General features: G+C 63.9%; 57 protein-coding genes. 33 read left to right on the top strand and 24 right to left on the bottom strand.

All coding sequences use genetic code 11. The features are described 5' to 3' along the window. Positions 1-74 precede the first annotated feature (74 nt). Complete coding sequence (locus V6M89_RS00005) at positions 75-2378, top strand: UvrD-helicase domain-containing protein (protein ID WP_332851223.1); 2304 nt, start codon at positions 75-77, stop codon at positions 2376-2378. A gap of 9 nt (positions 2379-2387) precedes the next feature. Here V6M89_RS00005 and V6M89_RS00010 read toward each other — a convergent pair whose 3' ends face one another. The 4 genes from V6M89_RS00010 to V6M89_RS00025 all read right to left on the bottom strand — a co-directional run bounded on the left by V6M89_RS00010 (position 2388) and on the right by V6M89_RS00025 (position 5717). Further along, positions 2388-3485, bottom strand: coding sequence for an acyltransferase family protein (locus V6M89_RS00010; RefSeq protein ID WP_332851224.1), 1098 nt, complete (start codon positions 3483-3485; stop codon positions 2388-2390). A gap of 15 nt (positions 3486-3500) precedes the next feature. Then, positions 3501-4274 (bottom strand): BPSS1780 family membrane protein, encoded by a 774-nt coding sequence (locus tag V6M89_RS00015; protein WP_332851225.1) that lies wholly within the window; start codon positions 4272-4274, stop codon positions 3501-3503. Next, a complete protein-coding gene (locus V6M89_RS00020) occupies positions 4271-5230 on the bottom strand; it encodes a homoserine kinase (protein ID WP_332851226.1) in 960 nt (319 codons plus the stop codon). The genes V6M89_RS00015 and V6M89_RS00020 overlap by 4 nt, the downstream gene beginning before the upstream one ends. Before the next feature lie 82 nt (positions 5231-5312). After that, a complete protein-coding gene (locus tag V6M89_RS00025; protein ID WP_332851227.1) occupies positions 5313-5717 on the bottom strand; it encodes a hypothetical protein in 405 nt (134 codons plus the stop codon). Positions 5718-5961: 244 nt separating this feature from the next. On the opposite strand from V6M89_RS00025, the gene polA reads away from it, so the two are divergent. The 5 genes from polA (at position 5962) to V6M89_RS30390 (ending at position 11194) form a co-directional block, all read left to right on the top strand. Continuing rightward, entirely contained in the window at positions 5962-8754 is a 2793-nt protein-coding gene (gene polA, locus V6M89_RS00030) for a DNA polymerase I (RefSeq protein ID WP_332851228.1), read from the top strand. Between the two features lie 45 nt (positions 8755-8799). Beyond that, on the top strand, positions 8800-9684 hold the full coding sequence (locus V6M89_RS00035; protein WP_332851229.1) for a dienelactone hydrolase family protein: 885 nt from the start codon (positions 8800-8802) through the stop codon (positions 9682-9684). Positions 9685-9869: 185 nt separating this feature from the next. Beyond that, entirely contained in the window at positions 9870-10571 is a 702-nt protein-coding gene (locus V6M89_RS00040; protein WP_332851230.1) for a ZIP family metal transporter, read from the top strand. A gap of 61 nt (positions 10572-10632) precedes the next feature. Next, positions 10633-10914: a hypothetical protein gene (locus V6M89_RS00045; protein WP_332851231.1), complete on the top strand. Its 282-nt coding sequence runs from the start codon at positions 10633-10635 to the stop codon at positions 10912-10914. Continuing rightward, positions 10886-11194 (top strand): type II toxin-antitoxin system RelE/ParE family toxin, encoded by a 309-nt coding sequence (locus tag V6M89_RS30390; RefSeq protein WP_442881938.1) that lies wholly within the window; start codon positions 10886-10888, stop codon positions 11192-11194. Before V6M89_RS00045 ends, V6M89_RS30390 begins: the two co-directional genes overlap by 29 nt. Here the strand turns inward: V6M89_RS30390 and V6M89_RS00050 are convergent. The 3 genes from V6M89_RS00050 to V6M89_RS00060 all read right to left on the bottom strand — a co-directional run bounded on the left by V6M89_RS00050 (position 11191) and on the right by V6M89_RS00060 (position 14156). Then, a complete protein-coding gene (locus V6M89_RS00050) occupies positions 11191-12042 on the bottom strand; it encodes a sulfurtransferase (RefSeq protein WP_332851232.1) in 852 nt (283 codons plus the stop codon). The genes V6M89_RS30390 and V6M89_RS00050 overlap by 4 nt on opposite strands. 82 nt (positions 12043-12124) lie before the next feature. Continuing rightward, entirely contained in the window at positions 12125-13048 is a 924-nt protein-coding gene (locus V6M89_RS00055; RefSeq protein WP_332851233.1) for a DMT family transporter, read from the bottom strand. 7 nt (positions 13049-13055) lie between these two features. Further along, complete coding sequence (locus tag V6M89_RS00060; protein ID WP_332851234.1) at positions 13056-14156, bottom strand: aromatic ring-hydroxylating oxygenase subunit alpha; 1101 nt, start codon at positions 14154-14156, stop codon at positions 13056-13058. A 320-nt stretch (positions 14157-14476) separates the two neighbouring features. Between V6M89_RS00060 and V6M89_RS00065 the strand changes: the two genes are divergently transcribed. From V6M89_RS00065 to V6M89_RS00080, 4 genes are all read left to right on the top strand, one after another. Further along, a complete protein-coding gene (locus V6M89_RS00065) occupies positions 14477-14734 on the top strand; it encodes an exodeoxyribonuclease VII small subunit (protein WP_332851235.1) in 258 nt (85 codons plus the stop codon). Next, positions 14731-15621, top strand: coding sequence for a polyprenyl synthetase family protein (locus V6M89_RS00070; RefSeq protein WP_332851236.1), 891 nt, complete (start codon positions 14731-14733; stop codon positions 15619-15621). Before V6M89_RS00065 ends, V6M89_RS00070 begins: the two co-directional genes overlap by 4 nt. Then, positions 15622-17493 (top strand): 1-deoxy-D-xylulose-5-phosphate synthase, encoded by a 1872-nt coding sequence (dxs, locus tag V6M89_RS00075; protein ID WP_332851237.1) that lies wholly within the window; start codon positions 15622-15624, stop codon positions 17491-17493. Between the two features lie 152 nt (positions 17494-17645). Then, a complete protein-coding gene (locus V6M89_RS00080; RefSeq protein WP_332851238.1) occupies positions 17646-18398 on the top strand; it encodes a M48 family metalloprotease in 753 nt (250 codons plus the stop codon). A gap of 5 nt (positions 18399-18403) precedes the next feature. Here V6M89_RS00080 and V6M89_RS00085 read toward each other — a convergent pair whose 3' ends face one another. Both V6M89_RS00085 and V6M89_RS00090 read right to left on the bottom strand, forming a co-directional pair. Further along, complete coding sequence (locus V6M89_RS00085) at positions 18404-18958, bottom strand: cob(I)yrinic acid a,c-diamide adenosyltransferase (RefSeq protein WP_020704961.1); 555 nt, start codon at positions 18956-18958, stop codon at positions 18404-18406. Between the two features lie 42 nt (positions 18959-19000). After that, positions 19001-19345, bottom strand: coding sequence for a winged helix-turn-helix transcriptional regulator (locus V6M89_RS00090; protein WP_332851239.1), 345 nt, complete (start codon positions 19343-19345; stop codon positions 19001-19003). 117 nt (positions 19346-19462) lie between these two features. On the opposite strand from V6M89_RS00090, the gene V6M89_RS00095 reads away from it, so the two are divergent. The 4 genes from V6M89_RS00095 to glcF all read left to right on the top strand — a co-directional run bounded on the left by V6M89_RS00095 (position 19463) and on the right by glcF (position 24102). Beyond that, positions 19463-20212, top strand: a complete 750-nt coding sequence (locus tag V6M89_RS00095; RefSeq protein ID WP_332851240.1) for an MBL fold metallo-hydrolase — start codon at positions 19463-19465, stop codon at positions 20210-20212. Positions 20213-20284: 72 nt separating this feature from the next. After that, the gene (locus V6M89_RS00100; RefSeq protein WP_332851241.1) at positions 20285-21784 is read left to right on the top strand and encodes an FAD-linked oxidase C-terminal domain-containing protein; all 1500 of its coding nucleotides are present in this window, start codon (positions 20285-20287) and stop codon (positions 21782-21784) included. A gap of 10 nt (positions 21785-21794) precedes the next feature. Further along, entirely contained in the window at positions 21795-22868 is a 1074-nt protein-coding gene (gene glcE / locus V6M89_RS00105) for a glycolate oxidase subunit GlcE (protein ID WP_332851242.1), read from the top strand. A gap of 16 nt (positions 22869-22884) precedes the next feature. Beyond that, positions 22885-24102, top strand: a complete 1218-nt coding sequence (gene glcF / locus V6M89_RS00110; protein ID WP_332851243.1) for a glycolate oxidase subunit GlcF — start codon at positions 22885-22887, stop codon at positions 24100-24102. 92 nt (positions 24103-24194) lie between these two features. Here glcF and V6M89_RS00115 read toward each other — a convergent pair whose 3' ends face one another. From V6M89_RS00115 to V6M89_RS00130, 4 genes are all read right to left on the bottom strand, one after another. Next, on the bottom strand, positions 24195-26699 hold the full coding sequence (locus V6M89_RS00115; RefSeq protein ID WP_332851244.1) for an EAL domain-containing protein: 2505 nt from the start codon (positions 26697-26699) through the stop codon (positions 24195-24197). Between the two features lie 172 nt (positions 26700-26871). Continuing rightward, positions 26872-27357: a glutathione peroxidase gene (locus tag V6M89_RS00120; RefSeq protein ID WP_332851245.1), complete on the bottom strand. Its 486-nt coding sequence runs from the start codon at positions 27355-27357 to the stop codon at positions 26872-26874. A 4-nt stretch (positions 27358-27361) separates the two neighbouring features. Continuing rightward, on the bottom strand, positions 27362-28498 hold the full coding sequence (locus V6M89_RS00125; protein ID WP_332851246.1) for a PilT/PilU family type 4a pilus ATPase: 1137 nt from the start codon (positions 28496-28498) through the stop codon (positions 27362-27364). Positions 28499-28595: 97 nt separating this feature from the next. Beyond that, complete coding sequence (locus V6M89_RS00130) at positions 28596-29639, bottom strand: type IV pilus twitching motility protein PilT (protein ID WP_332851247.1); 1044 nt, start codon at positions 29637-29639, stop codon at positions 28596-28598. Positions 29640-29731: 92 nt separating this feature from the next. On the opposite strand from V6M89_RS00130, the gene V6M89_RS00135 reads away from it, so the two are divergent. The 3 genes from V6M89_RS00135 to V6M89_RS00145 are packed head-to-tail and all read left to right on the top strand — an operon-like array spanning position 29732 to position 32250. After that, entirely contained in the window at positions 29732-30436 is a 705-nt protein-coding gene (locus V6M89_RS00135; protein ID WP_332851248.1) for a YggS family pyridoxal phosphate-dependent enzyme, read from the top strand. A gap of 1 nt (position 30437) precedes the next feature. Further along, on the top strand, positions 30438-31262 hold the full coding sequence (gene proC / locus V6M89_RS00140; protein WP_332851249.1) for a pyrroline-5-carboxylate reductase: 825 nt from the start codon (positions 30438-30440) through the stop codon (positions 31260-31262). A 40-nt stretch (positions 31263-31302) separates the two neighbouring features. Then, a complete protein-coding gene (locus V6M89_RS00145) occupies positions 31303-32250 on the top strand; it encodes an alpha/beta hydrolase family esterase (RefSeq protein ID WP_332851250.1) in 948 nt (315 codons plus the stop codon). 1 nt (position 32251) lies between these two features. On the opposite strand, the gene V6M89_RS00150 is transcribed toward V6M89_RS00145, so the two are convergent. Next, positions 32252-33385, bottom strand: coding sequence for an SO2930 family diheme c-type cytochrome (locus tag V6M89_RS00150; RefSeq protein ID WP_332851251.1), 1134 nt, complete (start codon positions 33383-33385; stop codon positions 32252-32254). Next, positions 33382-34641 (bottom strand): parallel beta-helix domain-containing protein, encoded by a 1260-nt coding sequence (locus V6M89_RS00155; RefSeq protein ID WP_332851252.1) that lies wholly within the window; start codon positions 34639-34641, stop codon positions 33382-33384. Before V6M89_RS00155 ends, V6M89_RS00150 begins: the two co-directional genes overlap by 4 nt. A gap of 143 nt (positions 34642-34784) precedes the next feature. Here V6M89_RS00155 and V6M89_RS00160 point away from each other — a divergent pair, with 143 nt between their 5' ends. Together V6M89_RS00160 and V6M89_RS00165 are read left to right on the top strand one after the other, a co-directional pair. After that, positions 34785-35084: a high-potential iron-sulfur protein gene (locus tag V6M89_RS00160; RefSeq protein WP_332851253.1), complete on the top strand. Its 300-nt coding sequence runs from the start codon at positions 34785-34787 to the stop codon at positions 35082-35084. 1 nt (position 35085) lies between these two features. Continuing rightward, positions 35086-35592 carry an MmcQ/YjbR family DNA-binding protein gene (locus V6M89_RS00165; protein WP_332851254.1) on the top strand — a complete coding sequence of 169 codons (507 nt, stop codon included), beginning with the start codon at positions 35086-35088 and terminating at the stop codon, positions 35590-35592. Between the two features lie 35 nt (positions 35593-35627). Here V6M89_RS00165 and vapC read toward each other — a convergent pair whose 3' ends face one another. The 5 genes from vapC to V6M89_RS00190 form a co-directional block, all read right to left on the bottom strand. Further along, positions 35628-36026 carry a type II toxin-antitoxin system VapC family toxin gene (vapC, locus tag V6M89_RS00170; protein ID WP_332851255.1) on the bottom strand — a complete coding sequence of 133 codons (399 nt, stop codon included), beginning with the start codon at positions 36024-36026 and terminating at the stop codon, positions 35628-35630. Beyond that, positions 36013-36216 (bottom strand): type II toxin-antitoxin system VapB family antitoxin, encoded by a 204-nt coding sequence (locus V6M89_RS00175; RefSeq protein WP_332851256.1) that lies wholly within the window; start codon positions 36214-36216, stop codon positions 36013-36015. Before V6M89_RS00175 ends, vapC begins: the two co-directional genes overlap by 14 nt. A gap of 36 nt (positions 36217-36252) precedes the next feature. Then, complete coding sequence (locus V6M89_RS00180) at positions 36253-36600, bottom strand: DUF883 family protein (protein WP_332851257.1); 348 nt, start codon at positions 36598-36600, stop codon at positions 36253-36255. Positions 36601-36684: 84 nt separating this feature from the next. Further along, positions 36685-37539, bottom strand: coding sequence for a 4-hydroxybenzoate octaprenyltransferase (gene ubiA, locus V6M89_RS00185; RefSeq protein WP_332851258.1), 855 nt, complete (start codon positions 37537-37539; stop codon positions 36685-36687). 57 nt (positions 37540-37596) lie between these two features. Further along, complete coding sequence (locus tag V6M89_RS00190; RefSeq protein WP_332851259.1) at positions 37597-38532, bottom strand: hydrogen peroxide-inducible genes activator; 936 nt, start codon at positions 38530-38532, stop codon at positions 37597-37599. A gap of 111 nt (positions 38533-38643) precedes the next feature. On the opposite strand from V6M89_RS00190, the gene V6M89_RS00195 reads away from it, so the two are divergent. The 11 genes from V6M89_RS00195 to V6M89_RS00245 all read left to right on the top strand — a co-directional run bounded on the left by V6M89_RS00195 (position 38644) and on the right by V6M89_RS00245 (position 47397). Beyond that, the gene (locus tag V6M89_RS00195) at positions 38644-39828 is read left to right on the top strand and encodes a PilT/PilU family type 4a pilus ATPase (protein WP_332851260.1); all 1185 of its coding nucleotides are present in this window, start codon (positions 38644-38646) and stop codon (positions 39826-39828) included. A gap of 21 nt (positions 39829-39849) precedes the next feature. Then, positions 39850-40332, top strand: a complete 483-nt coding sequence (rfaE2, locus tag V6M89_RS00200) for a D-glycero-beta-D-manno-heptose 1-phosphate adenylyltransferase (protein ID WP_332851261.1) — start codon at positions 39850-39852, stop codon at positions 40330-40332. A 1-nt stretch (position 40333) separates the two neighbouring features. Continuing rightward, positions 40334-40645: a hypothetical protein gene (locus V6M89_RS00205; RefSeq protein WP_332851262.1), complete on the top strand. Its 312-nt coding sequence runs from the start codon at positions 40334-40336 to the stop codon at positions 40643-40645. A 47-nt stretch (positions 40646-40692) separates the two neighbouring features. Beyond that, positions 40693-41196 carry a hypothetical protein gene (locus tag V6M89_RS00210; RefSeq protein ID WP_332851263.1) on the top strand — a complete coding sequence of 168 codons (504 nt, stop codon included), beginning with the start codon at positions 40693-40695 and terminating at the stop codon, positions 41194-41196. Between the two features lie 15 nt (positions 41197-41211). Then, the gene (locus tag V6M89_RS00215; protein WP_332851264.1) at positions 41212-42303 is read left to right on the top strand and encodes a cytochrome c oxidase subunit II; all 1092 of its coding nucleotides are present in this window, start codon (positions 41212-41214) and stop codon (positions 42301-42303) included. 10 nt (positions 42304-42313) lie between these two features. Further along, on the top strand, positions 42314-44053 hold the full coding sequence (gene ctaD / locus V6M89_RS00220) for a cytochrome c oxidase subunit I (protein ID WP_332851265.1): 1740 nt from the start codon (positions 42314-42316) through the stop codon (positions 44051-44053). Beyond that, complete coding sequence (locus tag V6M89_RS00225) at positions 44050-44643, top strand: cytochrome c oxidase subunit 3 (protein ID WP_332851266.1); 594 nt, start codon at positions 44050-44052, stop codon at positions 44641-44643. Before ctaD ends, V6M89_RS00225 begins: the two co-directional genes overlap by 4 nt. Continuing rightward, positions 44640-45305 carry a heme-copper oxidase subunit III family protein gene (locus V6M89_RS00230; RefSeq protein WP_332851267.1) on the top strand — a complete coding sequence of 222 codons (666 nt, stop codon included), beginning with the start codon at positions 44640-44642 and terminating at the stop codon, positions 45303-45305. Before V6M89_RS00225 ends, V6M89_RS00230 begins: the two co-directional genes overlap by 4 nt. An 8-nt stretch (positions 45306-45313) precedes the next feature. Continuing rightward, positions 45314-45619 carry a cytochrome C oxidase subunit IV family protein gene (locus V6M89_RS00235; RefSeq protein ID WP_332851268.1) on the top strand — a complete coding sequence of 102 codons (306 nt, stop codon included), beginning with the start codon at positions 45314-45316 and terminating at the stop codon, positions 45617-45619. 28 nt (positions 45620-45647) lie between these two features. Further along, positions 45648-46391 carry an AraC family transcriptional regulator gene (locus tag V6M89_RS00240; protein ID WP_332851269.1) on the top strand — a complete coding sequence of 248 codons (744 nt, stop codon included), beginning with the start codon at positions 45648-45650 and terminating at the stop codon, positions 46389-46391. Between the two features lie 64 nt (positions 46392-46455). After that, entirely contained in the window at positions 46456-47397 is a 942-nt protein-coding gene (locus V6M89_RS00245) for a DMT family transporter (RefSeq protein ID WP_332851270.1), read from the top strand. Here the strand turns inward: V6M89_RS00245 and V6M89_RS00250 are convergent. Continuing rightward, positions 47394-48320, bottom strand: a complete 927-nt coding sequence (locus V6M89_RS00250; protein WP_332851271.1) for a LysR family transcriptional regulator — start codon at positions 48318-48320, stop codon at positions 47394-47396. The genes V6M89_RS00245 and V6M89_RS00250 overlap by 4 nt on opposite strands. A 101-nt stretch (positions 48321-48421) precedes the next feature. Here V6M89_RS00250 and V6M89_RS00255 point away from each other — a divergent pair, with 101 nt between their 5' ends. Together V6M89_RS00255 and V6M89_RS00260 are read left to right on the top strand one after the other, a co-directional pair. After that, positions 48422-49441 (top strand): aldo/keto reductase, encoded by a 1020-nt coding sequence (locus tag V6M89_RS00255; protein ID WP_332851272.1) that lies wholly within the window; start codon positions 48422-48424, stop codon positions 49439-49441. Positions 49442-49599: 158 nt separating this feature from the next. Beyond that, the gene (locus V6M89_RS00260) at positions 49600-51903 is read left to right on the top strand and encodes a nitric-oxide reductase large subunit (RefSeq protein ID WP_332851273.1); all 2304 of its coding nucleotides are present in this window, start codon (positions 49600-49602) and stop codon (positions 51901-51903) included. Between the two features lie 35 nt (positions 51904-51938). Here V6M89_RS00260 and V6M89_RS00265 read toward each other — a convergent pair whose 3' ends face one another. Genes V6M89_RS00265 through V6M89_RS00275 form a run of 3 tightly spaced genes read right to left on the bottom strand, consistent with a single transcriptional unit; the run spans position 51939 to position 53940 of the window. After that, entirely contained in the window at positions 51939-52676 is a 738-nt protein-coding gene (locus V6M89_RS00265; protein WP_332851274.1) for a substrate-binding periplasmic protein, read from the bottom strand. 4 nt (positions 52677-52680) lie between these two features. Then, positions 52681-53151, bottom strand: a complete 471-nt coding sequence (gene trmL / locus V6M89_RS00270; RefSeq protein ID WP_332851275.1) for a tRNA (uridine(34)/cytosine(34)/5-carboxymethylaminomethyluridine(34)-2'-O)-methyltransferase TrmL — start codon at positions 53149-53151, stop codon at positions 52681-52683. Between the two features lie 21 nt (positions 53152-53172). Beyond that, positions 53173-53940, bottom strand: coding sequence for a ComF family protein (locus tag V6M89_RS00275; RefSeq protein WP_332851276.1), 768 nt, complete (start codon positions 53938-53940; stop codon positions 53173-53175). A gap of 71 nt (positions 53941-54011) precedes the next feature. On the opposite strand from V6M89_RS00275, the gene V6M89_RS00280 reads away from it, so the two are divergent. Next, positions 54012-54938 carry a methyltransferase domain-containing protein gene (locus tag V6M89_RS00280; protein ID WP_332851277.1) on the top strand — a complete coding sequence of 309 codons (927 nt, stop codon included), beginning with the start codon at positions 54012-54014 and terminating at the stop codon, positions 54936-54938. The last annotated feature ends 229 nt before the right edge of the window (positions 54939-55167 follow it).

Consider the following 55167-nt stretch of genomic DNA (forward strand, 5'->3'; position numbering starts at 1 on the left):
GTCCGGCTGCGGCAGCCGGACTCATGAATAAATGGGGGACCTGACCCCGGAGGGAGTGCCGGTATAATCACGGGATGCACAATCTTCTTCATAATCTCAACGACGAACAACTCGCCGCCGTGACCCTGCCGGCACAAAGCGCCCTGATCCTGGCGGGCGCCGGCTCCGGCAAAACCCGCGTACTGACGACCCGCATCGCCTGGCTGATTCAAACCGGCCAGGTGTCGCCGTCCGGCCTGCTGGCGGTGACCTTCACCAACAAGGCCGCCAAGGAAATGATGACGCGTTTGTCGGCGATGTTGCCGATCAATACGCGCGGCATGTGGATCGGCACTTTCCACGGCCTGTGCAACCGCCTGCTGCGCACCCATCACCGCGACGCCGCGCTGCCGCAGACCTTCCAGATCCTCGATAGCCAGGATCAGCTGTCGGCCATCAAGCGCCTGATCAAGGCCAACAACGTCGACGATGAGAAGTTCCCGCCGAAAGAGGTGATGTACTTCATCAACGGCGCCAAGGACCAGGGCCTGCGCGCCAACAAGATCGAACCCTACAACGCCGACGAGCGCAAGAAGTGCGAGCTTTACCAACTCTACGACGACCAGTGCCAGCGCGAAGGCGTGGTCGATTTCGCCGAGCTGCTGCTGCGCACCTACGAGCTGCTCAGCCGCAACCAGCCGCTGCGCGAGCATTACCAGCAGCGCTTCAAGCACATCCTGGTCGACGAGTTCCAGGATACCAATGACTTGCAATACAAGTGGCTCAAGCTGCTGGCCGGCCACGGCGAGCGCGACGGCGGCAGCGCCTTGTTCGCGGTCGGCGACGACGACCAGAGCATCTACGCCTTCCGCGGCGCCAACGTCGGCAATATGAGCGCCTTCGAGCGCGAGTTCAAGGTGCAGAACCTGATCAAGCTGGAGCAGAACTACCGCTCGCACGGCCACATCCTGGACGCCGCCAACGTGCTGATCGCCAACAACAGCAAGCGCCTGGGCAAGAACCTGCGCACCGACGCCGGCCACGGCGAACCGGTGCGCGTGTACGAGGCCAGCTCCGACCTGGCCGAGGCGCAGTGGATCATCGAGGAAACCAAGAACCTGATCGCCGACGGCGCCGCCCGCAGCGAGATCGCGGTGCTGTACCGCTCCAACGCGCAGTCGCGCGTGATCGAGCATGCGCTGTTCTCGGCCGGCATTCCCTACCACGTGTACGGCGGCCTGCGCTACTTCCAGCGCGCCGAGGTCAAGCACGCGATCGCCTACCTGCAGCTGATGGACAATCCGCACAACGATTCGGCCTTCCTGCGGGTGGTCAACTTCCCGACCCGCGGCATCGGCCTGCGCTCGATCGAAGCCTTGCAGGCGGCCGCCGACCAGCACCGCATTTCGCTGTACGCGGCGGTGCCGTACGTGGCCGGCAAGGCCGGCTCGTCGCTGGGTGGCTTCGTCAAGCTGGTCGAGGGCGCGCGCTTTGAAACGCAGCAGATGGCCTTGCCGGAACTGGTGCGCGTGGTGCTGGAGGCGTCCGGCCTGCTGGCCCACTACCAGACCGAAAAAGAAGGCGCCGACCGCATCGAGAACCTGGAGCAGATGGTCAGCGCGGCCACCCAGTTCGTGTCCGAAGAAGGTTTCGGCCAGGGCGCGCCGGCGCATCTGGGCCCGCAGGCGCAAGCCCAGGCGGGCGTGCCCATCGTCAACGAAGACGGCTTCGAGATCCTCGACGCCGACGCCGCGCTGCCGACCGTGATGTCGCCGCTGTCGGCCTTCCTGTCGCACGCGTCGCTGGAGGCGGGCGACAACCAGGCCACCGCCGGCCAGCAAGCGGTGCAGATGATGACGGTGCACTCGGCCAAGGGGCTGGAGTTCAACAACGTCTTCATCACCGGATTGGAAGAGGGCTTGTTCCCGCACGAGAGCAGTTCGCGCGAGCACGACGGCGTGGAAGAGGAGCGCCGCCTGATGTACGTGGCGATCACGCGCGCGCGCCAGCGCCTGTACATGTGCTTTGCGCAGACCCGCATGCTGCACGGCCAGACCCGCTACAACATGAAGTCGCGCTTCTTCGACGAGCTGCCGGAGGAATCATTGAAGTGGCTGTCGCCCAAGGTGCAGTCCCACTGGTCCGGCAACAAGAAATCGGCCTGGGACCAGGCGCCGCTGGTCGGTTCGGACAACGCCATCGCGCAGAAGATCGCGCAGAAAGCGCCGGGCTCCGGCTGGCGCATCGGCGAGTCTGTCGCGCACGGCAAGTTCGGCGAAGGGGTGATCGTCAACATCGAGGGCAGCGGCAACAACGCCCGCGCGCAGATCAACTTCGGCAGCCACGGCATGAAGGTGCTCGACCTGAGCATCGCCAAGCTGGACCGCCTGGGCCGCTAGTTTGTCGTCTTACGCTGTGGCGCCGGCGATCGCTCGCCGCCGCTTCAGCGCGGCGCGCACATAGGCCAGCGCCGGCGCTTCCACGCAATGCCAGCTGAACACCGACAAGGGCAGCACGATCGCCAAGGTGGCCGCCAGCATGGTCCAGATGCCTGACGGCGGCAGCACGTTTTTCAGCATGATCATCACCGGCCAGTGATAGATGTAGATGGCGTAGGAGTAATCGTGGCGCTGCAAATGGCGCCAGCGCAGCACCTGCGAACTGCCCACCCACAGCGCCAGCGTGATGCAGACCAGGTTGACGCCGAACACGGTCAAGGCCTGGTGTTCCAGGTCCAGCCAGCGGGTCGAATTCAAGGCCAGCAGCACGCAGGCGACGATGAAGGGGCGCGGGCCGAAGCGCACGTCGGCGGCCAGCGTTTGCAGCAGCATGCCGCTCAGGAACAGCGTCCACAGCCGTGCTTCCCACACATAGCCGGCCAGCACGGTCGGGAACTGGAACGCCGCCACCGCCAGGATCAGCGACATCGCCATCATCCAGCGCCGCATCGGCAGGATCGCCGCGCAGCCGATCAGCGCCACCATCACATACATGCGGCCTTCCCAGTACACCGTCCACAGCGAGCCGTTCAGCGGCGCGCCGCCCAGCACCTTGGGCAGCGCCAGTTCGGCCGGCGGGATGATGTAGACCAGCCAGTGCAGCATGGCGCCGTTGAAGATGTAGCGCCACGGCGCCGGGTCGGCCAGGCCGGCGATGCCTTCGGCCGAGAAGAAGATCACGGCGACGATGGTGGTCAGCGCCAGGCAGACGAACAGGCCCGGCACCAGGCGGGTGACGCGGCGCGCGATGAAGCGCGGCAGGTCGGGGTCGCGCATCCAGCTTTGCGTGATGAACAGGCCGCTCAGCACGAAGAACACGTCGACCGCCAGCGCGCCGATGTCGGCGGTCGGCGGCAGCAGCGCGCTGAACAGGTCCGGTCCCGGCGCCACGGTGCGGTGCACGCCGGCGTGGTACAGCACCACCAGCAAGGCCGCCACGAGTCGCACCAGGTTGAAACTATTGTCGTTCGATTCAATGGCGGCGGCCAGCGTGCGGGGTGAGGTCATAAGAAAGTGGCAGCGTTATGGAGCGGGCGGCGCGACCGGCGGCGCGCTGGCCTCCGGCGTGCCGAAGATCTGGCGGTAGCAGGCGTACAGCGTGCAGTGCATCAGCACGACCATGATCAGGAACAGGGTGAAGATGGCCGTCACCTTCAGCTGTGCCGAGTCGAACAGCAGCATCGGGATCATGCTGCCGACCTGGAACATCAGGAACAGCACCACGGCCGCCGTCAGGAAGGCCTTGAGCTCGCGGCACACCGCCACCACGCTGAAGAACAGCGCCTTGGCCAGGGGCATGTTCTGCCAGTAGATCAGCGGCGCGGCCAGGCAGGTCAGCATCCAGCCCAGCATGTAGATGCCGGACGAAACGAACAGGGCGCTGCGCGAATTTTCCAGCAAGTCCTGGTCCATCGGGATCTGGCGCGCGGCCATTTTGATCAGCACGCCGTCGTCCATCCAGCTCAGCACCGCCAGCGCGAGCAGCATCACCAGCAGGTGCAGCAGGCCCAGGCCCAGCAAGGGTTTGCGCACCGGCTTGCGGAAGCCGCTGAACACCAGGTTCGGCAGGGCGCGCTTGTCGTGGTCGACGTCGGCGCAGGCTTGCAGCATGGCGATGCTGAACATCGGCGCCAGCAAGGTCGGCGCCACCGAGCCGAGGAAGGGCACCACCAGCGAGAGCAGCGACATGAACATGCAGCAGAAGAACAGCGCCATCAGCGCGCCAGGCTGCTTGCGGAACAGCTGCATGGCCTGTTTGACCCAGTGCCAACCGGCCTTGGCGGGGAGCTTGTTCATCCGCGCAATCCCGGCGCCGGCGTGGCGATGCGCTCGCGCAGGATGCGTTCGAAGTGGGTCGGGTCGTGCGGCGTCAGCATCTCCGCTTCGCGCGGCAGGTGGAAGTCGTACAGGCGCGACAGCCAGAAACGCAGCGCCGCCGCGCGCAGCATCGGCTGCCAGGCGGTCTGCTCGGCGTCGGTGAACGGCCGCACCGCGTGGTAGGCGTCCAGCATGGCGCGCACGCGGGCGGTGTCGAGCACGCCGGTGTCGAGATCGATGCACCAGTCGTTGACGGTGACGGCGACGTCGAACAGCCAGGTGTCGCAGCCGGCGAAGTAAAAGTCGAAGAAGCCGGTCAGGCGCTCGCCGTCAAACATGACGTTGTTGCGGAACAGGTCGGCGTGCACCGGGCCGCGTTGCAGCTGGCGGTAGGTGTCGCAGCCGGCAAACGCGTCCTGGAAATGCATCTCGGCGCGCAGCAGGTGGGCGCAGCTGTCGTCGAGGAAGGGCAGCACCTGCGGCGTGGTCTCGTTCCACCAGTCCAGGCCGCGCAGATTGGGCTGTTCGAGCGGATAGTCGACGGCGGCCAGGTGCATGCGCGCCAGCATGGCGCCGACGGCGGCGCAATGCACCGGCTGCGGGTCCATCTGCGACTTGCCTTCCAGCTTGGTGACGATGGACGCCGGCTTGCCGTGCAGGGCGACGATCAGCTCGCCCTGGTCGTTGGCGACCGGCGCCGGCACCAGCACGCCGCGATCGGCCAGGTGGTGCATCAGCTTGAGATAAAACGGCAACTGCTCGAAGGACAGGTTCTCGAAGATGGTCAGGACGTATTCGCCCGCTTCCGTCGTCAGGAAAAAGTTGCTGTTCTCGATGCCGCTGGCGATGCCTTTGAGCGCCAAGGGCTGGCCAAGGGGAAATTGCTTGATCCACTGGGTAAGGTCGTCCAGGCTGACCGGGGTAAACACTGCCATGAGAAAACTTGATGAGGTTCGGTGAGCGGCGCAGCCGTCGGGACGGGCGCCGGGGGACGCCCGCGCAGGGCGGGCGCGCGCGTTATTTCACGGCAGGTGGCGCGGCGGTGTCCGTCGAGCCGTCTTCTTCCGTGGTTTTCTTCTTTTTCTTGCCGATGTCGAATTCCATCACCGTCCATTGCGGGCCGCGGTTGGCGCCCCCCATGGCATCGCCGGGTAAGGCGGTGCCGGCCGGGCGGTTCGGCTTCAGCGTGTAGGTGCTGGGGCCGCTTTTGACGGTCGCTTCCACCACTTGACCGCTGTTGTCGCGTTTTTCGGTGATCTTGCGTTCCGGCGCAGGCTTGGCGGTCACGGTGATCGGATCTTCGGCCACTTCCTCTATCTTTTCCAATTTTGGCGGCGCCTGGCTCGGAGTCGACTGGGCAAACGCCGTGTGGGCGACTAGCGTCAGGAGGAGGGCAGGCACAAGAATAGAGGTGCGCGTCATGATGGATCGCCTTAGGGTGAAAAAACGGGTGTGAAAAACCGTCAAATTTTTATGTATGATCCATTGTAACAAACAGACACGCTTCGCTGTTTTTAAAAGCCGATTTCCCCACGGCGTAGCTGGGGTATTGTTATTTTGAAAAGACTGTGGCGGGTGGCGGAAGCGCCGCCAAAACCTGCGATAATGCGCCATTCGTGGCCTTGCCGCCATTGTTGCGCGGCCCCCTCACCCATATCTAGTTTCTATGCAAAATACCCTGCTGTTAGTTGACGGTTCCAGTTACCTCTATCGCGCCTTCCACGCGCTGCCCGACCTGCGCAGCCCGGACGGCCATCCGACCGGCGCCATGCACGGCATGGTCAATATGTTGCGCCGCCTGCGCGCCGACTACCCGGCCGCCTACATCGCCTGCGTGTTCGATGCCAAGGGCAAGACTTTCCGCGACGACATGTATCCCGAGTACAAGGCCACGCGCGCCTCGATGCCGGACGACCTGCGCCTGCAGATCGAGCCCATCCACGAGGCGGTCAAGGCCATGGGCTGGCCCATCCTGATGGTCGAGGGCGTGGAGGCGGACGACGTGATCGGCACGCTGTCGCTGCAGGCGGCGCAGGCCGGCATGAACGTGGTGGTGTCCACCGGCGACAAGGACCTGGCGCAGCTGGTCAATCCGCAGGTCATGCTGATCAACACCATGACCAACGAGAAAATGGACGAAGCCGGCGTGCTGGCCAAGTTCGGCGTGCCGCCGAACCGCATCATCGACTACCTGACCCTGATCGGCGATACCGTCGACAACGTGCCGGGCGTGTCCAAGTGCGGCCCGAAGACCGCGCTCAAGTGGCTGACCGCCTACGACTCGCTGGACGGCGTGATGGCCAACGCCGCCCAGATCGGCGGCGCGGTGGGCGAGAACCTGCGCAGCGCGCTGGAATGGCTGCCCAAGGGCCGCGAACTGATCACCGTCAAGCTGGACTGCGACCTGTCGGCCCACATGGCGACGATCGCCGAATCGCTGGTGGCGCGCGGCGAAGACCAGGAAACGCTGCTGGCCTTCTTCAGCAAATATGGCTTCAAGACGCTGCTGCGCGAGCTGGGCGGGAGCACGCCGTCGGCGCCGGTCGGCGCGGCCGGCAAGGCCGCCGCCGCCGCTGCCACTGCCGCCGCCGCACCGGCGGCCGGCGGCGCCGTGTCCGTCAACATGGACATGTTCGGCGAAGCGCCCAAGCTCAACACCAACTACGAAACCGTGCTGACCGATGAACAGCTGGACAAGTGGATCGCGCTGATCGACGCCGCCAAGCTGACCGCGGTCGATACCGAAACCACGTCGCTGGAGCCGATGACGGCGCAGATGGTCGGCATTTCGCTGTCGGTGGAGCCGGGCGTGGCCTGCTACATCCCGGTCGCGCACGCATATCCCGGCGTGCCGCAGCAGCTGTCGCGCGAGCACGTGCTGGCCAGGCTGAAGCCGTGGCTGGAAGACGCCGGCAAGCTCAAGGTCGGCCAGAACCTGAAGTACGACAGCCACATCTTCGCCAACCACGGCGTCAAGTTGCAAGGCATCCAGCACGACACGCTGCTGGAATCGTATGTGTTCGAATCGCACCGCACGCACGACATGGACAGCCTGGCGCTGCGTCACCTGAACCACACCACCATCCCGTTCGTGGACGTGTGCGGCAAGGGCGCCAGCATGATCACCTTCGACAAGGTGGAGATCGCCCGCGCCACCGAATACGCGGCGGAAGACGCCGACATCACGCTGCGCCTGCACCTGGCCATGATCGGCGAGGTGGAAAACGACGCCAAGCTGAACTTCATCTACCGCAACATCGAACTGCCGACCGCCGTGGTGTTGCAGAAGATCGAACGCAACGGCGTGCACATCGACGCCGAGCTGCTCAACATCCAGTCGGCCGAGCTGGGCGCGCGCATCGTCGAGCTGGAAGCGAAGGCGCATGAGCTGGCCGAGCAGCCGTTCAACCTCGGCTCGCCGAAGCAGATCGGCGAGATCTTCTTCGAGAAGCTGAAGCTGCCGGTGGTGAAGAAGACCCCGAGCGGCGCGCCGTCGACCGACGAGGAAGTGCTGCAAAAGCTGGCCGAGGACTATCCGCTGCCGAAAGTGCTGCTGGAATACCGCAGCCTGTCGAAGCTGAAGTCGACCTACACCGACAAGCTGCCGAAGGGGATCAACCAGGACACCGGCCGCGTGCACACCAACTACGCGCAGGCGGTGGCGGTGACGGGCCGGCTCGCCTCCAACGATCCCAACCTGCAGAACATCCCGATCCGCACCAAGGAAGGCCGCCGCATCCGCGAAGCCTTCATCGCACCGCCGGGCAGCCATATCGTCTCGGCCGACTATTCGCAGATCGAGTTGCGCATCATGGCCCACATCTCGGAAGACGAGAACATGCTGCGCGCGTTTGCCGAGGGCGTGGACATTCACCGCGCCACCGCCGCCGAGATCTTCGGCGTGGCGCCGGAAGAGGTCAGCAGCGAGCAGCGCCGCTACGCCAAGGTCATCAACTTCGGCCTGATCTACGGCATGAGCGCGTTCGGCCTGGCCGGCAACCTGGGCATCGAGCGTGGCGCGGCGCAAAGCTATATCGACCGCTACTTCGCGCGCTTCTCGGGTGTCAAGCAGTACATGGACGACACCCGCTTGCAGGCCAAGGCGCGCGGCTACGTCGAGACCGTGTTCGGCCGCCGCCTGTGGCTGCCGGAGATCAATTCGCCGAACGGCCCGCGCCGCCAGGGCGCCGAACGCGCGGCGATCAACGCGCCGATGCAGGGCACGGCGGCCGACCTGATCAAGCTGGCCATGGTGGCGGTGCAGGACTGGCTGGAAAAGGATAAGCTGCAGACCAAGATGATCATGCAGGTGCATGATGAACTGGTGCTGGAAGTGCCGGACGCCGAACTGGCGCTGGTCAAGGAAATGCTGCCGAAGCTGATGGCCGGCGTGGCGGAGCTGAAGGTTCCGCTGACCGCCGAAGTCGGTGTCGGTAAGAATTGGGAGGAAGCTCACTGAGCTTCCGCTCATTGAGCCTCGGCACGTTAATCATGGAGGAATCGCATGGATGATTTGAGGCAGGATGCAGAGAGTTTGTTGACCAAAACCAGTCTGTCGGACGGCGTCGACCGCCGCGACTTCCTGAAAGTGGCGCTGGGCACCGGCTTCGCCGCCGCAGCTATGCCTGTGGTGGCGCAGAACGTCATCACGACCGACACCGCCGGCCTGACCGCCGGCACCATCACCCTGACGGTGGCCGGCGTGCAGGTGCCGGTCTACCGCGCCCAGCCGGAAGGCAAGACCAACCTGCCGGTGATACTGGTGGTGTCGGAAATCTTCGGCGTGCACGAGCACATCGCCGACGTCGCCCGCCGTTTCGCCAAGCTGGGCTACCTGGCGCTGGCGCCGGACCTGTTCGTGCGCCAGGGCGATCCGCAAAAAGCCGCCTCGATCGCCGAGCTGCAGCGCGACATCATCGCCAAGACGCCGGACGCGCAAGTGATGGCCGACCTCGACGCCACCGTCGCCTGGGCCAAGGCCAACGGCGGCAACGGCGACAAGATCGGCATCACCGGCTTCTGCTGGGGCGGCCGCATCACATGGATGTACGCCGCGCACAATCCGAGCATCAAGGCCGGCGTGGCCTGGTACGGCCGCCTGATGGGTGACAGCACTCCGGTGACTCCCAGGCACCCAGTTGATATCGCTGGATCTCTGACGGTGCCGGTGCTGGGCCTGTACGGCCTGAAGGACACCGGCATCACCCAGGAAGCGATCGCGGCGATGAAGGCGGCGCTGGCCAAGGGGCCGAACAAGGCGACCTTCGTCGTCTATCCGAACTCCGGCCACGCCTTCCATGCCGACTACCGCGCCAGCTACGTCGAGGCCGACGCCAAGGACGGTTGGGCCCGTTTACAGGCATGGTTCAAGCAAAACGGCGTGATTTAAGCCCTGTTTTGCCGGGTTTTTAGCCAAAGATGAGCATAAAACCGGGCCGGGCGGTAAAATGACGCCCCCGGCCTGCGCGCAGCGGCGCGGTCCCTGCTACAAGAGGCTATAACATCGATCCCGTACTCATCTCCATCCTACTGGCCACCACGGTTGCCGGCGTCGTCAGCATCTCGGCTGCCGCGGTGTTCTCGTTTACGCTGCTGTCGAAGGTGGTGGAGCGCATGGTCAGCCTGTCGGTGGGCATCATGCTGTCGACCTCCCTGCTGCACGCCTTGCCGGAAGCATTTGAATCGGGCGCCAGCGCGCGCAGCCTGTTCGCGACCCTGCTGGGCGGGCTGCTGGCCTTCTTCCTGCTGGAGAAGACGGCCATCCTGCGCCATTCGCACCACCACGAGGGCGACGGCCACCACCACCATCACGGCCACGACAAGCGCGAGGCGGGCAAGGCCGGCTGGATGATCCTGGTAGGCGACGGCATGCACAACTTCACCGACGGCATCCTGATCGCGGCGGCCTTCCTGGCCAATCCCGAGCTGGGCCTGGTGACCGGGCTGGCCATCATCGCGCACGAGATTCCGCAGGAGATCGGCGACTTCATCGTACTGCTCAACGCCGGCTTCTCGCGCACGCGGGCCTACGTCTACAATTTGCTGTGCAGCCTGCTGGCGATCGCCGGCGGCCTGCTCGGTTATTACACGCTGGAGCGCGCCAGCAGCATGATTCCGTATGTGTTGGTGTTCGCCTCGTCGGGCTTCATCTACATCGCCGTCAGCGACCTGATGCCCCAGATGCAGCGCCGCGCCACCGTGCGCGAAACCATCCCGCAAGTGCTGCTGATCGCGCTCGGCGTCATCATCGTGCTGTTCCTGACCCACGGCCACTGAGCCTTGTGACCGCTCAATCCGGCACGCTTGCACCAGGCGGCGCCGGGAGTATCATGGTGGGATGAACTCCAGACAAAAAAAACAGGCTGTAGCGTTGGCGGCATTGTCCGCTGCTGACCGCGCTCGTTTGGAACGCTTGGCTGCCTTGGCTCAGGTGACGCCGGAACATCTCTGGCCCGATGTTTGGCTCTACGGCTTTGAAGACGTCGAGGAGGGTATTCAGGCAGACTTACTGGCAGACGAAGAAATTGCTGCGGGCACGACTATTTCGAACGAAGAAGTAATGGCTCATATACGAGGCATATTGGATAGTCATGCAAAGCGGAAACGGCGCACCGGCTAAGTTGGAGGTGCGTTGGTTATCAGCCGCGCTGTCATCGTTGGATAAATCACTTGAGCACATCGCGGCGCAAGACGTAAACGCCAGGGATCTTGTATCTCAGCGCTTGCTGACTGCCTTGGATGTCATCGCCTTTCAACCGAATATAGGTACGCGAACACGCCGGCGGAATACGCGCCGGTTTCCTATCCCCAAGACGGGCCATGCGATTGAATATCGCGTGGAGGGCGATGCTATTACCGTTACACGGTGGGTTCGACAGGCCCGTGTGCGAAGGCTTTAATCGCCAGTCGCCACCGGCCGAGCCGGGTCGGCGCACCATTCGCTCCAGGAGCCGGGGTAGAGTGCGGCGCCAGAGAGGCCGGCCACTTCCAGTGCCAGCAGATTGTGGCAGGCCGTCACGCCGGAGCCGCATTGCATGATCGCCTGTGGCGCGCTGGCGAACAGCGGCGCGAATTCTTCCTTCAATTGCGCGGCGTCCTTGAATCGGCCGTCGGCGTTCAGGTTGTCCTTGAAGAAGCGGTTCTTCGCGCCGGGAATATGGCCGCCGACCGGATCGATGGTCTCGTTCTCGCCGCGATAACGGTCGGCTGCGCGGGCATCGACCACGGTGCGTGCCTGCGCGGCCAGGTTGGCCACCACATCCTCCACCGACACCGTCGTCGCCAGCGACGACTGCTCGTGGATCGTGCCGCGCGCGCGCGGCGCTTCCGGCGTCACCATCGGCAAGCCTTGCGATTGCCATGCGGCCAGGCCGCCGTCCAGCACCGCCACCGCCGGATGGCCCACCCAGCGCAGCAGCCACCACAAGCGCGCCGCGAACATGCCGCCGTGCGCGTCATACGCCACCACTTGCGTGTCGTCGTTGATGCCCCAGCCGCGCAAGGTCTCGATCAGCGCCGCGCGATCCGGCAGCGGATGGCGGCCGCGGAACTTGCCGTCCACACCCTGCTTGGCGCCCGACAGATCGGTATCGATATTGGCAAACTGCGCGTTCTGGATATGGCCGATGGCAAAGCCGTCGCGGCCCGCGTTGGGATTCATCAGGTCGTGGCGGCAATCGAGTATCACCCAATTGTCGTCGGTCAGGTGCTGGGACAGTTCGGCGGCGCCGATCAGAGTGGTGTGCATATTCCGGGGTTCCTTAGAGGTTGTTTCAACATGCCCGCAGCGAGGAGCTGTTACGAAGCTGTGGGCATGTTGAAACGGCCTCTTAGACTTCGCTGGCTATGGGATCGGTATTGGCTATCGCCTTACCGCGCTCGGTGTTACGCGTATTGTAAAACGTTGTGGCCACACCGGACACCAGTATCACGCCTATGCCCACCCAGCTGTGCCAGCTGAACACGTCGCCGAACACCAGCACGCCCCACACGCTGGAAAACACGATGCCGGTGTATTGCAGATTGGCCACCACCAGCGTCTGCCCCAGGCGATAGGCGCGCGTCATGGCGATCTGCGCGCTGGTGGCGCAGATGCCGATGCCCAGCAACAGCAAACCGCCGTGCATGCTGGTGATCGGATGCCACACCGCGCCCTGGTCGCCGGCAAACACGAAATTGCCGGCGATGCCGGCCAGCAGGTTCATGATCGAGAAGTAGAACACCACGCGGTTCTCGGGCTCGCCCGCCAGCCCCAGCTTGCGCACCTGCATATAGGCCATGGCCGACAGCACGCTGGAGCTGAGCGCGATCAGCGCCGGCGTCAGTTGATTGGCGTGGAAGGCCGGCTGCAACAGCAGCGTGACGCCGACAAAGCTCATGCCGACCGCCGCCAGCAGCGGCCACTTGACCTGGTTCTTGGCATGCCACCAGCCCAGCGCGAACAGCCACACGGCGATCCAGATCGGCGCCATGTAGTTGAGGGTCATGGCGGTGGCCAGCGGCAGCTTGGCGATGGCGTAGAACCACAGCCACAGCGACACCACGCCGACCAGCCCGCGCCACAAGTGGGCGCCCGGCATGGTGGTGGTGAATTTACCGCCTTGAAGTTTGATGATGGTGAACAGCACGGTCACGCCGACCACGCCACGGTACATCACGATTTCGGATGTGGAGAACTGCTCCGAGGCCAGCTTCACGCACACCCCCATGGCGGCGAACATGAAACTGGCAAACAACATCCAAAGTGACTGCATCGGTTTCCTATAAATCGATATTGGCCCGGTACCACTCGTGGAAGTGCTGCATGCCGTCTTCCATCGGCGACTGGTAAGGACCGGCGTCGCTGGTGCCGCGTTGCATCAGCACTTTGCGGCCGGCATCCATGCGCAGGGCGATCTCGTCGTCCTCGACGCAGGTTTCAAAGTAGGCCGCGCGTTCCGCTTCGATGAACTCGCGCTCGAACAGCACGATCTCCTCGGGGTAGTAGAACTCGACCACGTTCCTGGTGCGCTGCGGGCCATCCGGCCACAGCGTCGAAACGATCAGCACATGCGGATACCACTCGACCATGATGTTCGGATACAGCGTCAGCCAGATGGCGCCGTACGGCGGCGGTTCGCCGCCACGGAACTTGAGCACCTGCTCCTGCCAGCGCTTGTAGATCTCGGAGCCGGACTTCTGCAAGCCCTTGTTGACGCCGACCGTCTGCACGCTGTAGTCGCGGCCGAATTCCCAGCGCAGGTCGTCGCAGCTGACGAAGCCACCCAGGCCCGGATGGAAGGGCTCGACGTGATAGTCTTCCAGATAGACTTCAATGAAAGTCTTCCAGTTGTAGTTGCAGGTCTGGACTTCGACGTGGTCGAACATATAGCCGGAGAAATCCAGGTCCTTGGTGACCGACAGATCCTTGAGCTTTTCCATGACGTTGTAGCCGTTCTGCTCGAACAGCAGGCCGTTCCAGCTTTGCAACTGGGTCTTCGGCAGGTTCAGGCACGGCGTCTCGGGGAAGTGCGGCGCGCCGATCAGCTCCCCCTTGAGGTCGTAGGTCCAGCGGTGCAGCGGGCAGACGATGTTGTTGGCGTTGCCGCGGCCGTTGAACATCAGCGCCTGGCGATGGCGGCAGACGTTGGACAGCAGCTCCAGCCCGTTTGCGTTGCGCACCAGCATACGCCCTTCGTTTTCGGAAACGAGGGTCGCGAAGTCGCCGGCATTCGGCACCATCAGCTCGTGCCCGATGTAGCGCGGGCCGGCCTGAAATAATTGCTGCATTTCCCGCTGCAGTAGCGCTTCGTCAAAGTAGACGTCAACCGGAAGTTGCGCGTGTGGACGCGCCAGCTTGGCGTGGGTACCCAGATCGGACATCCCAACCCCCCTTAATATGTGCACCAAAGAGAGACAGAATCCGTAAAGACCTGAATTCAAAGTTGTTGAAAATGGTATTTCGGACAGAACCGGAGATTATACCGCGTTTCTCCCCGTTCCAGCGGACTGCCGTGCTTGTATTTATATGCGTATCATTGTAATAAACGCATGCTTATGCGGGATATGAGGACGATTGCGATAAAATCCATAGTTTACGCCCTCGGCTTGGCCGCTATAGTTCCACCGGATAAGGTGGTTTGTTCTAAAATAACGGGCTACACTGCGCTGGCACGTGTTTTTGCCTTGAAACCTGAGTGACTATGTCTAAGAAATTAACTGCCGACGCGACCACCGCCGCCCCCGTCTCGTTTGAAGAAGCGATGGCGGAACTGGCCCAGCTGGTTGCACAAATGGAGGCAGGCCAACTGCCGCTGGAAGCCTCGGTGGCCGCCTATGCGCGCGGCTCGGAGCTGGTGAAGTTCTGCGCCGCCCAGCTGGAAAAAGTGGAGTCCCAGGTCAAGGTGCTGGAAGGCGACATGCTCAAGCCTTTCGCGGAAGCCGGCGAGGCCGAACAATGAACGGCGCCTTCGACGATTGGATGAAGACCGTGCAGGCGGCATCGGAAAACGATTTATCCGGTTTCCTTCCTGCTGCCACCGTGGTGCCGACCAAGCTGCACGCGGCGATGCGCTATGCGCTGCTGGGCGGCGGCAAGCGCGTGCGTCCGCTGCTGGTGTACGCGGCCGGCGCGCTGTTCGGCGCCGACGCGGCCATCCTGAGCCGCGCGGCGGCGGCGGTGGAAATGATCCACGCCTATTCGCTGGTGCACGACGACATGCCGTGCATGGACGACGATGAACTGCGCCGCGGCAAGCCGACGGTGCACGTGGCCTACGACGAAGCGACCGCGCTGCTGGTCGGCGACGCGCTGCAATCGCAGGCCTTCCTGGTGCTGTCCGAAGCGGACAGGATCCCTGCGGCGCGCCAGGTGGCGATGCTGCGCCTGCTGGCGCACGCCTCCGGCTCGGCCGGCATGTGCGGCGGCCAGGCAATCGATCTCGACAGCGTGGGCCTGAGCCTGACGCTGGAACAGCTGGAGCAGATGCACCAGCTCAAAACCGGCGCGCTGCTGCGCGCCGCGGTGGTACTGGGCGCGCTGGCCGGCAAGGATCTCGATCCGGCCGAACTGACCGCGCTGAACGACTATGCACGCGCCATCGGCCTGGCCTTCCAGGTGGTGGACGACGTACTCGACGCCACGGCCGATTCGGCCACGCTGGGCAAGACCGCCGGCAAGGACGCCGCCGACAACAAACCGACCTATGTCTCGATCCTGGGTCTGGAACCGTCGCGCGCACTGGCGCAAAAATTGCGGCTCGACGCGCACGCAGCGCTCGCGCCGTTTGGAGAAAAAGCTCTGCGGTTACGCGAACTCGCGGATTTGATCGTGCAGCGGAAGGCATAAATGAAATTGCTCGAAAACATAGACTCTCCGGCGGATGTGCGCAAACTGGCGCGCACCCAGCTGACGCCGCTTGCGCATGAACTGCGCAGCTACCTGCTGGATTCGGTCTCGAAGACCGGCGGCCACCTGTCGTCCAACCTGGGCACGGTCGAACTGACCGTGGCGCTGCACTACGTGTTCAACACGCCGCACGACCGCATCGTGTGGGACGTGGGCCACCAGACCTATTCGCACAAGATCCTCACCGGCCGCCGCGAGCGCATGCACACGCTGCGCCAGCTGAACGGCATCTCCGGCTTCCCGAAACGCGACGAAAGCGAGTACGACACCTTCGGCACCGCGCACTCGTCGACCTCGATCTCGGCGGCGCTGGGCATGGCGCAGGCGGCCAAGATCAAGGGCGAGCACCGCCACGCGATCGCCGTGATCGGCGACGGCTCGATGACGGCCGGCATGGCCTTCGAAGCGCTGAACAACGCCGGCGTGCAGGAAGACTTGAACCTGCTGGTGATCCTGAACGACAACGACATGTCGATCTCGCCGCCGGTGGGCGCGCTGAACCGCTACCTGGCGCGCTTGATGTCGGGCCAGTTCTACGCCGCCGCCAAGAACGTCGGCAAGTCCGTGCTGCCCGGCCCCGTGCTGGAGCTGGCCAAGCGCCTGGAAGAGCACGCCAAGGGCATGGTGGTTCCGGCCACGATGTTCGAGGAGTTCGGCTTCAACTACATCGGCCCGATCGACGGCCACGACCTCGAATCGCTGGTGCCGACGCTGCAGAACATCAAGCAGCTCAAGGGCCCGCAGTTCCTGCACGTGGTGACCAAGAAGGGCCAGGGCTACAAGCTGGCCGAGGCGGAGCCGGTGCTGTACCACGGCACGCCGAAATTCAATCCGGCCGAAGGCATCAAGCCGGCCGCCGCACCGGGCAAGATCAGCTACACCGACGTGTTCGGCAACTGGCTGTGCGACATGGCGGCCGCCGACAAGAAGCTGGTCGCGATCACGCCGGCCATGCGCGAAGGTTCGGGCATGGTGCGCTTCGAGCAGGAATACCCTGACCGCTACTTCGACGTCGGCATCGCCGAGCAGCACGCCGTGACCTTCGGCGCCGGCCTGGCCTGCGAAGGCCTGAAGCCGGTGGTGGCGATCTACTCCACCTTCCTGCAACGCGGCTACGACCAGTTGATCCACGACGTCGCGCTGCAAAACCTGGACGTGACGTTCGCGCTGGACCGCGCGGGCCTGGTGGGCGCCGACGGCGCCACCCATGCCGGCAACTACGACATGGCGTATCTGCGCTGCATTCCGAACATGGTGGTCATGGCCGCCTCGGACGAGAACGAATGCCGCCAGATGCTGACCACCGGCTACCAGTACAAGGGTCCGGCGGCGATCCGCTATCCACGCGGCGCCGGCAACGGCGCGGCGATCAAGCCGGAGCTGACCGCGCTGGAAATCGGCAAGGGCGAAATCAAGCGCAAGGGCCAGAAGATAGCCATTTTGGCCTTCGGTTCGATGGTGGCGCCTGCGATGGCCGCCGGCGAAACGCTGGACGCCACGGTCGCCAACATGCGCTTCATCAAACCGCTGGACGTGGAACTGGTGAAGCAGCTGGCCGCCGAACATGATTACCTGGTGACGGTGGAAGAGGGTTCCATCATGGGTGGCGCCGGTTCCGCCGTGGCCGAAGCGATGGCCGCCGAAGGCATCGTCAAGCCATTGCAGATGCTGGGCCTGCCGGACAAGTTCATCGACCACGGCGACCCGGCCAAGCTGCTGGCCAGCGTGGGCCTGGACGCCGCCGGCATCACCGCCTCGATCAAGCAACGCCACGCCGCCGCCGAGCCGCGCCTGGTGGTCAATAACGGCTAAACCCAGCCCGGGGTCAGGTCCCCCATTTGTGCATCGGTTCGGCTGAATAACCGGACTGATGCACAAATGGGGGACCTGACCCCGGGTTTTTCTTGCCTATCGTGAAGGCGTATCCTATATTGGTATAAACAGTTTATTCGGTTTATATCGCCATGAATGCCGCCGCTTCCCTGTTTGCCGGTTTGCTGTTCGCTTGCGGGACGGCGGGCGCGCAGGTGCCGGAATCGGGCAGGGCTCAGGAAATGGGTTTCAGCGCCGAGGAAGTGGCCAGTTCGGTGGAAGACCGCTACATCGATCGCGTGGTCGGATTGGCTGCAGCCGGGCACCTGGACGACGACCGTATCTTGCTGGCACGGCTGCAAACCATAGGCGCCGGCCTGATACGCGCCGCCGTGGCGCTGAAGCCGGAAGTGGCCGGGTGGGAGTGGGAGTTCCATACCACCAGCGACGCCGAAGTCGACGCCATCTGCATGGCTGGCGGCAAAATCCTGGTGGGCAGCGCCTTCGTGCGCCAGCTGGCATTGAGCGACGGTGAACTGGCAACCCTGCTGGGCCATGAAGTCGCCCACGCGGTGGCCGAGCATCATCGCGAAACCTTGTCGGAAGCGCTATTCCTGAACCGCTATCCGGCGGTGCCGCTGGAGGTGGTGATGGAGCGGCTGGAGAGCGACCTCTCGGTGCAGATCCGCCTGTCCAAACTATCGAACATGCAGGAATCGGAGGCGGACCAATTGGGCATGGTGCTGGCGCACCGCGCCGGCTGGCCGGCGGCCGACATGGTCAGTTTCTACCGCAAGCTGTCGACCGGCGACCAGGCGGCGCTGGTGGCCGGCGCCTATCCGGCCAGCGCCTCGCGCCTCAGCATGGCCAAGGGCATGGCGCTGTTGTTCCAGGCCGACCGTTAAGCTGCTTAGCCGCGCTTGCGCTCGTGCTGCCACAGCACGTCGCTGCCGCCGCCGAAACGATTCAACACCCGCGACAGCACAAACATCAAGTCCGACAAGCGGTTCACGTACTGGCGCGGATGCTCGTGGATGGTCTCGGTCTTGCCCAGCGTGACGATGGCGCGTTCGGCGCGGCGGCATACGGTGCGGCACACGTGCGCCTGCGAGGCCGCGCGCGAGCCGGCCGGCAAAATGAATTCCGTCAGCGCCGGCAGGGTGGCGTTGTACTTGGCCAGCAGCGTGTCCAGGCGCTCGACGTGCGCCTCGGTGATCATCTGGTAGCCGGGGATGCACAACTCGCCGCCAAGGTCGAACAGGTCGTGCTGGATGGTGACCAGCTCTTCGCGCAGGTCGGCCGGCATGTCTTCGCACAGCAGCAGGCCGATGTGCGAATTCAGCTCGTCGACTTCGCCGATCGAGTGGATGCGCACGCTGTCCTTGTCGGTGCGGCTGCCGTCGCCCAGGCCGGTGGTGCCGCCGTCGCCGGTGCGGGTGGCGATTTTGGAAAGTCGATTGCCCATGGTGCTCCCTGATGCATGAAAGTGTGAGGATGCGATTGTAGACTACGCGGCGGCCTTGTGCTCCACCAGCTGCTGCCCCCAATCGTACAGCGTTTGCAGCACGGGCCACAGGCTGGCGCCCAGCGCGGTCAGCGAATAGTCGGTGCGCAGCGGTTTTTCGTCATACACCCGGCGCTCGACGATGCCGTCCGCCTCCAGTTCGCGCAGCTGCTGCGTCAGCATTTTCTGGCTGACCGGCGGAATGCTGCGCTGAAGCTCGCCAAAGCGCATGGTGCGCGTGCCCAGCATGTGCAGGATGATCGGCTTCCATTTACCGCCGACGATATTGATCGCCGCCACCAGCGGACAGTCGACCGGGTTTTCGATATGCCACCGTCGTTGCGTCATGGTGCTCCTTTCCAGACTCGTTACAAATCGCCGACAGGCACTAAAAAGTGCGTACTTGTGACGGCCGCGTGTTGGCTTGAGAATGTGATCATAGACTGTTTTCAAGGAGCTGTATCGATGGCCGCACCACGTATCGTCCGCATTTCCATCCTGCCTTTCGGCATGGTCAACTGCCACCTCATCATCGGCGACGGCGGCTGCGTGCTGGTCGATGCCGGGCTGCCCGGCTCGGAGGGCAAGATCGCCCGCGCGCTTAGGCGCCACGGCCTGGCGTTTGCCGATATCCGCCTGATCGTCATCACCCACGCCCACGTCGATCATGCGGGCAGCGCGGCGCGGCTGCGCGAGCTGTCCGGCGCGCCGGTGCTGGCGCATCGCGGCGACCTGCCGTACTACCGCCAGCTGCTGCCGATGACTTTTTGCAGCACCGGCTGGTTCGGCCGCCTGTTTCTCAGGACCGGCCTGATACGCCAGCCCTATGTGCCGTTCACGCCGGATATCCTGATGGGGGACGGACAGATTGTTCCGCTGTCGCAGTACGGTGTGGAAGGCGTGGCGTGCCATACGCCCGGCCATACCGCCGGATCGGTATCGATCGAGCTGGCGGGCGGCGAGGTGCTGGTGGGCGACCTGATCGCGTCGGGCGTGCTGTTGGGAGGCCTGGTGCGCACCGGACATGCGATCCGGCCGCCGTTTGAAGACGATCCGCATGCGACGGCGTCGGCCTTGCAGCGATTGGTCGATGCCGGCATGCGGACCTTCTACATGGGGCATGGCGGCCCTCTGCCTGCCGCCGAAGTGCGCGCGCACGCCGGGAAATTACGTCGCCTGGCTTGCCATCATCCGGGCGATAGTTGTGTAAAGTAGTCAAACATTCCACAGCATCGGGCGTTTGTGCTTACAATCGACATCTGATTCCGCGCTTCCAGGTGTCCACGCATGAACACTGCCATTCCCGAGCCGGCCGTACTGGCCGATATCGCCGCCCGCCGCGCGCAGGTCGCCGCGGCCTTGCTGCATGTGCTGCCGGCGCGCGCCATCCTGTCCGAGCCGGAAGACACCCGCCCCTACGAATGCGACGGCCTGGCCGCCTACCGCCAGTTGCCGATGATCGTCGTGCTGCCGGATAGCGAGGCGCAGATCGTCGCCGTGCTGCAGGTATGCCGCGAGCTGAAGGTGCCGGTCGTGCCGCGCGGCGCCGGCACCGGCCTGTCCGGCGGCGCGATGCCGATCGCCGACGGCGTGGTGCTGTCGACCGCGCGCCTGAACCGCATCGTGCGCATGGACGCCTATTCGCGGACCGCCGTGGTGCAGCCGGGAGTGCGCAACCTGGCGATCTCGGAAGCGGCGGCGCCGCATGGCCTGTACTACGCGCCCGATCCGTCATCGCAGATCGCCTGCACCATCGGCGGCAACGTGGCGGAGAACTCCGGCGGCGTGCACTGCCTCAAATACGGCCTGACCGTGCACAACGTGCTGCGCGTGCGCATGGTGACCATCGATGGCGACGTGGTGGAGCTGGGCAGCGAGGCGCTCGACGCGCCGGGGCTGGACCTGCTGTCGGTGTTCATCGGTTCGGAGGGCATGCTGGGCATCGTCACCGAGGTGACGGTCAAGCTGGTGCCCAAGCCGGCCACCGCGCGCGTGATCATGGCGTCGTTCAACGAGGTGACGGCGGGCTGCAACGCGGTGGCGGCGCTGATCGCGGCCGGCATCATCCCGGCCGGGCTGGAGATGATGGACCAGACCTCGTCGCGCATGGTCGAACCCTTCGTCAAGGCCGGCTACGATACCGAGGCCGCCGCCATCCTCCTGTGCGAGGCCGATGGCACCATCGAGGAAGTGGAAGAGGAAATCGCCCGCATGTCGGCGGTGTTGAACACGGCCGGCGCCAGCGCCATCGCGGTGTCGCAGACGGAGGCGGAGCGCCTGAAGTTCTGGTCCGGCCGCAAGAACGCGTTTCCGGCGGCGGGCCGCATCTCGCCCGACTACTACTGCATGGACGGCACCATCCCGCGCAAGCGCCTGGGCCAGGTGCTGGCAGGGATCGCGCAGATGGAGAGCAAGTACGGCCTGCGCTGCGCCAATGTGTTCCATGCCGGCGACGGCAACCTGCATCCGCTGATCCTGTTCAACGCCAACATCCCCGATGAATTCGAGCGCGCCGAAGCCTTCGGCGCCGAGATCCTGGCGCTGTGCGTGGAAGTTGGCGGCACCATCACCGGCGAGCATGGCGTCGGCATCGAGAAGATCAATTCGATGTGCGCGCAGTTCGCGCCGGCCGAGCTGGATGCCTTCTTCTCGGTCAAGCGCGCCTTTGATACGGCGGGCCTGCTCAATCCCGACAAGGCCATCCCCACGCTGAACCGCTGCGCCGAATTCGGCAAGATGCGCGTCAGTGGCGGCATGCTGCCGTTCTCCCATCTGCCGCGCTTTTAAACGGAGCGACATGACGACCGAATCGTATTCCCACATCGCCGCGCAGTTCAGCGAGCGCATACGTGTCGCCACGGAGGCCGGCACGCCGCTGCGCCTGCGCGGCGGCGGCAGCAAGGACTGGTACGGGCAGCCGCCGCAGGGCGAGGTGCTCGACACCCGAGCCTACGCTGGCATCGTCTCCTACGAGCCGACCGAATTGGTCATCACAGCGCGCTGCGGCACGCCGCTGGCGGAGATCGAAGCGCTGCTGGCGCAGCACCAGCAGATGCTGGCCTTCGAGCCGCCGCGCTACGGCGCCGCATCGACCATCGGCGGCGTGGTGGCCAGCGCCTTGTCCGGCCCGCGCCGCGCCAGTGCCGGTGCGGTGCGCGATTTCGTGCTCGGCGCGGTGCTGATGGACGGCCACGGCGAGGCGCTGCGCTTCGGCGGCCAGGTGATGAAGAACGTGGCGGGTTACGACGTTTCGCGCCTGCTGGCCGGTTCGCTGGGCACGCTGGGCCTGATACTGGAAGTGTCGCTCAAGGTTCTGCCGGTGCCGCTGCGCGAGGCTAGCCTGCGCTTCGAGATGAGCGAGATCGACGCGCTGCGCCACCTGAACGAATGGGCCGGCCAGCCGCTGCCGATATCGGCCAGTTGCTGGCACCAGGGCGTGTTGTCATTGCGGCTGTCCGGCGCCGAGGCGGCGGTGGAGGCGGCGCAGCGCAAGCTGGGCGGCGCGCCGCTGGAAGACGATGCGGCATTCTGGACTTCGCTGCGCGACCAGACGCACGGCTATTTCGACGGCGGCAGTTTGTGGCGCCTGTCTGTGCCGCCTGCGGCCAGCGCCATCATCCTGCGCGGCGAGCAGCTGATCGAGTGGGGCGGGGCGCAGCGCTGGCTCAAAGTGGAAACCACCGATGCCGAACAGGCGGCCGGCATACGCCGCGCCGTGGCGGCCGCCGGCGGCCACGCGACGCTGTTCCGGGGCGCGGACAAGAGCGTCGGCGTGTTCCATCCGCTGGCGCCGGCCGTGGCGAAGATTCATGAGCGCTTGAAACAGTCCTTCGATCCGGCGGGGATCTTCAATCCCGGCCGCATGTATTAGTGCACTAGCGAACCCTATGCAAACCAACCTGGCTGACTTCATCAAGAACACCCGCGAAGGCGAAGAGGCCGACGCCATCCTGCGCGCCTGCGTCCACTGCGGCTTCTGCACCGCCACCTGTCCGACCTACCAGCTGCTGGGCGACGAGCTGGATGGTCCGCGCGGCCGCATCTACCTGATCAAGCAGGTGCTGGAAGGCGCGCCGGTGACGGTCAAGACGCAGACCCACCTGGACCGCTGCCTGACCTGCCGCAACTGCGAGACCACCTGTCCGTCAGGCGTCAAGTACGGCCGCCTGATCGACATCGGCCGCAAGGTGGTGGAGGAGCGCGTGGAACGGCCGTTCATCGAACGAATGAAGCGGCTGGTGCTGAAGGAAGCCTTGCCGCGCAAGGCTGTCTTTACGGCGGCATTGCGCGCGGGGCAGCTATTCCGGCCGCTGCTGTCGCCCGCCATGCAGGACAAGATCCCGGCGCTGCAAAGCGCCGGCGTGTGGCCGTCGCGCCAGCATGCGCGCAAGATGCTGGTGCTGGAAGGCTGCGCGCAGCCGGCGATGGCGCCGAATATCAACTCCGCCACCGCGCGCGTGCTGGATGCGCTGGGCGTGCAGCTGATCGTCGCGCCCAAGGCAGGCTGCTGCGGCGCGGTGCACCATCACCTGAACGACCAGGAGGCGGCGCTGGACGACATGCGCCGCAATGTCGACGCCTGGTGGCCGTACGTGCAGGATGGCGTGGTGGAAGCGATCCTGATGACCGCTTCCGGCTGCGGCGTCACCGTCAAGGAATACGGCCACCTGCTGGCGCACGACAGCGCCTACGCCGCCAAGGCGCAGCGCATCTCGGCGCTGACGCGCGACCTGAGCGAAGTGATGCCGGAATTCGAGGAAGAACTGAAGCACCGCGCCAGCATCAGGGAGCGCGTGGCCTACCACCCGCCATGTACACTGCAGCACGGCCAGCAGATACGCGGCAAGGTGGAAGGCGTGCTGCGCGCGGTCGGCGTCGACGTCGTGCTTTGCGCGGACAGCCATCTGTGCTGTGGCTCGGCGGGCACCTACTCGCTGCTGCAATCGGAACTGTCGCTGCAGCTGCGCGACCGCAAGCTGGCCAACCTGGCCGATACCGGCGCCACCACCATCGTCTCGGCCAACGTCGGCTGCACCGCGCACCTGCAATCGGGCACGGACACGCCGGTCAGGCACTGGATAGAGCTAATAGACCGGGCGCTGTAGCGTCGTCATTCCCGCGAAAGCGGGAATCCATAGCCACTGGACTCAGACACCCAGCATGGATTCCCGCCTGCGCGGGAATGACGGCGACGCGGCTAGCCTTGCACAAATAAGGGCATCTGCGCGGTGCCGCCTGCCGGCTCGCCGTGCAGGCTGAGGATGGGCGGCAGTTGCGCGGCTGCCTGCCACACTGCCGCCGTGTCGAAACTGGCGACCCAGGCCAGCACCTCGTCCGCCGGCATTGGCCGGGCGATGCCGTAGCCTTGCACCAGGTCGCAGCCCAGGCGCATCAGCATGGCGCCGTGCTCCATGGTCTCCACGCCCTCGGCGATCACGCCCAGGCCGAAGGACTTGGCCAGGCCGATGACGGCGCTCACCAAGTGCAGGTCGTCGCGGTCCACCAGCATATTGCGCACGAAGCTCTGGTCGATCTTCAGCATGTCCGCCGGCAGCCGCTTCAGGTAGGACATCGACGAATAGCCGGTGCCGAAATCGTCCAGCGCGAAGCTGATGCCCAGCGCCTGGCAATCGAGCATGATGCTGCGCACGTGGGCGATGTCGCTCAGGGCCGACGATTCCAGTATCTCCAGCTCCAGCATATGCGGCGGCACGTCCGGGAACTCGGCCAGGATGGCCGTCAGCCGCTCGACGAAATCGGCGCGCTGGAAATGGCGGGCGGCGATGTTGACGCTGATGACCCAGCGCGCATCGAAGGCGCGCCAGCCCTGCAGCTGGCGCAAGGCCTCGCGCAGCACCCATTCGCCGATGTCGACGATGACGTCGCTGTGCTCGACGATGGGCAGGAAGTCCCCCGGCCCGACCACGCCGCGCAGCGGATGTTCCCAACGCAGCAGCGCTTCCATGCCGACGATGCGGGCCTTGCGCATGTCCAGCTTCGGCTGGTAGTACAGCCGCAGTTCGCCGTCGCGCAGGGCGGCGCGCACTTCGGTGCGGCGGTTGTGGTGGGTGCGCACCTGCTCGTCCAGGTCGGCGTCGAAGAAGTGATAGCGGTTGCGGCCCGTGATCTTGGCCTGGTACAGCGCCTGGTCGGCGTGGCGCAGCAGGCTGTCGGCGCTGATCTCGTTGCCGGTGTAGACCGCCACGCCGGCGCTGGCCGACATGCCCACCGCTTCGCCCTCGCACAGGTACTCGCGCGACAGCGCCGCCATCAAACGGTCCAGCGCCTGCTCGACGGCGGCGCGGTTGTCCATCTCCGGCAGCAGCAGCACGAATTCGTCGCCGCCCAGGCGCGCCACGTAATGGCGCTGGCCGGCAAAGTCGTGCAGGCGGCTGGCGGCCTGCTTGAGGATCTCGTCGCCGATGTCCTGGCCCAGCGTCTGGTTCACATGCTGGAAGTGATCGAGGTCGAACAGGCAGATGGCCAGCAGGTAGTCCTGTTCGCGCGCGCGGATGACTTCCTGCTCGAAGCGGGTGGCCAGCGCCGCGCGGTTGGGCAGGCCGGTGAGGATGTCGTGGTTGCTCTGCCAGGAGATCTGCTGCATCAGCTGGCGGCGTTCGGTCACGTCGCGGAACACCAGCACCGAGCCTTGCACTTCGTTGTGCGCGGAGCGGATCGCGTTGGCGGTGTATTCGACGGTAATGATATCGCCCATGCGGTTGCGCAGGCTCTGGTTGCCGACCTTGATCACTTCGCCGCCGGCGTAGATCGCCGCCATGGACTTGAGCAGCGAGTGCTGGCCGAAATTATTCGCCAGTACGAACACCTGGTGCAGTTCCATGCCGCGCGCTCGCGTTTCGGACCAGCCGGTGAGCTGCTGGGCGACGTCGTTGATGGTGGCGATCTTGCCGCTTAAATCGGTGGTGATGACGGCGTCGCCGATGGAGGCCAGCGTGACTTCGATGCGTTCCTTCTCCACTTGCAGCAGCGCCTGCGCTTCCAGCGTTTGCGCCAGCTGTTCGCTCAACTTGTTCTGGCTTTGCTGGAGCTTGTGCACCAGCGCCTGCACGCGCTGCGCCATGTTGTTGAAGGTGGTGGCCAGCATGCGTGCCTCCAGCGTGCCGCCGACCGGCAGGCGCACGTTGTGGTCGCCGTTCTGGAAGCGGGTGGTGGTGTCGGTTACGCGCTTGAGCATGCGCTTGTTGGCGAAGATGATGATGCCCAGCAGCGTGTAGATGATGGCGATGTTGATCAGCGAGATCGCCGCCTGCTGGCGCAACGTGCGCCATACCTGCGCCAGCGGCAGTGTCGGTTCGAAGCCCAGCACCAGGCTGGCGCTGCCGATGTAGATGGTGCGGTTGATCGGTTCCAGCCCGTGCAGGCCGCGGAACCACGTCGGGTACTCCGGCAGCGGCGGCGCGCTGCGCAGCGCTTCCAGGTGGCCGCCGGCGTAGTCCAGCCGCGCCGAGACCAGGTCGGCCTCCAGCAGCAGCGCGCTGGACAGGGTGTTGTCGAGGGCGGCGCGGTCCGGCGTGGTCAGCGCGGGCAGCAGTGCCTTGTGCAGGTAGACGCCCAGTTCGCCCGCATCGTGTTGATAGCGGGCGTTGGCGTAGGCGGTCTCCGACTGAAACAGCAGCGTATATCGCACGCCCACCACGATGGCGATGATGAGGAAGATGGGAACGAATAAACGGGAGTACATCCCCATCCGCATCCAGCGCGACAGTAGTTTTCCAAACAACGACATAGGCGACGGATTCGATTCTTGGAAATGACCAGAGGCCATTATTACCGAAAAGTTAACCGAAGGCACGTTTTTTGGAAAACGTTTTCACTCTTTTTACAATTTTTTATGGGGCGCCGGTTTCGCCTGCTTATTCCGCCAGCAGTTTAGTAATGTCGGCCACCAGGTCTTCCGGCTTGGTGGCGGGGGCGTAACGGTTGTAGACCGTGCCGTCCTTGCGGATCAGGAACTTGGTGAAGTTCCATTTGATCGCCTCGGTGCCGAGGATGCCAGGGGCATCTTTTTTCAGTTTAGTAAACAGCGGATGAGCGCTGTCGCCATTGACGTCGATCTTGGCGAACAGCGGGAAGGTGACGCCGTAGTTTTTTTCGCAGAAGGCGCCGATCTCCTCGGCCTGGCCGGGTTCCTGCGCGCCGAACTGGTTGCAGGGGAAGCCCAGCACCACCACGCCCTTGTCCTTGAACTGCTGGTACACGTCCTCCAGGCCCTTGTACTGCGGCGTGAAGCCGCATTTGCTGGCGGTGTTGACGATCAACAGCACCTGGCCCTGGTACTGGCCCAGGTTGACGGGGGCGCCGGACAGGTTGTCGGCGGTGATGTCGTAAATTGTGGTCATGGTGTTAGACGAGTCCTAAATGTTCGGTTCCGGCCGCGAGGTCCCGGTTCTTGGCGGCCTTGCCTTCAAGCTTGATGGCCAGCCGCAGGTCGTTGACGGAGTCGGCGTTGCGCAGCGCGTCTTCGTAGGTAATGATATCCGCTTCGTGCAGATCGAACAGCGACTGGTCAAACGTCTGCATGCCCAGCTCGCGCGACTTCTTCATCAACTCCTTGATTTCGTGGACCTCGCCCTTGAAGATCAGGTCCGAGATCAGCGGCGAGTTGAGCATGATTTCGATCGCCACCGCGCGGCCCTTGGATTCCTTGCGCGGGATCAGGCGCTGCGAGATCATGCCTTTCAGGTTCAGCGACAGGTCCATCAGCAATTGCTGGCGGCGTTCCTCGGGGAAGAAGTTGATGATGCGGTCCAGCGCCTGGTTGGCGCTGTTGGCGTGCAGGGTGGCCAGGCACAGGTGGCCGGTCTCGGCGAAGGCGATCGCGTGGTCCATGGTTTCGCGGTCGCGGATCTCGCCGATCTGGATCACGTCCGGCGCCTGGCGCAGCGTGTTCTTCAGCGCGATGGCCCAGTCTTCGGTGTCGACGCCCACTTCGCGCTGGGTCATGATGCAGTTCTTGTGCGGGTGGACGTACTCGACCGGGTCTTCGATGGTGATGATGTGGCCGTAGCTGTTCTCGTTGCGGTAGCCGACCATGGCCGCCAGCGTGGTCGACTTGCCGGAGCCGGTGGCGCCGACCATGATGACCAGGCCGCGCTTGGACATGACCACGTCCTTGAGCACCTCTGGCAGGCCGAGATCTTCCAGTTTGGGGATTTCGCTGGTGATGGTCCGCAGCACCATGCCGACCGAGCTCATCTGCACAAACGCCGACACCCGGAAGCGGCCCAGGTCGCCGGGGCTGATGGCGAAGTTGGCTTCCTTGGTCAGTTCGAACGAGGCGGTTTGCTTGTCGTTCATGATGGAGCGCGCCAGGTCCATGGTGTGGGCCGAGGTCAGCACCTGCGACGACACCGGCGTCATCTTGCCGTCGATCTTGATGGCGGGCGGGAAGCCGGCCGTGATGAACAGATCCGAGCCCTTCTTGCTGGTCATCAGCCGCAGCAGGTCGAACATGAATTTGGAGGCCTGGTCGCGTTCCATGATATTTCCTTTAGTTCGGGGTCAGGTCCCCCATTTATTCATGAGCCCGGCTGAAGAAGCCGGGCTCATGAATAAATGGGGGACCTGACCCCGGGTTTTAGCCGGGGAAGTTGTCCGGCGTCTTGGCGGCGTTGCGGGCGGCGGCGGCGCTGATGACGTTGCGGCGCACCAGGTCCGTCAGGTTCTGGTCCAGCGTCTGCATGCCGACGTTGCTGCCGGTCTGGATCGCCGAGTACATCTGCGCGATCTTGGCTTCGCGGATCAGGTTGCGGATCGCCGGCGTCGCCACCATGATCTCGTGCGCCGCCACGCGGCCGTTGCCGTCTTTCGTTTTCAACAGCGTCTGCGAGATCACCGCTTGCAGCGACTCGGACAGCATGGCCCGTACCATTTCCTTTTCATCGGCCGGGAAGACGTCGACGATACGGTCGATGGTCTTGGCGGCCGACGAGGTGTGCAAGGTGCCGAACACCAGGTGGCCGGTCTCCGCCGCCGACAGCGCCAGGCGGATGGTCTCCAGGTCGCGCAGCTCGCCGACCAGGATGCAGTCCGGATCTTCCCGCAGCGCCGAACGCAGCGCGTTGTTGAACGACAGCGTATGCGGCCCCACTTCGCGCTGGTTGATCAGGCATTTCTTCGATTCGTGCACGAACTCGATCGGATCTTCAATCGTCAGGATGTGGCCGTATTCGGTTTCATTGAGATGGTTGACCATCGCCGCCAGGGTGGTCGACTTGCCGGAACCGGTCGGCCCCGTCACCAGCACCAGCCCGCGCGGCTTCAACGCGAAGTCGGCGAAGATCTTGGGCGCGTTCAGGTCTTCCAGGCTGAGGATCTTCGATGGAATCGTCCGCAGCACCGCCGAGGCGCCGCGTTCCTGGTTGAAGGCGTTGACGCGGAAGCGCGCCAGGCCGGGAATCGCGAACGAGAAGTCGCATTCCAGCATCTCTTCGTAGGCCTTGCGCTGGCCGTCGTTCATGATGTCATAAATCATGCCGTGCACGTCCTTGTGCTCCAGCGGCGGCAGGTTGATGCGGCGCACGTCGCCGTGCACCCGTATCATCGGCGGCAGGCCGGCCGACAGGTGCAAGTCCGAGGCCTTGTTCTTGACGGAGAATGCGAGAAGTTCGGAGATGTCCATTTATAATCCCTGTGCCTGACGTTGGTGAGGTGTTGTTCCGGCGGGTTTCTTTCACCTTAACCGTTGTTTCTAACGATTTTTACTCGATGATTATGTCCCTGATCCCCCAGAACTTGCAAGCAATCACCTCGACTATTGTTGCCGCAGCCCAAGATGTTGGCCGTGCGCCGCAATCGGTGCAGTTGCTGGCCGTGTCCAAGACCTTCGGGCCGGACGCGGTGCTGGAGGCGGTGCAGGCCGGCCAGCGCGCCTTCGGCGAGAATTACCTGCAGGAGGCGCTGGACAAGATCGCGGCGCTGAAGACGTCCGGCGCACCGGCGCTGGAGTGGCATTTCATCGGCCCGATCCAGAGCAACAAGACCCGCCCCATCGCCGAGCACTTCGATTGGGTGCACACGGTCGAGCGCGAGAAGATCGCGCAGCGGCTGTCCGAGCAGCGGCCGGCCGGCATGGCGCCGTTGCAGATCTGCTTGCAGGTGAATATCAGCGGGGAAGCCAGCAAGAGCGGCGTGGCCCCGGCGGAATTGGCGGAGCTGGCCCACAAGGTCGCGGCGCTGCCGAATCTGACGTTGCGCGGCCTGATGGCGATCCCCGAGCCGGCCGAAGACTTTGCGCAGCAGCGGGCGGCGTTCGCCCAGCTGCGCATGCTGTACGAGCAGCTGCGCGCCGACGGCCTGGCGCTCGACACGCTGTCGATGGGCATGTCGGCCGACCTGCGCGCCGCGATCGCCGAAGGCGCGACCATCGTGCGCGTCGGCAGCGCCATTTTTGGTTCACGAAACTACAACAAGGCTTGAAATGAAAATAGCATTTATCGGCGGCGGCAACATGGCCTCCGCCCTGATCGCGGGACTGGCCAACAAGCTCACCGCCGGCGCCAACATCCACGTGGCCGATCCGAACGCGGAAGCGCTGGTTCGCCTGCAGCAGCAGTTCGGCGTGACCACGGCCAGCGGCGCCGATGCCGCCGTCTCGGCGGCGGACGTGATCGTGCTGGCGATCAAACCGCAAAGCATGCGCGAAGTGGCGGCCCAGCTGTTGCCGCTGATCGACCAGGCCAGGCAGCCGGTGATCGTCTCGATCGCGGCCGGCATCCGCATCGTGGATCTGTCGCGCTGGCTGGGCGGCTACGGCGCAATCGTGCGCTGCATGCCGAACACGCCGGCGCTGATCGGCATGGGCATCACCGGCATGGCGGCGACGGCCGGCGTGACGGCGGCGCAGAAGCAGGCGGCGGACGATATCCTGCGCGCCGTCGGCCCGACCGTGTGGCTGGACGACGAGTCGCAAATCGATGCGGTGACGGCGGTGTCGGGCAGCGGTCCGGCTTATGTGTTCTACTTCATCGAGGCGATGCAGCAGGCCGCCGTGGACATGGGCCTGAGCGCGGAGCACGGCAAGCAGCTGGCGCTGGCCACCTTTGCCGGCGCGTCGCAGCTGGCGGTGCAGTCGAGCGAGCCGGTGTCGCTGCTGCGCGAACGGGTGACATCGAAAGGCGGCACCACCTACGCGGCGCTGACCAGCATGGAAGACGGCGGTGTGAAGGCGGCGATCATCAAGGCGATGAAAGCGGCCCAGCAGCGCGGCAAGGAAATGGGCGACGAACTAGGTTCTTCAAACTAAAACGAAAGGCTGCATGATGACGGTAGTACGATATCTCCCTTTGATTGCAGCCTTCACCGTTTTACAGGCGGGCGCCGCGACCATCGTTTCCGAAACGGTGCAGCGGCCGGAAGGGCCGCGCCACTATCTGCTGGCGCAGCCGGCGACGCCGGTGGCGGCGGCTTCAAATAAACTGCCGCTGGTGATCCTGCTGCATGGCCACGCGGCTTCCGCCAATCTCACTTTCGGCAAAGGCAAGATCGACGATCCGGCCTCCGCCTGGCTGGCCGTGGCCGACCGCGAAGGCTTGCTGATCATCGCGCCCGACGGCTCGAAAGGCAGCGACGACAAGCAGGGCTGGAACGACTGCCGCGCCGACGCTCCCACCAATCCCAAGACCGACGATGTCGGCTTCATCGCCGCGCTGATCGACCAGGCGGTCGCGCAGCACAATGCGGATCCGTCGCGGGTGTATCTGTCCGGGGCCTCCAATGGCGGCGGCATGGTGTATCGCGCGGCGATCGAGCTGGGACCGCGCCTGGCGGCGGTGGCCGTGTCGAGCATGCTGATGCCGGTTAAGAATCTGTGCCAGGCCCCCAAGCGCGCCGTGCCGATACTGGTGGCGCATGGAACCGAGGACAAGATCGCGCCCTACGCCGGCGGCGAAGTCGGGCACTTCCTGTTGACGGGGCGCGGCTCGGGCCTGAGCGCCGATGCGTCGGTGAAGTACTGGCGCGAGCTGGCGCAGCTGCCGCCTACGCCGGTCGTCACCAACGTGCCGCATCGCGATGCGGCGGATAAGACCTCGTTGGTGCGTTATGTCTGGGGCAGCGATCCGAAACAAACGCAGGTCGAATTCCTGAAAATGGAAAACGCCGGCCACGTACAACCCAGCATCGCGCACAGCCTGTCATGGCTGGTGCTGGCGGTGCTGGGCAAGCAAAACGGCGATCTTGAATATGCCGATGAAACCTGGGCCTTCTTCAAGGACAAGCACGCCGCGCCATAAGCTAGGTGGCGTCGCAGCCTTGCTTCATCGCGGCGATCCACGCCCGTATCAGTTCCACGCCTTCCTTGTGGACCGAGCCCCGTCCCAGTTCCGGCATCATGATGCCGGTCTGGTCGGAGCTGAGCCGGTAGACCATGATCGAGTCGTCCGGCTGGCCCGGCGCGATGCCGTAGTTGTGGCCACCCGTGCCCGCGCCCGCCGCCACCGGCGGTTTGCACAGCCCCAGATGCAGGTCGGCCGGCGCCCCCATGTTCAAGTGCAGCGCGGTGGTGTTGGCCGCGCCCTTGTCGTTGTGGCAGTGGGCGCAGTTGATGTCCAGGTAGGCGCGGGCGCGCGCGTTCAGCGTCTGGCCCTGGTCCAGCCAGTTGGCGTTGTGCGGAGCTGCCGTCGCCGCGTTGGCCGGCACGCCGCTCAGGTAGCCGATGCGCGCCAGGTAGTCGAGCTGATTGCTGGTCACGCCGTCGTAGCTGTAGCTGCGGTTCATATGCCGAGCCTTCGGGCCGATGGGCTGGAACTGGCGTGACTTCACATCCGCCACGTGGCAGGACGCGCATTGGTTCACGTTCGGCACCACGTAGGTCAGTGGCTTGCGGCCGCCGTTTTCATGCACCACTTCCAGCGGTATCTGGTCGCCGGTGCGCGACAGCACGGCTTCGGTCTGCTCGGCGTTCCACACGTAGGGCAGGGCGATCCAGCCGCCGGTGCGGCGCACCAGCAGACGGGTTTCGACCAGGCGCACGTTGGCCAGATCGAGCTTGTCGCCGCCGGTCTTGCGGGTGTCGTAGGTGGCCAGCACCGCCTTGGCGGGACCGTCGGCCTTCGGGTAGTAGAAGGTCTTGCTGATGATGGTCCCGACCGGAAACTCGAACGTCGTATCGGCGTTGTAGACGGCGCTCTGGCCCTTCGGCATCCAGACGGTGCGCAGCTTCTGCGCGTAGTCGGTGAACAGCGGCGTATTCAGGTCGTAGGGGACCACGCCGGTGTTCAGGTTCAGGCGGCCGCCGGAGACCGCCATCAAATGCCAGTCGCTCAACTTGGCCGGATTGCCTTCGGTGATAAAGCTCACCGGGGCCTGGGTCTGCGTGCACGCCGCGAGCATCAGCGTGCAGGTGATCGCTGCGAATCTCACCATCATGACTGCGCGGCGAGTTGGGCGATGGTCACCGGCGGCAGCTTGGCCAGCGCGCAGCGGAACGGCGCCGTTTCCTTGCTGGGGTTCTTGTACTTGTTAGGACCGTCGGCATTCAGCACTTCCACGCCGTCCTGGATGCAGATGCGCTGCTCGGCCGGCATCACGCCCTTGACCAGCAGCTTGGTGTCGACGTAGCCGTCCCACAGCACGTCGGGCAGGTGGCCGCCGATGCCGTACATGGCGATCTTCAGCGCCTTCAGGTCCAGGCCATCGGGCGAATCGCCGCCGCCCTTGAAGCGGTTGCCGTAGACGTAGATCGCTTTTGGATACGGATCGTAGCCGGCGGCCACGCCCTTCTCGGTGAAGTAGCCGGTGGAGTGGTAGCTGGAGATGATGACGTTGGCGGTCTGGTTGTCGGTGACGTCGTTGTCGAAAATCTCCACTTTCGAATTGGAGTTGATGACGATGCCGGAACCGGCCGGCACGCTGGCCACGGCGGTGCCGCGCGCGGCGAAGTTGCCGAGGTTGTTCTTCTCGACCTTGTTCTTGTACACGCGCGTGCTATGGCCGGGCTGCGACAGGTTGGGCATGTTGAACACCAGGATCCCGCCGGTGTTGTTGGTGGCGACGTTGTCGTAAACGTCGGCGTTGATGGTGTTTTCGATTTCGATCCCGGCCACGTTCTGCTCGGCGCGGCAGCGACGCACGATCACGCCGTTGGACTGGCCGACGTAGATGCCGGCGTCGGAGGCGGCGATCGCCACGCTGTCTTCGATCAGCACGTTGCGGGTCTTGACCGGGTAGATGCCGTAGGCGCCGTTGGTGACCTTGGAGCCGCCGGTCCACTGCACCTTGACCTTGCGGATGGTGATGTTGTCGCCGTCGTTGATCTTCAGGCCATCGCCCTTGGAGTCCTCGATGGTCAGGCCTTCGATGGTGAAGTTGCTGGCGTAGACCAGCATGCCTTCCGGCCCGGTGACCTGGCCCTTGAACGAGAGGATGGTCTTGTCCATGCCGGCGCCGCGTACCGTGACGCCGTTGCCGCGCAGGGTGAGGCCGCTAGTGAGATGATAGGTACCGGCCGGGATCTCGACCACGCTGCCGGGTTTGGCGTCGAGCAGCTGCTCCTGCAGCTTCTTCTGGAACGCCGCGTCGGCGCTGGCCTGCTCGGCCGAGACGGGCGCCTCGGACTTGCCGCAAGCGCCCAGCAGGGCGCCGATCGTACCGCAAAGAGCTAGTGTGCGTAAGGCCTTGTACATGTCGTCCCCTCATTCTATTTGTTAGAATTTGTTAGATGTAGAGTGCTTGGCAACATTGAGTATAGCAGTATGTTTTCGACATTTAGCGCGTATCATGGCCGGGCGGTGGCCATGTGGCGCGGCAGCGACGGAAAGGAAAAAAGATGACGAATCGCCGGATATTTATTCTGCACACTTGCGCCGGGCTGGCCGCTGCTACGCTGGGCTGCATGGCCTGGGCCGAAGACCGCGTGCCGCTGAAGGAAGACGAGCCGCTGGCCAAAGAGTTCAACTATGTGGTTGACGCCGCCAAGGTAGACGGGCACAAATTCCCCGACTTCAAAGCCGGCGACCGCTGCAGCAAGTGCCAGATCTACGAGGACGGCCCGAACGACATGGGCGGCTGCGCCATCTTCCCCGGCAAGCTGGTGACGGCCGCCGGCTGGTGTACCTCGTTCGGCTGACATGGACTTCGACGCATTCAAGGCGCTGGGCCTGGCGCTTCCTTTAGTCGAAGAGTCGACCTCATACGGCACGCCGGCGCTGAAGGTGAAGGGCAAGCTGATGGCGCGGCTGAAGGAGGATGGCGAGTCGGTGGCGGTGCGCATCCCGTGGGAGGAGCGCGAACGCCTGCTGATGGTGGCGCCGGAAACGTACTACATCACCGATCATTATCGCGACCATCCGTGGGTACTGGTGCGCTTGCCGCAGGCGCATCCAGATGGCGCGAAGCTGCGTCTGGCGCAGGCCTGGCTGCTGGCGGCACCGAAGTCGCTGCTCAAGCTGCATGGCGCCAGGATCGAAGCGTTGGAGCCTGATGCATTGGCCGCCTTGCGCAACGAGACGCCTCAGCCAACGGCAGAGCAAAAAGTCGAATTGGATAGGTTACTCGCTGAGCATGATGCAAACCCGAATAGCGGTTTGACTTGGGATGAGGTTGAGGCCGCAGCCATAGCCCGTATGCGCCGATGATAGTCAATGTCTGGTTAAGTCTGAGGTGCACCACATCATGCGTCTAGGACCTGTAAGCCGAGGTGCTGGGAAAACGGCATGAAATCCCGGTCGTCGTGCAATAAGTGGCTGCCGTTTTCTATACACCATGTTGCTATAACGGTGTCGATGGTTTTACGTGGCGTGATCCCTAAACGGCGCAGAGTGCGATAGTTTTTTGCGGCTTGAATTGCTATTTTCTTTCCGCCGAGACGAACCAGTTTTAAAGAAGAGAGTAGTTTTTTTGCGTACTCGAAATCTTTATCGTAGCGAAACCCTTGTAACACCTCGATCATAATGAGATCGCCTATGAGTACGAGTTCGCCTTGCAAACTATCGTTCAATAGTTCAATTTTTGGGCTTCGCGGACCTGGGCGAAAGTGACTTATCCATACGCTGGAATCAACCAGGATCATGATCGGTTCTCATCGCGTTCAGATCACCGTCCCACATCATTTTTCCGCGGCAGCGGCGGATTTGTTCTTGTGCGTGCAGGCGAATCATGGTGCGCAGGGCAAGCTCTATAGTTTGTTGCTCGCTTTTTAGCCCTGATGCCTGTAGTGCCTGTCGCATTAACGTTTTGCTGATGGCAATGTCTGGTCGCATGACGTCTCCTCAGAGTCCCGGTTCATTTTAGCGCGACTACTTCCTCGCCACCAGCAGACCAACGATGACGCCGATCGCCGCGCCCAGGCCGACCGATTTCCACGGATTGTCGCGCACGTAGACGTTGGCCGACTCGGCCGCGTTGCGGCTGCGGGCGATGAGGCTGTCTTCCAGCTTGCGCAGGTCGGTCTTGGCGGTGCGCAGCGTGTCGTCGAAGCGGGCGCGGGTTTCGGAGTTGGGGGCGGGCTCTTTGGCGGTGTCCTTCAGCCAGTCCTCGGCTTCGCCGATGGCGTGCTTCAATTCGTCCATCAGCTTGTCGCGCGCGGTGGCGCTGGCGGCCTGGTTGTCGGCGATGCCTTTGCCGTTCTGTTGTGTTTGATCCATGATGACCTCATCGAATGTCTGGGTGGCAGGGGATAGCTATTGTAGGCAGCGCAGGCGTCGTCGCCTTGTGCTGCCTCAATCGTGTCACCGCAGCGCGTAGTCCAGCGCCACGCCCGCGAACACGGCCGCGCCCAGCCAGTTGTTGTGGCGGAAGGCGTAGAAGCAGGCGTCGCGCTCGCGGCCGCGGATCAGCGTGTAGTGATAGCAGGCGATGCCAGCCGCCACCGCCACGCCGCCGGCGAACCACACGCCCATGCCCAGCTGCCAGCCGCAGGCCAGCAGCAAGCCCAGGTGCACGGCGTAGCACAGCATCACCGCCGCCACGTCGTAGCGGCCGAAGGTGATGGCCGAGGTCTTGATGCCGATCTTCAGATCGTCGTCGCGGTCGACCATCGCGTATTCGGTGTCGTAGGCCACGGCCCAGAACACGTTACCCATCAACAGCACCCACGCCACCATCGGCACCGTCTCCTGGATCGCGGCGAAGGCCATCGGAATGCCGAAGCCGAAGGCGATGCCCAAGTAAGCCTGCGGAATCGCGAAGAAGCGCTTGAAGTAAGGGTAGGTGCCGGCGATGACGACGGCCGCCACCGACAGCTGCTTGGTCAGCGCGTTCAGCGGCAGGATCAGGCAGAACGACAGCAGCGCCAGCGTGCCGGCAATCGCCAGCGCTTCCTTGCCGCTGATGCGGCCGCTGGTGATGGGGCGCTGCGCCGTACGTTTGACGAACTTGTCGATATCCTGGTCGGCGTAGTCGTTCATCGCGCAGCCTGCCGAGCGCATCAGCAGCGTGCCGAGCGAGAAGATGACCACCAGCGTCAGGCTGGGCTTGCCGTTGGACGCCAGCCACAGCGCGCATAGCGTCGGCCACAGCAGCAGCAGCGTGCCGATGGGTTTGTCCAGCCTGACCAGGCGAAAATAGAGCTCCAGCTTGTTCATGGATAGTGCCGCTTGAAGGGAAAGATCAGGATTATCGCAAATCCTGGCGCTGCCAGCTTAATCGTCGGCGCAGAGGGTGGTGATGCCGGGAAGGTTGCAAGCCGCTACCACTTCGCACACGGCGTCGATGGCGGCCTTGCGGGTGAAGCTTTTACGCCACACGATGACCACGCGGCGCGACGGCTGCTGCCCTTCGAACGGGCGGAATTGCAACATGCCTTCCTTGGTATCCATGTCCGGCACCGAGGCGCGCGGCAGCACGGTCAGGCCGATGCCGCTGGCCACCATGTGACGGATGGTTTCCAGCGACGAGCCCTCGAAGGTGCGCTGCATACCATTGCCCGGCGCAGAGAAGCGGGCCATCTCGGGACATACTTCCAGTACCTGATCGCGGAAACAATGTCCGTTACCAAGCAGCAGCATGTTTTCGGTTTTCAGGTCGTCGGCGGGAATGCTGCGGCGCTTGCTCCACGGGTGCTGGGACGGCATCGCCACCACGAACGGCTCGTCGTACAGCGCCTGCATCGCCATGCCGTGCTCGGGCAGCGGCAGCGCCATGATGGCGGCGTCCAGCTCGCCCTGGCGCAGCATCTCGATCAGGCGCACGGTGAAGTTCTCCTGCAGGATCAGCGGCATCTGCGGGACTTTGGCTATCATGCCCTTGACCAGCGGCGGCAGCAGGTAAGGGCCGATGGTGTAGATCACGCCCAGGCGCAGCGGACCGGCCAGCGGGTCTTTGTTCTGTTTGGCGAGTTCCTTGATGGCGGCGGTCTGTTCCAGCACGCGCTCGGCCTGGGCGACGATTTGCGCGCCCAGCGGGGTGACGGAGATTTCGGCGCCGCCCCGTTCAAACAGGACCACGCCCAGCTCATCTTCCAGTTTCTTGATGGCGACCGAAAGCGTCGGCTGCGCGACGTAACAGGCTTCGGCCGCATGTCCGAAGTGTTTCGCTCTTGCAACGGCGACGATATATTTCAGTTCGGTCAGTGTCATAAATGTATTTGAACACAGGCGATGCTGGGATGCAATAATTAGAAAAGGTATTGTAGCGAATGCTGTCGATATAATGCAGTGTATGTTGGTACTACCCATCGAAAGGCAAGCATGTCCTCCACATTTGGTCCAGAAGAAGCGCAAGCCTATCTGCACAAGCTGCTCAAGGTGATGCACCACACCGGCGGTTCGGATTTGTTCATTTCCGCAGATTTCCCGCCGAGTATGAAGTCGCAGGGCGCGATGAAGCCCCTGAGCCAGCAGAAGCTGACCGGCAGCGTGACGCGCGCGCTGGCGCTGTCCATCATGAACGACAAGCAGAAGCGCGAGTTCGAGGCCGAGCTGGAATGCAACTTCGCGATCTCGCTGCCGGACGTGTGCCGCTTCCGCGTCAATGTCTTCGTGCAGCAGCAAAACGTGGCCATGGTGATACGGACCATTGCCTCGGAAATACCGAATTTCGAAAAGCTGGAGCTGCCCGAGGTGCTGAAGGACGTCATCATGACCAAGCGCGGGCTGGTGCTGGTGGTGGGCGGAACCGGTTCCGGCAAGTCGACCACGCTGGCGGCGATGATCGACTACCGCAACGCCAATTCGGCCGGCCACATCATCACGGTGGAGGATCCGGTCGAGTATGTGCACAAGAACAAGGGCTGCCTGATCACGCACCGCGAAGTGGGCGTCGACACGCTGTCGTGGCACAACGCGCTGAAGAACACGCTGCGCCAGGCGCCGGACGTGATCCTGATTGGCGAGATCCGCGACACCGAGACCATGGAGCACGCGATCGCGTTCGCCGAGACCGGCCACCTGTGCCTGGGCACGCTGCACGCGAACAACTCCAACCAGACCATGGACCGCATCATCAACTTCTTCCCGGAAGAGCGGCGCAATCAGCTGCTGATGGATTTGTCGTCCAACCTGCGCGCCATCGTCTCGCAGCGGCTGGTGCGCACCGAGGACGGCAAGGGACGCAAGGCGGCGATTGAAATCCTGCTCAACACGCCGACCATCGCCGAGATGATCTTCAAGGGGAACTTCCAGGCGATCAAGGAAATCATGCACAAATCGCGCGAACTCGGCATGTGCACTTTCGACCAGGCGCTGTACGAACTTTATAATAAGGGCTATATCGCCTACGAAGAGGCGATCCGCAACGCCGACTCGGCCAACGGCCTGCGCTTGCAGATCAAGCTGCGCGGCGACCGCAAGGAGCCGGGCGACAACAGTCCGTCCACCGCCGATTCGCTCAGCATGCAGATCGACGAAGAGCCGGAAGACGAAGAAACCAAATAAACAGAAGACCAGAAGAACCTTATGCCTCAATTTGAAACCAAGCTCTGCACTCGTGAACAACTGGCCGCGCGCGTCGCCGCGCTGCCCAAGCCGGTGGTGCTGACCAACGGCGTATTCGACATCCTGCACCGCGGCCACGTGACCTACCTGGCGCAGGCGCGCGCGCTGGGCGCCTCGCTGGTGGTGGCGGCCAATACCGACGCCTCCGTCAAACGCCTGGGCAAGGGCGACGACCGTCCGCTCAACAACTGCGCCGACCGCATGGCCGTGCTGGCCGCGCTGGAATCGGTGAGCCTGGTGGTGGAGTTCGACGAGGACACCGCGCTGGAAGTGGTGCAGCAGGCGCGGCCGGAAATCTACGCCAAGGGCGGCGACTACCAGATGGACGCCATCCCGGAAGGCCAGGCCGTGCTGGCTTACGGCGGCCAGGCGATCGCCATCGACTTCGAGCACGACCGCTCGACCACCAAGCTGCTGACCAAGGTGCGCGCCCAGCGTCCTTGATATGCGCATCCTGATTGCCGTCTTCGCGGCGCTGGTGTTCCTCGGCGTGTTGTGGGGACCCGCGTTCGCGATCGCGCTGCGCTACTGGCGGCGCGGCGACGCGCGCGCCTTCCGCCAACTGCGCTTCCTCTATCCGGCTCAGCTGATCGCGACGGTGTCGCTGGCCTTCGCCGCCGACCTGCTGGGCCTGCGCAATCCGGCCGCGCTGGCGGTCGCCAGCACCGTATGCGTGAGCCTGGCTGGCGCCGGCGCGCTGGCTTTGCTGTTGTCTTTCTCCATCCGTTCCAATCGCGCGCGGGCTGACAGGGCCTGAAAAAACTCCTAGACTGAATCTCCCACAAGTCTCTTCGGGAGGACGTCATGGAACTGCATCTGCAATCTCATCATTGGCAGGCGCGCCTGCCGGACTGGGCCGCCGCTGCGGTCGCGGGCTTCGGCGCCGGCGGCGTGCTGATGCTGCTGGAACTCAGCTGGTCCGCCATCACCAACGCCGCCGATCCCTGGCTGGCCACGCATATGATCGCCGCACTGGTGATGAGCTGGGACGTGCTGCAAACCAGCGGCTACAGCCTGGGCGTGACGGTCGCCGCGTTGCTGGTGCACTACGCGCTGGGCGTGGCGTTCGGCGTCATGCTGGCCGCCATCATTGCACCGTTCCGTCTTGATTCCAGCGTCGCCCTGGCGCTCGCGACCGGAGCGGTGTTCGGCCTGCTGCTATATGTGTTGAACTTTTACGGCATGGCCGGTGTCTATACATGGTTCGTAGCGCTGCGAGGCTGGCCGACAGCCATAGCCCACGTCATCTTCGGGATGACCGCAGCCTTCATTTATCTCAAGCTGGAACGGCCGAGCCGGCCACGTTAGCTTTTGGAAGGCACCATGGCGTTAGCACTGATACTGATACTGATCGTAGTTGGCGCCCTGGAATTTCATTTTATGAGTCCGTGGTGGCTCACGCCCATCGCCTCCAACTGGCAGCAGATGGATGATGCCTTGCTGCTGACCTTTGCCATCACCGGCGTGGCCTTCGTCGTCATCAACCTGTTCGTCGCGTATGCGGTGGTGACGTTCCGGCATCAGGACGGCGTGCGCGCGGCGGCCACCCACGGCAGTGCCAAGCTGGAGTGGTGGCTGGTCGGCGCCACCACGGTGGGCGTCGCCGCGCTGCTGGCGCCGGGCTTGTCGGTGTACGCCAAGCTGATCGATCCTCCGCCCGATGCGATGGTGTTCGAGGTGCTGGGCCAGCAGTGGCAATGGCATTACCGCTTGCCGGGCAAGGACGGCAAGCTGGGCAGCACTGACATGCGCTTCATCAGCAACGCCAATCCCTACGGCATGAATCCCGCCGATCCCGGCGGGCAGGACGATCTGCTGGTCGAAGGGCAGGAGGTGCATATCCCCATCGGCCGGCCGGTGCGCGTGATGCTGCGCGCGCAGGACGTGTTGCATGATTTTTATGTGCCGGAGTTCCGCACGCGGATGAACATGGTGCCGGGCATGGTGACGTCGTTCTGGTTCACGCCGTCGCGGGTCGGCAGGTTCGAGGTGATGTGCGCGCAGCTGTGCGGCATCGGCCATTTCAATATGCGCAGCTATGTCGTGGTGGACGATGGGCCGGCGTATCAAACGTGGCTGGCGGCGCAGCCGACCTTTGCCGCCACGACGGCTGCCATGGCCGGTGGCGAGGAGCCGGGCAAGCAGGGCCGCCTGCTGGCGCAGTCGCGCGGCTGCGCGGCCTGCCACAGCGTCGACGGCAACGCGGGCGTGGGGCCGACATGGAAGGGGCTGTTCGGCAAGAACGAGACCATGAACGACGGCGCCGCCGTGCGCGTGGATGAGACCTATCTGCGCGAATCGATCAACTATCCCGCCGCGCGCATCGTCAAGGGCTATCAGCCCATCATGCCGGCGCAGCAGCTGAGCCCGACCGAAGTGGCGCAGCTGGTCGATTACATCAAGACCATCAAATAGGGAGGCGGGCATGAGCTACGGCGGCGGGCATCCTCACAGCTTCTGGACGCGCTACGTGTGGAGCCAGGACCATAAAGTGATCGCGATCCAGTACACCATCACGGCGCTGGTGATCGGGCTGGTGGGGCTGGTGCTGTCGGACCTGATGCGCTTGCAGCTGGGCTTTCCCGGCAGGTTCGCCTTTATCGACGCCAGCCGCTATTACCAGTTCATGACCATGCACGGCATGATCATGGTGGTGTACCTGTTGACGGCGCTGTTCCTGGGCGGCTTCGGCAACTACCTGATCCCGCTGATGGTGGGGGCGCGCGACATGGTGTTTCCCTTCCTGAACATGCTCAGCTACTGGTTCTACCTGCTGGCGGTGCTGATACTGGCGGCCAGCTTCTTCGTCCCCGGTGGACCGACCGGCGCCGGCTGGACGCTGTATCCGCCGCAGGCGATATTGCCCGGCACACCGGGCACGGAGTGGGGCATCATCGTGATGCTGGTGTCGCTGCTGGTATTCATCGCCGCCGCCACGATGGGCGGCTTGAACTACGTCACCACCGTGCTACAAGCGCGCACGCAGGGCATGACGCTGATGCGCATGCCGCTGACGGTGTGGGGCATCTTTACCGCCACCATCCTGGCGCTGCTGGCGTTCCCTGCGTTGTTTGTCAGCGGCGTCATGATGCTGCTCGATAAAACGCTGGGCACCAGTTTCTTCATGCCGGCGGTGGTGTCGATGGGGCAGCACCTGCCGCACCAGGGCGGTAGCCCGCTGTTGTTCCAGCACCTGTTCTGGTTCTTCGGCCACCCGGAGGTGTACATCGTGGCCTTGCCGGCGTTCGGCATCATTTCCGACCTGATCAGCGTGCATGCGCGCAAGCAGATCTTTGGCTACAAGATGATGGTGTGGGCCATCGTGGTGATTGGCGGGCTGAGCTTTGTCGTCTGGGCGCACCATATGTACGTGAGCGGCATGCATCCGTATTTCGGCTTCTTCTTCGCCACCACCACGCTGATCATCGCCGTGCCGACCGCGCTCAAGGTCTACAACTGGACGCTGACCTTGTGGCGCGGCGATATACACCTGACCGTGCCGATGCTGTTTGCCGTCGGTTTCATCAGCACCTTCGTCATCGGCGGGCTGACCGGGCTGTTCCTGGGGAATGTCAGCGTTGATATTCCGCTGTCGAACACCTATTTCGTCGTAGCGCATTTCCACATGGTGATGGGTGTGTCGCCGGTGCTGGCGGTGTTTGGCGGGCTCTATCACTGGTTCCCCAAGGTGAGCGGGCGCATGTACGACGTGATGCTGGGGCGGGTGCATTTCTGGATCACCTTCGTCGGCACCTATCTGATCTTCTTCCCGATGCATTACCTGGGTTTGCTGGGCATGCCGAGGCGCTACTATGCTTACGAGCACTACGCCTTCATTCCCGAATCGGCGCAGACGCTGAACGCCTTCATCACCATCGTCGCCTTGTTTGTCGGCGTATCGCAATTGCTGTTCGTGCTGAATTTGTGGTGGAGCACTTTCCGAGGCCGCGAGGCGGGCGGCAATCCCTGGCGCGCGGCCAGCCTGGAATGGCATACGCCGCAGACGCCGCCGGTGCACGGCAACTGGGGCGAGCAAACGCCGGTGGTGTATCGCGGCGCCTACGAGTACGGCCAGCAGGACGGCGACAGCGACTATGTGGCGCAAGACCAGGCGCCGGCTGATGCGGCGGCCCGGCGGCCCGTCCCGGTACCGGAGACGCCATGAATCCCAGCCTCTACCTGGTGAGCAACCACGCCGACATGCTCAGGCGGCGCACCGGCCTGTGGGTGTTCATGGGCGTGATCGGCATGCTGTTCTTCCTGTTCAGCAGCGCCTACGTGATGCGCATGGCGGCGCCTGATTGGCGTCCGCTGCCTTTCGTTCCGGTGCAGCTGTGGCTGAGCACCGCGTTGCTGGCCGCCGCCAGTGTGGCTTGGCAACGGACGTGGCATGCCGCGCGCGGGCGTGGCGCGCTGGCGTTGCGGACGGCGTACGCTGCGGCCTGTATCTGCTCGCTGGCCTTCCTGGCATCTCAGCTGTGGGCGTGGCAGATCATGGACGCGGCCAATCTGACACTGGGCGGCAATCCCGCCAACAGCTTCTTTTACCTGATCACCGGCTTGCACGGTCTGCACGTGATCGGCGGCCTGGTGGTGGCCGCCTGGGCGCACCGCGACCTTGGCCGCGACAGCGTGACCCTCCAGCTATGCGCGCGCTACTGGCATTTCCTGCTGGGCTTGTGGCTGGCGATGTTCGGCCTGTTGTTCTGCGTGACGCCGGAACTGGTGAATCAAATTTGCGGAGGCGGGCCATGAGCAAACCAAACGACACGGCCGGCTGGCAAGGCATGGTGGCGGACTGGTCGGGCGACCGCGCCGCCTTCCGCGTCCCGTGGGGCAAGGCGATGATGTGGATCTTCCTGCTCAGCGACACCTTCATCTTCGGCAGCTTCCTCACCGGCTATATGTCGGTGCGCATCTCGGCCACGGCGGCCTGGCCCAATCCCAGCGAGGTATTTTCGCTGACGATAGGCGGCGCCAAGCTGCCGCTGATACTGATCGCCATCATGACCTTCATTCTGATTACCAGCAGCGGCACGATGGCGATGGCGGTCAACTACGCCTACCGGCGCGAGCGCGCCCGCTGCGCCGCGCTGATGCTGCTGACAGCCGCCTTGGGCGCGACCTTTGTCAGCATGCAAGCCTTCGAGTGGAGCAAGCTGATCGCTGAAGGCGTGCGGCCGTGGATCAATCCCGACGGCGCGGCGCAGTTCGGCGCCTGCTTCTTCATGATCACCGGCTTCCACGGCTTGCATGTCACTGCCGGCGTAATCTACCTGAGCATCATCGCCCGCCGCGTGCGGCGCGGACATTACGAGCACGGCGGCAACTACGACATCGTCGAGATCGCCGGCTTGTACTGGCACTTTGTCGACTTGGTCTGGGTGTTCATCTTCGCGCTGTTTTATCTTTGGTAGGAGTTGCCATGGAAGCCGCCACCCATCCGATCGGCTTGTACCTGAAGGTCTGGCTGTTGCTGTTCGTGCTCAGCACGTTTTCCTACCTGGTCGATTTCTTCCACGTCGAAAGCTATCTGCGCTGGACGCTGATCCTGTTGCTGATGATGGCCAAGGCCGGGCTGATCGTGGCGGTGTTCATGCATCTGCGCTGGGAGCGCGCGGCGCTGATCTACGTGGTGCTGGCGCCGCCGCTGTGCCTGCTGGTGCTGGCCTTGCTGATGTGGATGGAATCGGACTACACCTTCCTCACCCGCATGCTGTATTTCCGTTGATGGAGGAGGCTGCTACACTGTAGCCACCATGCCGACCGAACTCGATCTCCGCAGCTACGTCGCCGAACCCTTGTCCGGCGTGCACAGCTTCGCCCAGCTGGTGTTGCCGATCAAGGGCAGGGTGATCATGGATATCAAGGGTTCCGGCGCCGTAGTCCATCCGCAGCGCGCCGCGTTTGTCGAGCCCGGCCTGGTGCATGAGGCTTCCGCCACCGGACCGAACCAGTCATTGATACTGGACTTCGACCTGGCCGCCGTGCCGGAGGCCACCGCCGCCAAATTGTCCGAACGGCCGTACGCACCCATCAGCGCTGCCGCCGCCAAGCTGATCGACTTCATCGGCCTGCTGCGCGCCCAGTCCGGCGCCAGCGAGGCGACGCTGGCCCATTGGATGCCGCTGCTGCTGGAAGCGCTGGCGCAGCAGGAAATCCGTCCCGCCTCGCGCCTGTTGGCCGCGCTGGGCCAGATCGAAGCCCATCCCGGTCAGCCGTGGAGTACTGAGACGATGGCCAAGGCGGCGCACATGAGCGTGAGCAGCCTGCACCGCGCCTTCCGCGACGAGATGCAGACCACGCCGCTGGCCTGGCTGACCGACATGCGCCTGCGCTGGGCTTGCCGCCAGCTGGCGCAAACCGAGTTGCCCATCGCCCGGCTGGCGACGCAGGCCGGTTACGCCGACCAGAGCGCGCTGACGCACGCGATGCGCCGCGCGATGGATGTCACGCCGCTGGCCTACCGCAAGCGCGAACGGCAGAACCAGACAAAAAACTGACAGCCACACACAATCCCTGACCCCGGCCCGCGCCGACAATGACCGCTCAATGACAGGAGGCGGTATGTGGTATGGCGTGTTGTGCGGCCTGGCGGCTGGATCGATGTGGGGCATGGTGTTCGTGCTGCCGAAGTGGCTGGCGGATTTCTCCCCGTTCGAGCTGATGTTTGGGCGCTACGTGGCCTATGCGCTGATCTCGCTGGTGCTGCTGGCACCGCGCCTCGGCGGCCTGTTGCGTCGGCTGACCCGCGCCGATTGCCTGGTGCTGCTGCGCTACGCCTTGGCCGGCAACGTCGTCTACTACCTGCTGCTGTCGTGCGGCGTGCAACTGGCCGGTGTGTCGGCCGCTTCCCTGATTATCGGACTGCTGCCATTGACGATTTCGCTGTTGGGCCAGCGCGATCACGGTTCGGTGTCGCTGCGTGTGCTGGCCTGGCCGCTGGCATTGGTGGCGGTGGGCATGGTGTGCATCAACGTCGAAGTATTCGCCAGTCCGCCAGGACATGCCGCATGGTCGGCCGTGGCGACAGGGATGTTGTGCGCCGTTGGCGCACTGGTCAGCTGGACCTGGTACGCCGTCGACAACACGCGCTTCCTGAAGCGCAACCCGCGCTTCAGCAGCGGCGACTGGTCCGGCCTGTTCGGCATCGCCAGCGGCCTGGTGGCGTTGGCGATGGGACTGGTGATGTTTTGCATCGGTGGCGGGGAACAAACCACCGCGCCGCCGCGCGATTGGCTACGCTTCTGGGGCCTGATCACGCTGGTGGCCGCAGGCGCTTCGGTGATCGGCAATCAGCTGTGGAATATGGCTTGCCGCCGCGTACCGGTGACCTTGTCCGGGCAATTGCTGCTGTTCGAGATCCTGTTCGGCATGCTGTACGGCTACCTCTATCAGCACCAGGCCCCGCGCCTGCTGGAGGTGATGGCCATCGTGCTGTTGATCGCCGGCGTGGCGTGGTCGGTGTGGCTGCACGCGGAGCCGCGACCCGCTCGCTGCCTCGCCTAACTGGCAGCGACAGGCTGCGCATTCAGGCGCAAGCGGCTGGTTTCCATCAGCGTCTGGCGGAAGATTTCCACCAGCGGCCGCAGGTTGACCTTGTGCCAGGCCAGCCAGAGCGGCGTGCGGTAGCTGAACCATGGCAGTTCACGCAGCACCACGCCGCGCGGCGCCTGGTAGCGCAAGCTTTCCTGTATGACCGCCAGACCCAATCCGGCCGCCACCATGCCCAACGCCGCCTGCGGTTCCGCCACGTCCATCGTGATCGTCGGCGTAAAGCCCGCCTTGGCGCAGGCCGCGATGAACTGGTCATGTCGCAGCGGATGATCGCGGTGCACCACGCCTATCCATTTTTGATCGGCCAGGTCGGCCGGTTTGATTTTCTTCGCCCGCGCCAACGGATGACCTTCCGGCACCGCCAGCAGCATCGGATCGTTCAACACCTGTATCCGATCCAGGTCGGGATCGTCGACGGCCGGCGGGGCGCAGACCAGCGCGATATCCAGGCTGCGCTGGCGCAGCCCTTCCAGCTGTTCGGGCGAATGATAGTTGTACAGCGCTACGTGGACCGCCGGCCGGTGCGCGCGCAGTTCGCGCAGCGCGTCCGGCAGCACGCCGGAATGCACGGCGTTTTCCAGATAGCCGATGCACAAGCCGCCTTCGTCGCCCTTGCCCAGGCGGCGCGCCAGCGATTCCAGCCGGTTGCCATGCGTCAGGAAGGCGCGCGCTTCGGCGAGGAATACCTTGCCGTCGGCGGTCAGGCGGATGCGTTGCTGCGAGCGTTCGAACAGCACCAGTCCCAGCTTGTCTTCCAGTTGCGCGATCTGCCGGCTCAGCGGCGATTGCGAGATGTGCAGCCGTTCCGCCGCCCGTCCCACATGCTCCTCTTCGGCGACCACGACGAAATAGTGGAGTTGTCGCAAGTCCAACATGTAAGACCTTTCGTGACTTAAGTATGGCTAATTATGTCTTAGACAGACTGATTAAATCAACCTAGACTTGCCTCATCGTTCAACTGAAAAGGATTTACACCATGAGTCTCAAGGATAAATTGCCGCACAACGCGGTACTGGGTTTTGGCACCGCACCACTGGGCAATATGTTCCGCAATATTCCCGAGCAGGAGGCGGCCGCGACCGTCGATGCGGCCTGGGAGCAGGGGATCCGCTTTTTCGACACCGCGCCGTTCTACGGTGCGGGTCTGTCCGAGATGCGTCTCGGCCAGGCGCTGGCCAAGCGTCCGCGCAATGAATACGTGCTGAGCACCAAGGTCGGCCGCCTGATCCTGGATGAAACCGAGGACACCAGCAAGCGCGACCTGGGCGAGAAGGGCGGCCTGTTCGAGTTCGGCCGTCCGAACAAAATCGTCAACGACTACTCGGCCGACGCCACGCTGCGTTCCATAGAGGACAGCCTGAAGCGGCTGGGCACCGATCACCTGGATATCGTCTGGGTGCACGACGTGGCGCAGGATTTCTACGGCGATGGCTGGCTGGCGCAGTTCGAGATCGCGCGCACCGGCGCCTTCCGCGTGTTGACCCGCTTGCGCGAGGAGGGCGTGATCAAGGCTTGGGGCCTGGGCGTCAACCGCGTCGAGTCATTGGAACTGACGCTGGACCTGAGCGAAGCACAACCGGACGGTTTCCTGCTGGCGGGCCGCTACACGCTGCTCGATCATGAGCGCGCCTTGCAGCGCCTGATGCCGGCAGCTGCGGCGCGGCAGGTCGACATCGTTGTCGGCGGCCCGTACAGCTCAGGCATCCTGGCCGGAGGCACGCACTTCGAGTATCAGCAGGCGTCGCCAGAGATCGTGGCCAAGGTGGCGCGCATCAAGGCGATTGCGGACCGCTACGGCATTCCGGTGAAGGCCGCAGCCTTGCAATTTTCGCTGGCCAATCCCGCCGTCGCCGCGGCGATCCCTGGCGCCAGCCGGCCGGAACGCATTGCCGAAGACATGGCGGCGTTGAAGGTCGAGATTCCAACCGGCTTCTGGCGCGAACTGCGCGAACAGCGATTGGTGGCCGCTGCCGCACCGTTGCCCATCGATAGTTAATCGGTGAAGGTCATGTTCATATTTCCGCCTTCCTGTGCGGGCTAACGCACAGAACCGTGATGCATAGGGCGTATTGTGGGTGGCTGCCGGATGGAGGCGGACGATGCGCCTGTCCTTATTGATGCATAACGCAGGAAATAACGGGCGAAGGCGTAATCATGAGTGAAGCCGCACTACCGGTGACCGAAGACGATGGCCCTCTCTCTCGCTGGTGGATACGCACGATACTGATCGTGATGGGCCTGGGTTTTGCCGGATTGATCACGATTACCCTGCTGTCCTATCAGAACGCCCCACCGGTCCCGGCGCAGGTGGTGGATGCGCAGGGTGGCGTCGTCTTCACCGGCGACGACATCGGCAACGGCCAGGCCATATTTCTCAAGTATGGCCTGATGGCCAACGGCAGCATTTGGGGGCATGGCGCCTATCTCGGCCCGGACTTTTCGGCCGCGACCCTGCATAGCATGAGCGCGCAGACCGCAGAGTTCATCGCCCAGCAACGCTACCGGCAGCCTTTTGCCGCGTTGCCGCGCTCGCAGCAAGCGGCGGTGCAAGGCGAGACCGTGGTGGCGCTCAAAACCAATCGATATGATGCGGCCACCGCGACATTGCAGCTTACCGACCCACAGGCAGCGACCTTTCACCAGCAGATCGGTTACTGGACCGAGTATTTCCGCGAACCGTCGCGCAATGGCGGACTCAAGGCCGACCTGATTACCGACGCAAGCGAGTTGCGTCAATTCACCGCCTTCGTCATGTGGACGGCTTGGGCTTCGGTGGCCGAACGTCCGGGCGCGGACTACTCCTATACCAACAATTTTCCTTACGATCCCAGCGTCGGCAACCTGCCCACGTCCAGCGCCCTGTTGTGGAGCGCCTTGAGCCTGATGGTGCTATTGGCCGGCATTGCGGCCGTGCTGTTAGCGTTCGGGAAATTCGACTACCTCGGCTGGATCACGCGTGGCCATCAGGTGCACCCGCAACTGCTGCCGGGGAAATCGAGCCGGGGACAAAACGCGCTGGTGAAATTTTTCGTGGTCGTGGCACTGCTGTTGCTGGCGCAATCGCTGGTGGGCGGCGCCGTCGCCCATTACCGCGCGGACCCCGGCAGTTTCTACGGCTTCCAGTTAGAGCGCGTCTTTCCGAGCAACCTGATGCGCACCTGGCATTTGCAGATGGCGATCTTCTGGATTGCCACAGCCTATGTCGCGGCGGCCCTGTTTCTCGGTCGCTCGCTGCGCGCCGAAGAGCCGCGCTGGCTGGCCGGCTGGATCCACGTGCTGTTCGCTGCCTTTGCGCTGGTGATCGGCGGCAGCCTGCTCGGCGAATGGCTGGGCATTGCACAGCTGCTTGGCCGCTGGTGGTTTTGGTTTGGCAACCAGGGTTGGGAGTACCTGGAACTCGGCCGTGTGTGGCAGTATTTGCTGGTCGCCGGCCTGCTCGGCTGGTTCGGCTTGCTATGGACCTTGGTGCGGCCGCGCGCGTTGGCGCAGCAAGCGGTCCGGCCCATCGTCCAGATGTTCCTGATCGCCGCGCTGGCCATCCCGGTATTTTATGTGCCGGCGCTGTTCTTTGGCGCCAAGACTAATTTCACGGTGGTCGACACCTGGCGCTTCTGGATCATCCATTTGTGGGTGGAAGGATTTTTCGAGTTCTTCGCCACCACGGTGGTGGCGCTGACTTTCTACCAGCTCGGCCTGACGCGCCGCAATGTCGCGCTGCGGGTGATCTATCTGGACGCCATCTTGTATTTTCTCGGTGGATTGATGGGCACTGGCCATCATTGGTATTTCAGCGGACAAACCAACGTCAACATGGCGCTGTCGGCGCTGTTTTCGGTGCTCGAGGTGGTGCCGCTCACCTTGCTGACGCTGGATGCGTGGGATTTCGTGCGCACCACGCGCGGCGCGCGCGATGCAAGCGGCAAGGCGATCGCCATACCGCACAAGTGGACGTTCTATTTCCTGATGGCGGTGGGCTTCTGGAATTTCGTGGGGGCCGGCATGTTCGGCTTCCTGATCAATCTGCCCATCGTTAGTTACTACGAGGTCGGCACCCAACTGACGCCGAGTCATGGCCATGCCGCGATGATGGGGGTGTTCGGCATGCTGGCGATCGCGCTGATGGTGTTCGTGCTGCGCCAGACCAGCGACGATATGCGCTGGGCTGGCATCGAGAAATACATCAAGGTCGCCTTCTGGGGCTGCAACGGCGGCTTGGCGATGATGGTCACCATGAGCTTGTTCCCCAGCGGCGTGCTGCAGGTCTGGGACGTGCTCCAGAACGGCTACTGGCATGCACGCAGCCTCGACTACATAGGCAGCGAGCGGTCGCGCTTGATTGAATGGCTGCGCCTGCCTGGCGATCTGGTGTTTATCCTGTTTGGCGCGCTGCCGCTGGTGATCGCATCGATCAAGGGCTACCTGGGTGTGCGCGCCTCGGAAAGCACAACCGAACGCTGACGTTCCAAAACGTTGCCCCTGCGATTGCTCGTGGGCTAGCGCGGCATTTCCTTCTCGTAGCCATACTGCACATAGATGCGGCGGATGGTACCGTCGCGATACATGCCGCGCAGGATGTCATTAAGCCGCGCCACCTCGGCCTTGTCCATGTCCTTGTGGCAGGCCAGGTACATCTCGGCGTGCGCGAAGGACAGCACCTGTTCGAAGTCGTCAATGCCCAGTTCGCGTTGCAGAAACAGGCCCGACATCCGTCCAACCGACCACAGCTTGATACGCTGCTTTTGCAACTTGGGCGGATTCAGCCTGTCGTTGGGCACGATCGCCACCCGTAGCTTGTGCTCGCGCAGGAAGGTCACCGAGGCGTCGCCGATGAAGGTGCCGATCTGGTAGCCGGCCGCTTCGTCCAGGCTGTTGAGTTTGATGTGGTCGTCGCGCCGGGCGAACAGCACCCAGTTGTTCTGGCCGATCGGACCGACCCACTGGTAGTTGTCCTCGCGCTCGGGCACGCGGGCCGTGGTGTACAGGCAGGAATTGGCAGTGCTCATGGTCAGCACCATCGCCCGCGCCCACGGCGCGACGATGGGCTGCGTGGTCGGCACGCCGGCCCGCTGCATCAGCTCGGTGACGATGTCGGCCGCCAGGCCGACCACCTTGCCGCTGTTTTTATCGACCCAGCTGAAGGGCGGATAGTCTTCCGTGTACAAAGTCATCGGCTCCGCCGCGTGTGCGCTGACCATCAGCATCAGGCACAACAGGGCGGAGCGGATCAGCATGGCCTTATGCTCCGCCGGCGTAGCCGTTTTGGCGCCAGGCTTCGAACACCACCACGGCCACCGTGTTCGACAGGTTCAGGCTGCGGTTGTCGGGACGCATCGGCAGGCGGATGCGCTGGGCCGGCGGGAAAGTTTCGCGGAAGGCCGGATCGAGGCCGCGCGTTTCCGAGCCGAACACGAACACGTCGCCCGGCTTGAAGGCGGCGTCGGCGAACGGCGACGAGCCGTGCGTGGTCATGGCGAACATGCGGGCCGGGTCCGGCTGCACCTCGGCCAGGAAGGTCGACCAGTCCGGGTGGACTTTCATCTGCGCGTATTCGTGGTAGTCCAGGCCGGCGCGCTTGAGCTTGGAGTCTTCCAGTGGGAAGCCCAGCGGCTCGATCAAATGCAGTTGCGCGCCGGTGTTGGCGCACAGCCGGATCACGTTGCCGGTGTTTGGGGGGATTTCGGGTTGGACTAGTACGACGTGAAACAAAGTGGTTCTCCTCTTTCAAATTCAATGTGGCGGCGTGCGGGCAAACACCAGGTTGCTCACGCGCGCGGCGCCGTGGCGCTTCAGCGTTGCCGCCAGTTCATTCAGCGTGCGGCCGCTGGTCATGACGTCGTCGACGACGCCGATGTGGCGGCCCTGCACCAGCGCCGCGTCCGGGATCGCAAACGCGCCGGCGATATTGTGCCGCCGCTGCTCGGGTGCGACGCTGCTCTGGGCCGCGGTCTCGTGCACGCGACTGGCCAAGCGTGGATGCAGCGCCACGCCCAGGCTGCGCGCCAGCGGCCGCGCGATCTCCAGGGCTTGATTGTAGCCGCGTTCGGCCAGCCGGCGGGGGCCCAGCGGCACCGGGCACAGCAGGGCGGGCAAGGTGAAGCCGGGCTGTTGCAGGACGGCGTCGCGCAGCAGGCGGGCAAACAGTGTTGCCAGCGCGAGACGGTGGCCGAATTTCAGCTGCAATACCAGCTGGTCCAGCGGCATGGCGTAGTCGGCGGCGACCAGCGTGACGTCGAAGGCCGGCGGCTCGACACGGCAGCCGCCGCACAACTGGCCTTTTGCCGAGTCCGGCAGCGGATTGGCGCAGCGCGGACAGCGAACAATGGCGGCCTCGGCGCCGAAGAACTGGGCGGCGCAGGCGGGACACAGCAACTCGCCGCTGGCGGCGGCGCACAGCGCGCAGGAGGCCGGCAGCAGGCCGCGCAGCAAGGCCGAACCGCTGCGATGGAGCAGGGCGCTGATTGTGCCGATCGTACCGATTCTCGGAGTGGCAAGCATCGAAGCTCCAGGACGCGTTTGCGTTCAACCATGTACACTGCCGACATTATCGCACTACACCGAACCACATCATGCAAGTCCCCGCAAATCCCCCGAAGCTGAGCGCCCCGATCGACCGGGAGCGCGTGCGCGCGCTGTTCAACCGTCCCGAGCGCATCGCGCCGTCCGATTTCATGCGTCGCGAAATCTCGTCGCGCATGTTCGACCGGCTGGAACTGATCAAGGTCGGCCCGCAGCGCGTGTTGGACGCCGGCTGCGGCGCCGGTGCCGATCTGGCACTGTTGCAGAAATCTTATCCTGCCGCGCAAATACTCGGTATTGATGCGGCCGAAGCCATGGTGCGCGCCGCGCAAGGCCCGGCGGCGAAACAATCGTCGCTGAACCAGCTGCTGAGCAAGCTACTGCCGGCCAAGACCGGCGTCGACCTGCTGTGCGGCGACTTCGCCGAGCTGCCGCTGGGACCGAACACGGTGGACCTGGTCTGGTCCAACCTGGCGCTGCACTGGCATCCGCAGCCGGACCGCGTGTTCGCCGAGTGGCGCCGCGTGCTGCGCGTGAACAGCCTGCTGATGTTTTCCTGCTTCGGTCCGGACACTTTCCGCGAACTGCGCGCCGCCTTTGCCGAGGCCGACCTGGCCCAGCACGCGCTGCCTTTCGTGGATATGCACGATTTTGGCGATCAGTTAGTGGAAGTTGGCTTTTCGACACCGGTGCTGGACATGGAAGTCATCACCGTCACCTACGACACGCCGCAGGCCCTGCTGGCCGACGTGCGCGCGCTGGGCGGCAACCCAATGAGCACGCTGCGGCGCGGTTTGATGGGCAAACAGGCCTGGCAGCGCATGCTGGCGACGCTGGAAAAAGGCCGTCGCGCAGATGGCAAGCTGGGCCTGACTTTCGAGGTGATTTACGGCCACGCCTTCCGTCCGGCGCCCAAAATGACCTCCAAGGGCGAAGCGATCATCCGATTTGATTTACCACGAAAGCCGCGCCAGTAGCGGCTTTGCTGGCACACTGTGGTGCCACGGGCTACGCCATAGTTGTGATTTGGATTATTTCTTGAGCGGGGCCATGTTGTTATATATAATCATTGACTAATTTTGCCAGCAAGTCACGTCGCCAGCTATAAACCAGCGAGCGGAGCAATAGACAGGCAAAAACGAGCACGAACAAGCATTTGAATTAAGCAGAATCAGGCTTTTGCGTTGTCCCTGGGCAGTATCTGGG

The organism is Duganella sp. S19_KUP01_CR8 (assembly GCF_036688705.1).
In the GTDB taxonomy this organism is placed as follows: Bacteria; Pseudomonadota; Gammaproteobacteria; order Burkholderiales; family Burkholderiaceae_D; genus Rugamonas.

Bases quoted from the DNA above. Each gene is read 5' to 3' on its own strand.
- V6M89_RS00045 (WP_332851231.1), top strand. From the start codon at position 10,633: ATGAACTCCAGACAAAAAAAACAGGCTGTAGCGTTGGCGGCATTGTCC.
- V6M89_RS00025 (WP_332851227.1), bottom strand. From the start codon at position 5,717: ATGACGCGCACCTCTATTCTTGTGCCTGCCCTCCTCCTGACGCTAGTC.
- ubiA (WP_332851258.1), bottom strand. From the start codon at position 37,539: ATGAACAAGCTGGAGCTCTATTTTCGCCTGGTCAGGCTGGACAAACCC.
- V6M89_RS00005 (WP_332851223.1), top strand. From the start codon at position 75: ATGCACAATCTTCTTCATAATCTCAACGACGAACAACTCGCCGCCGTG.
- V6M89_RS00245 (WP_332851270.1), top strand. From the start codon at position 46,456: ATGTGGTATGGCGTGTTGTGCGGCCTGGCGGCTGGATCGATGTGGGGC.
- V6M89_RS00215 (WP_332851264.1), top strand. From the start codon at position 41,212: ATGGCGTTAGCACTGATACTGATACTGATCGTAGTTGGCGCCCTGGAA.
- V6M89_RS00280 (WP_332851277.1), top strand. From the start codon at position 54,012: ATGCAAGTCCCCGCAAATCCCCCGAAGCTGAGCGCCCCGATCGACCGG.
- V6M89_RS00120 (WP_332851245.1), bottom strand. From the start codon at position 27,357: ATGACCACAATTTACGACATCACCGCCGACAACCTGTCCGGCGCCCCC.
- V6M89_RS00235 (WP_332851268.1), top strand. From the start codon at position 45,314: ATGGAAGCCGCCACCCATCCGATCGGCTTGTACCTGAAGGTCTGGCTG.
- V6M89_RS00080 (WP_332851238.1), top strand. From the start codon at position 17,646: ATGAATGCCGCCGCTTCCCTGTTTGCCGGTTTGCTGTTCGCTTGCGGG.
- dxs (WP_332851237.1), top strand. From the start codon at position 15,622: ATGAAATTGCTCGAAAACATAGACTCTCCGGCGGATGTGCGCAAACTG.
- V6M89_RS00210 (WP_332851263.1), top strand. From the start codon at position 40,693: ATGGAACTGCATCTGCAATCTCATCATTGGCAGGCGCGCCTGCCGGAC.
- V6M89_RS00275 (WP_332851276.1), bottom strand. From the start codon at position 53,940: ATGCTTGCCACTCCGAGAATCGGTACGATCGGCACAATCAGCGCCCTG.
- V6M89_RS00010 (WP_332851224.1), bottom strand. From the start codon at position 3,485: ATGACCTCACCCCGCACGCTGGCCGCCGCCATTGAATCGAACGACAAT.
- V6M89_RS00060 (WP_332851234.1), bottom strand. From the start codon at position 14,156: ATGTCCGATCTGGGTACCCACGCCAAGCTGGCGCGTCCACACGCGCAA.
- V6M89_RS00160 (WP_332851253.1), top strand. From the start codon at position 34,785: ATGACGAATCGCCGGATATTTATTCTGCACACTTGCGCCGGGCTGGCC.
- V6M89_RS00255 (WP_332851272.1), top strand. From the start codon at position 48,422: ATGAGTCTCAAGGATAAATTGCCGCACAACGCGGTACTGGGTTTTGGC.
- V6M89_RS00085 (WP_020704961.1), bottom strand. From the start codon at position 18,958: ATGGGCAATCGACTTTCCAAAATCGCCACCCGCACCGGCGACGGCGGC.
- V6M89_RS00050 (WP_332851232.1), bottom strand. From the start codon at position 12,042: ATGCACACCACTCTGATCGGCGCCGCCGAACTGTCCCAGCACCTGACC.
- glcF (WP_332851243.1), top strand. From the start codon at position 22,885: ATGCAAACCAACCTGGCTGACTTCATCAAGAACACCCGCGAAGGCGAA.
- V6M89_RS00225 (WP_332851266.1), top strand. From the start codon at position 44,050: ATGAATCCCAGCCTCTACCTGGTGAGCAACCACGCCGACATGCTCAGG.
- V6M89_RS00260 (WP_332851273.1), top strand. From the start codon at position 49,600: ATGAGTGAAGCCGCACTACCGGTGACCGAAGACGATGGCCCTCTCTCT.
- V6M89_RS00175 (WP_332851256.1), bottom strand. From the start codon at position 36,216: ATGCGACCAGACATTGCCATCAGCAAAACGTTAATGCGACAGGCACTA.
- vapC (WP_332851255.1), bottom strand. From the start codon at position 36,026: ATGATCCTGGTTGATTCCAGCGTATGGATAAGTCACTTTCGCCCAGGT.
- V6M89_RS00130 (WP_332851247.1), bottom strand. From the start codon at position 29,639: ATGGACATCTCCGAACTTCTCGCATTCTCCGTCAAGAACAAGGCCTCG.
- V6M89_RS00065 (WP_332851235.1), top strand. From the start codon at position 14,477: ATGTCTAAGAAATTAACTGCCGACGCGACCACCGCCGCCCCCGTCTCG.
- V6M89_RS00265 (WP_332851274.1), bottom strand. From the start codon at position 52,676: ATGCTGATCCGCTCCGCCCTGTTGTGCCTGATGCTGATGGTCAGCGCA.
- V6M89_RS00115 (WP_332851244.1), bottom strand. From the start codon at position 26,699: ATGTACTCCCGTTTATTCGTTCCCATCTTCCTCATCATCGCCATCGTG.
- V6M89_RS00125 (WP_332851246.1), bottom strand. From the start codon at position 28,498: ATGGAACGCGACCAGGCCTCCAAATTCATGTTCGACCTGCTGCGGCTG.
- V6M89_RS00250 (WP_332851271.1), bottom strand. From the start codon at position 48,320: ATGTTGGACTTGCGACAACTCCACTATTTCGTCGTGGTCGCCGAAGAG.
- V6M89_RS00055 (WP_332851233.1), bottom strand. From the start codon at position 13,048: ATGCAGTCACTTTGGATGTTGTTTGCCAGTTTCATGTTCGCCGCCATG.
- V6M89_RS00205 (WP_332851262.1), top strand. From the start codon at position 40,334: ATGCGCATCCTGATTGCCGTCTTCGCGGCGCTGGTGTTCCTCGGCGTG.
- V6M89_RS00190 (WP_332851259.1), bottom strand. From the start codon at position 38,532: ATGACACTGACCGAACTGAAATATATCGTCGCCGTTGCAAGAGCGAAA.
- V6M89_RS00020 (WP_332851226.1), bottom strand. From the start codon at position 5,230: ATGGCAGTGTTTACCCCGGTCAGCCTGGACGACCTTACCCAGTGGATC.
- V6M89_RS00035 (WP_332851229.1), top strand. From the start codon at position 8,800: ATGGATGATTTGAGGCAGGATGCAGAGAGTTTGTTGACCAAAACCAGT.
- V6M89_RS00165 (WP_332851254.1), top strand. From the start codon at position 35,086: ATGGACTTCGACGCATTCAAGGCGCTGGGCCTGGCGCTTCCTTTAGTC.
- V6M89_RS00195 (WP_332851260.1), top strand. From the start codon at position 38,644: ATGTCCTCCACATTTGGTCCAGAAGAAGCGCAAGCCTATCTGCACAAG.
- V6M89_RS00090 (WP_332851239.1), bottom strand. From the start codon at position 19,345: ATGACGCAACGACGGTGGCATATCGAAAACCCGGTCGACTGTCCGCTG.
- V6M89_RS00100 (WP_332851241.1), top strand. From the start codon at position 20,285: ATGAACACTGCCATTCCCGAGCCGGCCGTACTGGCCGATATCGCCGCC.
- V6M89_RS00240 (WP_332851269.1), top strand. From the start codon at position 45,648: ATGCCGACCGAACTCGATCTCCGCAGCTACGTCGCCGAACCCTTGTCC.
- V6M89_RS00155 (WP_332851252.1), bottom strand. From the start codon at position 34,641: ATGTACAAGGCCTTACGCACACTAGCTCTTTGCGGTACGATCGGCGCC.
- ctaD (WP_332851265.1), top strand. From the start codon at position 42,314: ATGAGCTACGGCGGCGGGCATCCTCACAGCTTCTGGACGCGCTACGTG.
- V6M89_RS00135 (WP_332851248.1), top strand. From the start codon at position 29,732: ATGTCCCTGATCCCCCAGAACTTGCAAGCAATCACCTCGACTATTGTT.
- V6M89_RS00070 (WP_332851236.1), top strand. From the start codon at position 14,731: ATGAACGGCGCCTTCGACGATTGGATGAAGACCGTGCAGGCGGCATCG.
- proC (WP_332851249.1), top strand. From the start codon at position 30,438: ATGAAAATAGCATTTATCGGCGGCGGCAACATGGCCTCCGCCCTGATC.
- V6M89_RS00180 (WP_332851257.1), bottom strand. From the start codon at position 36,600: ATGGATCAAACACAACAGAACGGCAAAGGCATCGCCGACAACCAGGCC.
- rfaE2 (WP_332851261.1), top strand. From the start codon at position 39,850: ATGCCTCAATTTGAAACCAAGCTCTGCACTCGTGAACAACTGGCCGCG.
- V6M89_RS00150 (WP_332851251.1), bottom strand. From the start codon at position 33,385: ATGATGGTGAGATTCGCAGCGATCACCTGCACGCTGATGCTCGCGGCG.
- V6M89_RS00015 (WP_332851225.1), bottom strand. From the start codon at position 4,274: ATGAACAAGCTCCCCGCCAAGGCCGGTTGGCACTGGGTCAAACAGGCC.
- V6M89_RS00095 (WP_332851240.1), top strand. From the start codon at position 19,463: ATGGCCGCACCACGTATCGTCCGCATTTCCATCCTGCCTTTCGGCATG.
- V6M89_RS00230 (WP_332851267.1), top strand. From the start codon at position 44,640: ATGAGCAAACCAAACGACACGGCCGGCTGGCAAGGCATGGTGGCGGAC.
- polA (WP_332851228.1), top strand. From the start codon at position 5,962: ATGCAAAATACCCTGCTGTTAGTTGACGGTTCCAGTTACCTCTATCGC.
- glcE (WP_332851242.1), top strand. From the start codon at position 21,795: ATGACGACCGAATCGTATTCCCACATCGCCGCGCAGTTCAGCGAGCGC.
- V6M89_RS30390 (WP_442881938.1), top strand. From the start codon at position 10,886: ATGCAAAGCGGAAACGGCGCACCGGCTAAGTTGGAGGTGCGTTGGTTA.